Consider the following 57,671-nt stretch of genomic DNA (forward strand, 5'->3'; position numbering starts at 1 on the left):
ATCTCGGCTATGTGCTGTCGGCCGCGCTGGGCGGCAGCCTCGTCACCGCGCTCGGCGCGATCCGGAACGCGCTGCCCGAGCTGGCGGTCGTGGCCGAACCGATGGACACGCCCCAGCAACTCGCGGCGCTTCTCGACGGCGCGCTCGATATCGGCTTTATCCGCCCGCGCGCGATCTATCCGGCTCAAATCGAAACGATGATTGTGCATCGCGATGCACTGTTGCTTGGATTGGCCGCAAGCCACCCGCTGGCAAGGCTCGATCGAGTGCCGCCTTCGGCGCTCGCATCGGAAACCCTCATTTTCCCGCAATTCGGCGACGGGGGTGATTTCGATACGACGGTCGACCGGTTGTCGCAGCGCGGGGGCTTTGTACCTTCGAAAATTCTGAAGACGCGCGATTTCATTACCGCGATCGCACTTGTCGCCGCCGAGCACGGCGTCGTAATTGCCCCTCAGGTTATGGCGAAGCTCGGGATCGGGGAGATTATTTTCCGTCCTATCGACGGCTATGATGATCAAGCGGATCTTTGCCTCGCCTGGCGCGTCGGCGCGAACCATTCGCTGACGCAGGTCGTGCGCGCCTGCTTCGCCCCTCTTGCCCCGTGATTTTCACCTGCTGGGCTAAACCGGTCCGTTCCTTCGACACTTTGACATTGTTCGGCGCAAAACACCCGGCATGTCGGTTAGGCCATTGCCACCGCCGCTGGCGTCACGGCGTCTGGCTTTCCCCGCTATCGCTGGGACATGATCGTGCGGAGTGGATAATCACCCCGAGGATCGAGTCCGGGAATGATCAAAGGAAAGCGCGAGACGTCCACTCCCCCTCACACACAGGAGCCATTCTCCTGGCTTTGTTGACCTCGGACGATTGGGCTGCGGCCTCGGCTTGTCTGTGAGCCCTCGGAGCGGATATTCTTATCCGTACAGCCAGGACTTTCACCAAAGAAAACCCGTTGCGAGGCGATAGCCGCGCTCGCCTGCTTTTCGTCGCCATCGCGGTGACGGCATGATTTGCCCTGAGCGTGGATGGCCATTGCATTTTCTTCCCGGATATTGTCAGCGATAGTGTAGAGCCATCTCCAGAATTCCGGACATCCGTGCTGTCATGGCTATCCCGATCGCCCTCTATTACGACCTGGTGATACAATGAGCGACTTCATCGCTATCGACTGGGGTACGACCAATCGCCGCGTCTACCGCATCAAAGGCGGCGAGATAACGGCCACCGAGCGCGACGATTGCGGCGTAAGGGCGATGGCGGGCAAGGATTATACCGCCGAAATCCAGGCTATCGTTGAACGCTTCGGCGACTTGCCAATCTTGCTGGCCGGAATGGTCGGCTCGACGATCGGGTGGAAGGACGCGGGCTATGCCGCCTTGCCCACCGGCTTGGCAGCGCTGGCGCGAGGCCTTTGCGTCATCGACGAGCGCACAGCTATCGTGCCCGGCGTCAAACTGATCGAAGGCGCGCGCTGCGACGTCATGCGCGGCGAAGAAATACAATTTCTGGGCGCCGCTCATGCGGGTCTGACACCAACCGGCGCGCTGCTCTGCCAACCAGGAACCCATTGCAAGTGGGCCCGGCTCGACGGGGGTAAAATCGTCGATTTCGAGACCGCCATGACGGGTGAGCTATTCGCTTTGCTCAAGACCCACAGTATTTTCGCTGGCAGCCTCGACGATGCCGTTGTGCCCGACGGCGCTTTTCGTGACGGCGTCCTGCGCGGTGCCGAAAACGACCTGTCAGCAGCGTTGTTCGGAGTCCGGGCAGCGACAGTGCTCGGATCGCTCGCACGGGAGAATGCCGCAAGCTATGCCAGCGGCCTGCTGATCGGTGCCGATGTCGCGAACCAGGTGTCGCCGGGACAGATGGTCCACATTCTTGCCGACCCGGATCTTGGTCGCCTCTACCAGACTGCTATCGACCTGCTGGGCGGAGCGGGCCGCCTCATCGACAGTCACTCTGCCTTTTCTGCGGGGATCATCGCTATCCAGGAGCTTCGTTCATGACCCACCGCGCGACATTCGATGCCGCTTTCGCGCGCTGCCCGTTGATTGCCATCTTGCGCGGCCTGCATCCCGAGGAAGCCGTCGACGTCGGCGAGGCACTCGTCGATGCGGGCTTCGGCCTGATCGAGGTTCCGCTGAACTCGCCTTCCCCGCTGAAAAGCATTGCCCTGCTCGCGCAGGCGCTCGCAGGCCGTGCGATGGTTGGCGCGGGCACCGTGCTCGACGCGCAGGCCGTAGAAGACGTCGCCGGCGCCGGCGGCAGCCTCATCATTTCGCCAAACTGCGATCAGGGGGTCATCGCGGAAGCATGCCGCCGCGAGCTCATTGCGATACCGGGGATCGCGACGCCGACCGAGGCATTCGCCGCACTGTCCGCGGGGGCAGCAGCGCTCAAACTGTTTCCCGCCGAATCCTCGTCCCCGGCGGTAGTCGGGGCCATGCTCGCCGTGCTGCCGCGCGGGACACGCATTCTTCCCGTTGGCGGGATCGCTCCCGAAACGATGGGGCCGTGGCTTGCGAAGGGAGCGGCCGGCTTCGGCCTCGGGTCCGCCCTGTATCGCCCCGGCATGACTGCCGCCGAAGCAGGCGCGAACGCGCGGGGCTTTCAACATGCATTACGGCAGCACAGCCGGATCACATAAGGGGTCGCCTGAACCGCTCTACCCAAACGACCCCGTGACCGGATGGATGCGTGAACGGTCTTCCACAAGCTTTTGACGCGATTTCGGTTGGCCGCACGGATATTCAAGCCGGCTTCCCGGCTCTTTTCCCGGTCGTTTGTACGATCGGGATGAAGCTCGGGAAACCGGTGCCGTTTCAGTCCCTAGAATTTTGCGGTTATCCCGACGAAGATCATGCGACCGAGCGGGTCATATACACCCGGATAGGTGTTGCCGTTTCCGAAAGAACTGAGCAGCCCCTGAGCGATCGCCGGAGGATCCTTGTCAAAAAGGTTGTTGATCCCCGCGCGGACCGTGAAATTCTCCAGCAGATCGACCGTGCCGGCAAGATCGAAATAGCTGTATGCGCCGATCTTGCTGTTGATGACATAGGGCGTGCCTTTGAGGAATTCGTTGTCGGTGTTGCTCGACAGTTTGGCGCTGCCGAAATAGCGCCAGTTGAGCGAGAGCGTCGCATTCGACCACGGCATTTGCCACGTCGCGCGCAACTGATGCCGCCAGCGCGGTGTCGGCTGGCCGCATGTCGGCCCGAACAGCCCCGCGCAGTCATAGGTTCCAAGCCCCGGAAGCGGCTGGACCTGATGCTTGTCGAGATAGGTGCCGACGAGTTCGAAATTAAGCTTGCCGCCGTCAGCCAGGCCAAGATTGTCGAGCCCGAAACTGTAGCTGGCCGTGGCATCGACGCCTGCCGATTTCAGATAGCCTGTGTTGAGCGTGGTCGCCGTAATATAGCCATTCGTACCAAAGATGACGCCGGTGGCGGGATCGCGGTTGAACAAGTCGCAGAAGAACGGATTACCCGTCTGGATGCATTGGTTGATCGTAAGGAACGGATCGACCGTCCCGATATAATTGTCGACCTTGATGTTGTAGTAATCTAATGAGATCAGCAGGTTAGGTATCGCTTGGGGAGTCAGGATCAGACCAGCGGTGTAGGTGTCCGCTTCTTCGGGTTTGAGCGCCGGATTGCCGCCACCCTGGGTGACACAGGTTTCCGCCGGACATTCGGGAATATTCCCGTATTGCGCCTCCGTCACACCGGTAAGCGCGCAGCGTTCCAGCGTCGCGATCGGCGTAGTTCCCGAGCACGGATCCTGTCCCTGGACATTGCCCAAGCCGCGGGCCGCGAACAATTCGGCGACATTGGGCGCGCGGATCGCGTGGTTGTAGCTGGCCCGGAAGCGGATGTCGCGTGATGGCGCATAGTCAAGTTCGGCCTTGTAGGTGGTCGCGCCATAGCTGGTTTTCGTGCCCTCGAGGCTGTCGTTGGTATAGTCCGAATAACGCAGGCCGAGATTGATGCTGAGCGAATGGGCGAGGGGCATGTCGGACAGGATCGGCAGTTCCAGTTCGCCGTAGACTTCCTTGACCTTGATCCTGCCCTGCGATTCGAGAGTCCCCTTTTGCTGCGCGAGCGCATCGGCGCGGAAGTCGAGCGTCTCGATCCGCTGTTCGATACCGATCGCGAAGCCGATCGCCTGCGACGCCCAGGGGCTCTGGATGCCATAGGCACCAAGTTCGCCGCTGACGCCCGCGTTGAGCACGGTGAGCTTCTGCTCGCCGCGCGTGAAGGTCGGGGCATAGATATAGTCATAGACGTCGGGATCGATGTTGCCGAAACCGAACACATCCATCGGCACGCAGTCGGGATCGCTGCCGTCGATGACCGATTTGCAGGTCGCCACGCCGTCGACGTTGACGACCTGAAGCGCCTTCTTTGCCTTTACCGGATCGATATCGTTCTGGTAGTTTTCGTTGAAGATCGCGATCGAGCGCAGCGCGCCGACATCATAACGGATTCCGGGCGCGATCTCGCCGCGTACGCCGCCCTGAAAGCGATAATCGGTATGACGCAGGTCATCGCGACGCGGCGCGCTACCTTCGCCGGTTATACGATAGCCGATGAAGGTATCGCGGCTGGTATCGGTGCCCGCCGCGGCGCCGCAAAGCGCTCCTGCCTGCTGCGCACTCATGAACGGATTGTCGCAGTTGATCGAATAGACCTCACCCTGGAACAACGCCGACGGTGCCGCCTGCGAAAAGGTGTGGTCGTCCATGAACATGAAGCTGCCATAGAGTTCGGCGGCCTTGGAAAATTCATAGTGGGCGAAGGCACCCGCAGTGTAGCGGCGGTCCGACCGTTGCATATAATTGGTCGGCGCATAGTTATAGCGGAAGCTGTCGTCGTACGGCACCCAGGTCTTTTGGCCGTCCTTGGTGTTGTTGTAGGTGACGGGCGAACCCGAAACCGGGTCGGCGAGAACGGTGAACAGGCCGAACTCATTGTTGCTCGATCCACCGCAGACGAAGGCGGTACGGGCGTCGTTGGGGTCGAGTGCGCAGGCCGAATAATCGCGCGAACCCTGCAGCACCGGATTGACGCGGCGATATCCCGCATAAGCGGTCACATTTCCGCGGCCGTCGGCAAAATTGGTGCCGGCTGCGAAATTGACATCGAGCTTTTCGCCATCGGTGACCGATTTGCGCGCGTTCTGATAACCGTTGCTGTCGATGAGATCGCGCAGCGACCCGTTGTTATTATTGTGCTGATAGAAGCTGTACTGGGCATCCGCGCGGACGCCATCGAGGTTCTTGCGCAAGATGAAATTCACCACGCCCGAAATCGCGTCCGATCCGTAAACTGCAGATGCACCGCCCGTTACGACGTCGACGCGCTCGACAAGCGAGGAAGGGACGAAATTTACGTTGATGGCCTGCGTGGGCAGCATGCGCTGGCCGTCGATGAGAACAAGCACGCGGTTCGAACCCAGATCCCGAAGGTTGACGTTCGACGTACCGTCCGAACCATTGGAGACATTTTCGTTGGCGTCTGCGGTGAATTGGGGAAGCCGGTTGAGTACCGATTCCACCGTCGTCGCTCCCTGGTACCGGAACTCCTCCTCGCCCACGACAGTCATCGGACTGTTGCTGTCGAGATTCGGTCGCCGGATGCGGGTACCGGTAACGACGATCGCTTCGCCTTGGTCGCCCGTCGCGGCAGGTGAGGCACCGGTCGCATCCTGCGCCATCGCCGGCGCAGCGAAAAATATCGTCGCTATCGCGCTGGCGCTCCCCAACAGATAGCGGGTGCGTGGGTCCTTTGTCATTTTATCCTCCCAATAAGCTCTGCGGCCCTTTGCCCACAGCGTCGCGAGCATGTCTGACAATTTAGAGCATGTCTGACAATTAAAAGTCAAATACATTATACGATTTTAAAGCACGCGTTTGAGATATCGCATAAACGATTGAGAATACGCTATAAAGTTGCCACGTGACGCGTACGAAACGCCGCAACGGGATGACTTTCGCTGGTCACCGCCGTGTTCAGACGGGGCAATGCGCTCGCCGAGTGCACGAGGCATTCGCGGCGCCACCCCGCTCATCGAAGCCTGGATCAAGCGGTCCTCAGGGCGCAGCGCGTCTGCCGCCAACGCCGGTCACACTTTCGGAGAGTTCGGCTATCGCCCCGACCGGCTCGGAACGCGACGCTTCGGTCTTGATCGGCGGGCCGGAAAGCGGGCGATCATATCGCTCCGCCCTTCACCCGCAGCATCACCGCTCCGTGGGCGGGCACAACAAAATGCAGATCGTCGACAGCGACCGCCGCGCCGCGCCACAGGTCACGCGCTTCGGTCAGCTGCGCCATATCCGCGTCGGCGGCCGTCGGCGCCATCGGGGCCGGATCGTCTCCGCGGTTGAAGAGCGCGAGTGCGACCGATCCGTCCGCCAGTTCTTTGCGCCAAATCTCCAGCTTGCCGTCCTTGCGGACCGCCCGACCCTGAATCCCCTTGGCGTCCTGATCGACGGCGATCACGTCACGGTTCGTAAGAAGACGCAGGGCGCTTTCGGGCGTCTGCCGCAGGTCGTGGCCCATGATCAGCGGTGCGGCCTGAATCGCCCACAAGGTCAGATGGGTAATATATTCGTCCTCGCTCATGCCGCCGTTTCCGACCTCGAGCATGTCGGGATCGTTCCATCCGCCCGGCCCGGCGTGGCCGAATTTCGGGTTACGTTCGAACCCGATATCCGACATCGTCTTGTAATCGTCGGTGATATCGCCGGTGGTGCGCCACAGATGCCCGCCGACCGACCGCCCCCATTCGGACACGTGGAACCGGCCATATTGGCACAGCGAATAAAGCATTGGCCGCCCCGTGGCCTTCAGCGCCAGCCCCATTTCATAATAGCTGCGCTTCACCTTGTCGGCATCGTTGTAAAACCATTCGCCCGAGCACAGATCGTGCTTCAGATAGTCGAAACCCCAGTCGGCGAAGGTCTGGGCATCCTTCCGGATATGGCCGTAGCTTCCTTCATAGCCGGCGCAGGTCCGGGGCCCTTGTGACGTATAGATACCGATTTTCAGCCCCTTCGAATGGACATACGCGGTCAACGCTTTCATGTCGGGAAACTTCGCATTGGGTTGCAGCACGCCGTTCGCGTCGCGCTTGCCCTGCCAGCCATCGTCGATGTTGACGTAAAGATAGCCGGCGTCGCGAAGGCCCGTCGAGACGAGTGTATCGGCCATCGCGCGGATCGTCGCGTCATCGATCTTGTCACCGAACTTGTTCCAGCTCGACCAACCCATCGGCGGCGTGGCCGCCAGGGTATCAGGGGCGATCGTTCCCAACGGCGGCAGGCCGGGGGCAAAGCGAAAGGCGCGCGCCTCGGCATCCTTCGCGCTGCCGCGGCGGCCAGCCTGTTCGACATGGGCATACCAGATGTCGCCGGTCAATTTGACTCCCGACGGGCTAAATTGCGCCGTCCAGCGGCGGGTGGGGTGCGCGTTGTCGTTGAGGTTGCGCAGGTCGAAGGTCAGCGTGTCGCCGTCGATCCGGCCATTTTCGAATGTCATCGGCCCATACCATTCGGTCGTTACGCTCCCGCTGATCGCGCCGGCGTCGTTCGCCACTTCGAGCATGGTGACCCCCGGATAGCTTGGCGCGTCGTCGAACAGCCAGACGCCTTCGGCCGCAGGGCGTGCCTGGGCGGGAACTTGCGCCGCAATGATCCAGCACAGCACGGCCAACAGAAATCGCATATTCTTTCCTTTGAACGGGCGGACGCGCGTCAGACCGCGACTTCGAATTGCATTTTCAGATCAACGAGTGTCGCCTCGATATGCCCTGCCAGCAACCGCTCGACGGTATCGCCATCGCGCGCCATCCACGCGTTGAGCAGGTGCAGATGTTCGATGCATGCTCGCGACCCGCGCCCCCATGGTTCGAGCTGCGCGACCACATAACGTTCCGAAAGGATCGAAAGCCGTTCGACCAGATCGGTTGTAAGCGATCGCTCTCCGACACGGACGAGCGCAGTGTGAAATTCGCGATTGCGCACCGCGACATCCGCAAGATTGTGACTGGCGGCGGCGTCCAGACGCTCGAACAGGAGCTGCGCCTCCTCGCGCGCCGCGTCGTCGGCATGGACGGCGGCGAGCGCGGCGGCGGCAGGTTCGAGCGCCAGTCGTAGCGCAAAGATTTCGTCCGCCTCGTCCATCGACATCGAACGGACGAGGTAACCGCGGTTGGAGTGACTGATCAGCAAGCCTTGCTGTTCCAGACGTGCAAGGGCCTCGCGTACGGGGATCCTGCTGACCCCCAACTCCTTGGCCAGCGCACCCTGACGGATCGGAATATCGCTCGCCAGTCCACCGACGACAATCTGTTCGCGGACGATATCGAATACACGCTCTGACAGGGTTTGAATCACAAAGCTCATTTCAAATGCCCCTGAAACCCTTTCCAGAAGCGATCCGAGTGAACCCGATCCCCCACCGACCGAAACTCAGGCTGCTTTCGCACTGACGGCGGCGGGACGTGTGGCCGCCGCCTTTTCGACCATCGCAATCACCTCTGCCCGGCGCGCGCCGACCAGCGGCAAGCGCGGCGGCAGCACCCGCTCGGAGCCGCGGCCCATGACCTGCTCGGCAAGCTTGATCGACTGGACCAGGTCATGCTCTGCGTCGAGATGGAGCAACGGCATGAACCAGCGATAGATTTCCATGGCGCGGGCATGATCGCCGCGCTCGAACGCCGCCACCAGCTCGACCGATTCCCGCGGGAAAGCGTTGGTGAGGCCGGAAACCCAGCCCTGGGCGCCGAGATACAGTCCCTCCAGCGCAACGTCATCGAGACCGGCGAACAGGACATAGCGATCGCCGAAACTGTTGCGGAAATCGGTAAAGCGGCGCGTGTCGGGAGCCGATTCCTTGACCGCGACAATATTTTCGACATCGACAAGCGCTTCAAGCACAGCCTTGTCGATCACCGTGCGATAAGCCGGAGGGTTGTTGTAAAGCATGATCGGCAGTCCCGTCCGGTCCGCCACACCCTTGAAATGGGTGACCAGTTCATGCGGCTGCGGCACATAGACCATCGGCGGCAACAACATCAGGCCATCGGCGCCGGTCTTTTCGGCCGCCACGGCATAACGCACCGCGCGGCGCGTATCATATTCGGAGACGCCAGTGATCACCGGCACGCGCCCCGCCACCACTTCGACGATCGCCGCCAAAACCGAGATCTTTTCGTCATATTCGAGCGAATTATTCTCGCCCACCGTGCCGAGCGCGATCACGCCCGTCACGCCGTCGCGAATAAGGTCGTCGACCACGCGCTGCGTGTCCGCCAGATCGATCGATAAATCCTGACGCAGCTGCGTCGTTACTGCCGGGAAAACACCCTTCCAACCAATTGCCATGTCAAATCCTGCTCTTGAACTCGTATATCGTATACTGTAGATAATCAGACATTGCAAGGGAGAGCGCTGTGCTTGTTATAATTGCCTGCCTCGCGGGAGCTCGCCAGTCGAACGATCGGCCGTTTGCGTGAGGCGCCTGCTTGTCGCGACCTGCCTGCTCCTTGCCAGTTGCGCGGAGCCGCGTCCCGTCATCGGCCCGCCACCGCCCGCGCTGGCGCTCGATCCGTTCTACACCCGTTCGGTAACTGCGGCGGGTATCCCGATCAGCGCCTCCGACGCGGTACCCGACGAGGCGCTGTTGATCGCACGCCGGATCGTGCTGGCGATGCTCGAAAAGCGCCCTGATCTGGCCCGGTCGCTCGAAGCCGCCGGGCAGCGCGTGATGATCATGGGTGTCGACGAGCAGACCACTGACGTTCCCGAACAGCGCGACTGGAAAAAGCCGGCGATCGATGATCCGCGCCTGACGACTTGTGAACGCAAATTCTATGCGGAACGGATCGGCCGGCTATCCGACAGCGAATATTGGAACAAGCGCGCCCGGGGAATGGGCGGTCTTCTGACCAGCGGGGCAACCGAAAATCTTCTGGCCATGCCGGGGACGCGATATTTTGGCGAAACCATCCTGGTCCACGAATTTTCGCACGCCGTCTTCGATGCGATGGAGCGCACCGACCCGGCCTTGTTCGCAGAAGTCCAGAAAGCCTATCGCGAGGCGATGTCGAAACATCTGTGGGATGGCCAATATGGCGCGACGACGGCGCATGAATATTGGGCGGAAGGAACACAATTCTGGTTCAATTCGAACAAGCTCGCGGTGATCGACGGCAAGCGCATCCTGTCCGATGCCGACCTCAGCCAGCATGACCCCGCGCTCGCCGCAGCGCTGAAGGCGGTTTATGGCGATCGGCATCGCTTGCCGGGCGATCCCTTCTACCGTCATTCCGCGCGCGTTCCCGACGGTCCGCCGTCCCAAAGCACCGGAGAGGCTTGCTGACCGCCGCCACTCGCGGGTTCAGCTTTCACAGGGCGCTGCGGTCTCATCCGGTTCGGCCTCCGGAACCGCAACGCGGGGTGCCAAGGCTTCCCACTCCTGCACCCCGACCCCGGCGCGGGCATGGCCGTCGCCCGAAGCATCGAACACCGCACGCAAGCAGCGTGTGGTGATCGAGGGAAATGCGACCGTCTGAAATTCTCCGGGCACGGTGCCATAGGCGCGCACCCCGCGAACAGGCTTCCAGCCCTTGTCCCAATATTCGATGTGCCAGCCGCGCGGCGGCGCCACGCCAACGCTCGCCCCCGCCGGCTGGTCGGCAAAGAACCAGATACGGCTTCCGGTCAGCGTCACCGGACGGTGCCACCGATATTCGATCCACGGCCGCGCAGGATTCTTGCCGGTCCAGCTACCCCACATTTCGGGCGGCAGCGGATTTTTCCGGACTTTGCCGTCATTGAGCGCCCGAATCCAATATTGAACCGGAATCGGCTGGTTCGACGCGGCGGCTGTCCCCGCGCCCGCGACGTTGCGTGTGGCCACCGCCGCGGGCATTGGCGCGCGGGTCGGCATGACGGGCCGGATCGCCGCCGGCGCCACGCTGTCATCCCATTCGAGCCGGTCGAGCGCGACCGATCGGCGGAAATGGCCGCCGCCCATGGCGTCAGCGGTATGGTAGGCAAGATACCATTGCCCGTTGAATTCGACCGCGCCGGCATGGCTGGTCGTCGACGAAACTGGTTTCAGGGCCACCCCCCGCCACGTCCACGGTCCCAGCGGCGAACTGGCGGTGCCATAAGCCTGGCAGGCGTGATAAACGGCGGGTGTGCAAGGACTGTCTGGACCGGCGTTGTTGCCCGCATAGAGCATGTAATACACGCCCTTGCGCTTCATGATCCACGGTGCCTCGAAGAAACCCGTCAGCCCCTCGATCACATGCTCGGGGCCCGCGGCGGTGACCATGTCACGCGCCAATTCCATGCCGCGCAGCTGCCCGAAGGTACCCCAGTAAATATAGGTCCGGCCGTCGTCATCAACCAGCACCGTCGGGTCGATATTCTGGATATCGTTCGTCTGCGGCACGCGCTGCGAGATGATCGGCCCGGCGGGGTGCGCGTCGCGCCAGGGTCCGAGCGGCGTATCGGAGACCGCGGCGCCGATGGCGAAGCGGTCTTTCGCGTCGCTGCTTCTCTCGAGGACCGAGGCATAGAAATAGAAGCGCCCGTCCCTGCCCTTCACGACCTGTCCGGCATAAGCACGTCCGGACTCCGCCCAGGCGAATATGGCGTCAGGCCGCATGGTCGCAGGATAATGCTGCCATTGTCCCGAAGCGGGGTTTCGCGTTGCCAGCATCTGCCATTCGTTCATGATGAAGTCGTTGACGTCCGGCGCCGCTTCGTCGCGTCCCGCCAGGATATAGAGCGTATCGCCGACCACCAGCGGTGCCGGGTCGGTCGAATAATAGCGGCCATCGGCCAGGATCGGATTGCCCTCGCTGGCGATCGCCTCTGGCTCCGGAGCATCTTGCGCGAGGCAGGTCGAGGACGCGGCCAGCATCAGGCCGGCAAGGAACGCCTTCCGCCTCATCCTATTTGTCCCCGGCATAGGGGCCTTTCCCGCCGTCGGCGATCAACTGATCGACGCGGCGATCGATTTCGGAAATCGGCACCGATCCAAGCGAAAGCACCGCGTCATGAAAGGCTTTGAGGTCGAATTTCGGTCCCAGCCGCTGTTCGGCGCGCCGGCGTGCGTCGATGAATGCGAGCTCTCCGATGTAGTAGCTGAGCGCCTGTCCCGGCCATGCGATATAGCGATCGACTTCGGTCTCGATCTCATGCTCGGCGAGCGCGGTGTTGTCGTGCAGGTAGCGTTGCGCCTCCTCGCGGCTCCAACCCTTCGCATGAAGCCCGGTGTCGACGACCAGCCGCGAGGCGCGCCACGCCTGATAGGACAGCATCCCGAACACTTCATAAGGCGTCTGGTACATGCCCATTTCTTCGCCGAGGGTTTCGGAATAGAGCGCCCACCCCTCGCCGTAGACCGACAGATAGGTGTCGCGCCGGAACGCGGGCAGATCGCGATTCTCTGCTGCGAGCGGCATCTGGAAGGCGTGGCCGGGGGCGCTTTCGTGAAGCGTCAGCGCGGGCAGCGAATAGAGCGGCCGCGATGGCAGGTTCCAGGTGTTGACCAGATATATGCCCGGTCCCCCGCGCCCGCCGGTGTAGAAAGGCGCCAGCTCATCGGGCACTGGCTCGATCGCAAACCGGCTGCGCGGCAAGCGTCCGAAATATTGTGCTGCCTTGCCGTCGAAACGCTTTGCGATCCATGCCGCGCGATCGAGCAGTTCCTGCGGTGTCTTCGCATAAAATCGGGGATCGGTGCGCAGGAAGTGCAGGAAGGCGGGCAGATCGCCCTTGAACCCGACCGCGTCCATAACGTCCTGCATCCGGACGCGGATCTTCTTCACCTCCGCAAGCCCGATGGCATGGACCTGATCGGGCGTCAGATCGCGGGTGGTGAACTCCGCAATCTTCGACTGATAATAGGCGCGACCGTCGGGCAGGTCATAGGCTGCGAGGCTTTTGCGTGCACCGGGAATATATTCGTCGCGGAGGAAGACCAGCAGCTTGGCGTGCGCCGGCACCACCGCCCCGCGGATGGCCGCTGCCCCCTCGGCCGCAAAGGCAGCGCGGTCGTTCGGCGCGATGGTCGCCGGCCATTCGCGGAATGGCGCGTAGAAGGGCGATTCTTCGACCGATTTCGCCTCCGCGACCTCGGCGACCCCGATGTCGCGTCCCTTCAGCGTGATTTGCGAAGGGGTGAAGCCGCGCTGGAGGCCTGCGCGCATATTGACAATCTGCTGGTCGAAATAGCGCGGCATGTCGTGCAGCATCGCGATATATTGGCGGTAGTCGGCTTCGTTCCCGAACGGCGCGCGCGCCCAGCCCGCGACGTCGCCCCAAAAGCTGGAGTCCGAATTGAGCGGCTTTTCGAACTCGCGATACCGCTGTTCGCCCAGCAGCGCCGCAATCTGCTGCTTGTAGACGATATAGTTTACATGCTGTTCGGCCGACAGCTTGGCGGGATCGATCGCCTCCAGCGCCTCCGCCGTCCGCGTCCAGCGTTGCAATCGTTCCGCCTGCGCAGCGGGCCCGACGTCGGGCAATTGCCGCGGGGCGCCCTTTGCGCTGTCCTCGTCGGGCGCCTGCTGTGTCTGTCGCCATTGATATTCGGCGCTGGAAAGCGCCTCGAACTGACTGTCGGCAGTATTTTCCGCCGCCCGGACATCGGTTGTCGCTGCCATCGCCATCGCCGTCGAGATTACCAACCACGCATATTTCAACTCACTCTCCGATCAGCATGATGTCATCCTGAAACCGCACGGGCTCGCCCCGTGTTCGCGGCGCCCGAACTCATGTCGTGGCACCGGGCTTCGCGGTGACGAGGCGGATGCCAAAGACCGGCCCCGCGGTGCTGCGATCGTGCGGCACGACACGCACCCGGACCGACGCCTTCCCCTTGGTCAACGCCGGAGGCACCGGATATTCGACGTCGAAGAATTTGCCCGGCGCATCATGGCCGAGCCGCTGGGTCGCGACCAATTGACCATCGATCAGGATGTCAAAGGCGCGCGGACGTTCATCGCCCCAATAGCTGGCCTGCAGGACCACCGGCCCCGGCTTCACCTTCATGTTGAACTCGAAGAAGCCGCCCGAGCGGGCGTCGCGTCCCTGACGGCCGCGATAGGTCACAGGGTAGCTGATATCGCTCGTCAGATCATGGTCGCGTTCGGGCTGCATCTCGCCGAGGAACATGACGTCGACCGACCGTGCGGCAACATCCTTCAATCGCGCCTGTTCCGCGTTATAGCCCGCTTCCTCGCTTTGCCATGCCGCTTCGCTGAAGCGTTTGAAATAGATGGCGCTGCGCCGTTCATACTGGCGATAGAAGGGGACGAAATTCAGGTCGGCGGGCCGAACCACGCCGCGCGTTCCATAAATCGCCCTGTCGGCGGCGACCGCACCAAAGCCGCCGAGCAGGTCGGCACCGACGAGCGCCGGGTCAGCGCGCTCCCATTTCTGCTCATTTGGCCCAAGGTCGGCGGCGAGCACCAGCGGACCGCGGAGCACCGAGACGACCCTGTCGTCGCCCGGCGTCGCTTCCAGCCGAAGGTCGAGCGGCAGCGTGATCGCGACCGTGTCCCCGGCCTTCCAGCGCCGCGACACAAGGGCATAGCCCCGGACGCAGGTCGGCGTGACCGCCTCGCCATTGACCGTCACCGCAGCCTTTCCGGCCGCCCAGCCGGGAACACGAAGAGCGACCTGGAACGAACCCGAACGGAGCTTGTCGAACCGCACCGTCGAGGTGGGCCCATAGGGATAGGTCGTCTCAAGCGTCACCGCGGCCTTGCGCGCGGCCCATTGCACCGCGGCCGGGATATAGAGATTGACGTAGAAGGTACCGTCCTCGCCTTCCCAGAAGATCGAATCGCCATGCTTGGCATGGCTTTCCATCCCCGAACCGACGCAACACCAGAAAGCGTCGTCGTCGGTCGACGAGTAGCCGCGATCGGTCCCCGACATCAGCGGAGTCATATAGGTAAAGCCGCCGGTGGCCGGGTTCTGGGCCGCCATCACATGATTGAGATGCGCGCGCTCATAATAGTCGAACAGGGCGCCATCGGGCTCCCATGTCCATAAATGCCGCGTCAGCTTCAGCATATTGTAGGTGTTGCAATGCTCGCACGTCGCTTCGGTAATATGTCGCGCGGTCGTGTCGGGTTCGAAGAAATATTCGCGGTCGGCATTGCCCCCGATCACATAGCTGTGATGGTGGACGACGCGGTCCCAGAAGAAGGAAGCCGCGGTCGCCTTGGCCGGTTCGCCCGTCAGTTCGTGAATCCGCGCGAGGCCGATCAGCTTGGGCACTTGCGTATTGGCGTGGAAGTTGGCGAGCTTGTCCTCGCGCGCCGCGAGCGGGTCGAGGACGCGCTTGTCATAGAAAAGCTCGGCCATCGCCAGCCAGCGCTTGTCGCTGGTGCGGGCATAGAGCTCGGCAAAGCTTTCGTTGATCCCGCCATATTCGCAGGCCAGAACCTCCTGAACCTGTTCGGGGGTCAGCGCGGTGAAAACGCCCTCGAAATAGCCGGCGAGGCCGGTCGCCACATCCAGCGCCTTTCGATTGCCCCACGCACCATTGATATCGAGCAGGCCGGCGAACAATTTGTGAACCGTGTAGAGCGGCGCCCACGACCCGTTGAGATCGAAACCGCCCGAGCGGATGTCGCCCTTTTTGATCTCATCGAAAATCTCGATGCCGTCAACGATCGTGCCGTCCTTGCGCTTCCGCCCGAGGCCGCCGAAATAGCCGTTCCCGCGCGCGGCCTGCGTGGCGGCGAGCTCCTCGACGATATAGTCCGCGCGCCGGCGCATTTCGGGATCGCCCGTCTGTTGCCAGGTCAGTACCAGCGCCGTCATGTAATGGCCCAGCGTGTGCCCCGCGATCGTGTCGCTTTCCCAGCCGCCGTAGATCGGAGCCTTGGGTTCCATCCCCGCATAGACGCGAAAATTGTGAAGCAGGCGGTCCGGATCGAGGCGATGGAGATAGGTGCGGTTCACTTCGACCGCCGTCGCGTAATCGGACGGCTTCAGACGCACTGCTCCCAGCGGCAGCGGCCGCGCCTTGCCGCGAAGGTTGGTCGGACCACGCGCTGCGAAGGCCCCCGGGGCATGGGCAAGGATGGCGAGTGTGCCAACGCCGAACATCAACTGCCGACGGCTGGTTTCCCGAAATGACATAATCCGCTCCTTATCAATATCGTATACAGTCATACATGAAAGTGACTGTCAATCGTCGAAAGGGTCGACCCTGATTTGACGACAGCGCGTGAAGGCATCGGCGACGAGGCGGAGCGGGGTACGGTCCACGTCGCTCCGGGCTTCGCTTATGAGGAGCGCGAAACGGGCATAAATCTCGGGATACTCGCGCTCGGGGCCGACATCGCGCTCGACGCCATCGATCGCCAGCCGTGCGCCTCCCGCGCTAAGCAGGAGCGTGCCGGCTTCGGTTTCGGCGGTGATATCCCACGTCTGCGGCCCCTGTTGGCGCCAATCGAAGACGGCATGGACCGGCGCGCCGTCGATGCCGACCATCTGGAGCTCGGCAGCAATGGGTGCTGCGCGATTGGATGGAATTTCCAGCCGCCCGTCACGCAGATAGAAATGCTGTGGCAACACATGCGTGGCGATCGACAGCGCGTTGATGCCGGGATCGAACACGCCGAAACCACCGGGCTCCCATATCCATTGCTGGCCCGGATGCCACCGGCGAACATCCTCTTTCCAGACGATATCGACGCGGCGGATATGCCGTCCGGCCAGCCAGGCACGCGCTTGATCGACACCGGAGGCGTAGCGCGAATGCCACGCTGCGAAGAGTGTCGTGCCGGAAGCTTCGGCGAGCCTCGTCAGTGCCTCGACCTCCGCCAGCGTGGCGCCAGGGGGTTTTTCCAGCAGCACATGCTTGCCCGCCCGGACCGCTTTCGCCGCCGCCTCGAAACGGGCCTGCGGGGGCTGACACATGGCGATAGCGTCGATCGCGATCCCCGCGTTCAATAGCGCATCCACGGTCTCGAAGACCGGCACGCCTTCCATCGTGCCCGCAAGGCTCGCGGCCGCGACCAGTTCGAATTCGCCCGACGCCGCAATTGCCGGAATATGTTGATCATGCGCGATCTTGCCGAGACCGACGATGGCGACCCGAATGACCATCTAAAGGACTTTCACTGCGGCAGCCGGCGCCGCCGCGCGGGCGATCGGGTTGCGGACCGGCAGCGTGAACGGCGCAGCCTCGATCTCGAGCACATCACCTTCGCGCGTTTCGATTCCCTCGCTGAACGACAGCGTCGCGGTGCCGAAGAAATGGACATGGACATCGCCGGGACGCCTGAACATGCCATATTTGAAATGGTGATGCTCAAGGTTGGCGATGCTGTGCGACATATTGGCTTCGCCCGACAGGAAGGGCTTTTCCCACAGAGTCTCGCCATCACGCACGATGCGGCTCACCCCTTCGACATGCGCCGGCAATTCGCCGACGAGCAGTTCGGGGCCAAGCGCTGCGGGGCGCAACTTCGAATGGGCGAGCCACAGATAATTGCCGCGCTCGGTGACATGGTCCGAAAATTCGTTGGCAAGCGCATAGCCGAGGCGGACCGGCGTGCCATCGTCGGCGATCAGATAGATGCCCGCAATCTCGGGCTCCTCGCCCGCGTCGAGCGCAAAATCGGGCGACAACAGCGGCGCGCCCGGAGCGACGAGCGAGGATCCATCGCCCTTGTAAAACCATTCGGGCTGAGCGCCCCCGGCGCCGGTAGCGGGCTTGCCGCCTTCGACCCCCATCAGGAACATCTTCATCGAATCGGTCTGATGCGCCGTATCGTCCAACGCCCGGTGCATCTTGTCGCGGCCTTCGGCGGACCCGAGATGGGTCAAGCCGGTGCCGCTGAGCAGCAGATGAGCGGGATCTTCATGGTCGATCGGCGCGAGCAGTTCGACCGACGCAAGATCGACCGGCGCCCCATCGCCAAGCGACGCCGTCAGCGCATCCAGCGTGGCGCCCTCGGCCAGCGCGCGGCGGGCAAGCGCAAGCGTGCCCGAAACGCCCGGAAGCCTCGATGCGACGCCTCCGTCGCGGATCACCGCGACCCCCCGGTCGCCGTCCGCATCGCGAAATTGCACCAAAGAAATCATGCCATCCTCTCCTTATCGCATTCCTTGCCGCCTCAGGCGAGGGTCAGCACACCATCGATACGCCGCGGGGCGCCATAGGGATTGTCCTGTCGCAGCGCGGCCGGCAGCAGGCGGTCGGGCAGATTCTGGTAGCAGACGGGCCGCAGGAAACGCATGATCGACAACGCTCCCACCGATGTGGTGCGGCTGTCGCTCGTGGCGGGGAACGGGCCGCCGTGGACCATGGCGTGGCATACCTCGACGCCGGTGGGCCATCCATTGGCGAGAATCCGCCCGACTTTCCGCTCGAGCAACGCGATCAGCGGAGCAACCAGTTCCTCATCGGCCTCGTCGAACAACAGGGTTGCGGTCAACTGGCCCTCGAGGCCGCCGACGAGTCGGACGACCTCCGCCAGATCCGCCGCGCGAACGACGATCGACGACGATCCGAATATTTCGTCGCCGAGCGCGGCGTCGCGCGCGAAAGCTGCGGCGCTGGTGCCAAAAAGCGCCGCCTGCGCCTGGTTGTCGCCCTCTCCCGCCGGACCGCGGGCAACGGTTTCGACGGCCTCGTGCGCGCCCAGAGCCTCGACGCCGCGCTGGAAGGCCGAATGGATGGCCGGGGTCAGCATCTGCTGCGCGGGCAACTGCCCAAGCGCCGCGGCCGCCGAAGCGACAAAAGCATCGAGGTCGCTGCCCTCGAGCGCGATCACCAGGCCGGGGTTGGTGCAGAATTGGCCCGCGCCCATCGTCAGCGACGCCGCATAGGCCTCACCCAGCGCGGCGCCCCGCGCCTTTGCCGCGGCGGGAAACAGGATGACCGGGTTGATGCTCGACATTTCGGCATAGACCGGGATCGGCTCGGCCCGCTCGCTTGCGATGCGAACCAGCGCGAGCCCGCCGCCGCGCGAACCGGTGAAACCCACCGCCTTGATGCGCGGATCGGCCACCAGCGCAGCGCCGAGGCCATGGGTCGTACCGGGAAGATAGGAAAACACCCCTTCGGGCAAGCCGCAACGCTCCACCGCCCGGCGAATCGAACGCGCCACCAGTTCGCCGGTTCCGGGATGCGCGGGATGCCCCTTCACGATCACCGGACAGCCCGCAGCGAGGGCGGAAGCCGTGTCGCCGCCGGCGACCGAGAAGGCGAGCGGGAAATTGGACGCGCCGAACACCGCGACCGGTCCCAGCGCGACGTTGCGACGGCGCAGATCGGGCCGGGGCAGCGGTGCGCGATCGGGCATGGCGCGATCGATCGTCGCGTCGATCCACCCGCCTTCGCGTACGACCGAGGCGAAAAGACGGAGCTGGCCGATCGTACGTCCGCGCTCGCCCTCCAGCCGCGCGCGCGGCAGGCCGCTTTCGCGCATGGCGCGCTCGATGAGTGTATCCCCGATGTTGGCGATCTCTTCCGCGATGGTTTCGAGGAACAGCGCCCGCGCCTCCGGTGCCGTTTCGCTGAATGGCGCAAAGGCCTGTTCCGCCAGCGCGGCGGCATCGGCGACATCGGCCGCGCCCGCCTCGTGAAAGTCCGGACCGATCGCCTCTCCGGTCGCGGGATCGATCGCGGCGAAGCTTGCCCCGGTGATGCGGTCGGTGAATCCGGTAAGGATAGCGCCGGTGATTTCCATGGTGCACTCCGTTAAGTCTGACAGTATACTATTGTGCCCCGATTGCAGATTGGCGGGGCAGCGTCAAGGAGAGGATGATGACAATCACGGCCGTTTCGCCCGCCGGTGCAAAGCTTGGAGAGGGCGCATTATGGGATCCCGATCGCGAAATCCTGTGGTGGGTCGACATCAAGGCACCCGCATTGCACGCTCACAATGCCGCGAGCGGCGCGAATCATCGGCAACCATTGCCCTTCCGGCTTACCGCGCTCGGGCTGGCGCACGGCGGGACGCTGGTCGCGAGCGGCGATCCCGGTTTCGTACGCCTTGCGGTCGCCGATGATCTTTCGGTTTCCATCGGCGACGTCATCGCGGTCGTCGATGAGCCCGCCGGCAATCGTTTCAACGACGGCAAGGTCGATAGCGAGGGTCGGTTCTGGGCCGGAACGATGGACGATGCCGAAAAAGCCGCGCGCGGATCGCTCTATCGTCTCGATCCCGGCGGAACCGTCACGGCGGTCCGCGGCGGCATCATGGTACCCAACGGGCCGGCGTTCCTCGCCGATGGCACCATGCTCGTTACCGATTCGGCCGCGCAGCGGATCGCCGCGGTCACGCTGGACGCTGACGGCAATCCTGTTGCCGAAAGGCCTTTCGCGTCCTTCAGCCCCGAACAGGGCTATCCCGACGGCATGGCGGTCGATGCCGAGAATCATGTCTGGATCGCCTTCTGGGACGGATGGTGCCTGCGCCGCCTGTCGCCCGACGGCCGGATCGTGCGCGAGATCCCCATGCCCGTCCAGCGTCCGACGTGCCCGGCGTTCGGCGGGCGCGATCTCGACCGACTCTATATTACCAGCGCCACCGTCGGCCTGACTCCGGACGCGCTTGCGCAGCAGCCGCTTGCCGGCGCGCTGCTGTGCCTGACCGGCGAAGCGGGACGCAGTCCGCCCCGCTTCGCCGGTTAGCGTCAAAAGGCGCCGGTCCCGGCGGCTTCCGGCGTCTCAACACCTGCCGGAGCCTCCCCCGAAACGACGGGTTTCGACCCCCACAAGGCATAAAAGAGAATATAGAGCTCGCACGCCGCGGTGAGCAGGAAAGACATCTGCAATCCATAAAGGTCGGCGAGCCAACCCTGCACCACGACGAGCGCACCGCCCGCGATCGCCATGATCAGCAGGCCCGACCCTTCCTCGGTCAGCGGGCCGAGGCCGCGAATCCCGAGCGCGAAGATCGTCGGAAACATGATCGAATGGAACAGGCCGACGAGGATCAGCGACCACATGGCGACGGGACCATGGGCAAAGACCGTCACCAGCATCACGATGAAGGCGCCGACCGAAAATACCGCAAGCAAGGCTTCGGCGCTGACCCGCTGCATGATCGCGGCGCCCGCGAAGCGTCCGATCATCATCCCGCCCCACAGAAAGGTCAGGTAATTCCCCGCCTGCTCGTGCGTCAGGTTCGCGATGTCGGGCTGGCTGACGAAGTTGACGAACAGGTTGGCGACGCCGATTTCGGCGATCAGGTAGATGAAGATCGCCGGAATGCCCCACACGAGGTTGCGGTGCCGCCACAGCGAATGCTGCTTGCGCTCCTCGCGGTCGACGCGGCTGGTCGCTGCCCCCATCGCAGGAAGCGGGAAACGCGCGATGACGACCGCGAGCACGAGGAGTGCCACGGCGACAAGCCCGTAGGGAAGGATCACCGAATGGGCGTCGGCCAACCGCTCCGCCTGCGTCAGCACCGTGCCGGCTTCGGCCGTGCCGCCTTTCGACCGGCCGAGAATCAGATAGGCGCCGAACATCGGTGCGAGCATCGTGCCGGCCGAGTTCATCGCCTGCACCAGGTTGAGGCGCGACGAGGCCGTCGCCGGATCGCCCACCACCACGACATAGGGATTGGCGGCGACCTGAAGCAGGCTGATGCCGCAAGCGATCACGAACAGCATCACCAGCGTCACGCCATAGGACGGAATGCTCGCCGCGAGCATCATGCCGAGCGAACCCGCCGCCATGATCAAGAGCCCGACCACCAGCGACCGCTGGTATCCGATGCGTTCGATCAGCTTGGCCGACGGGATCGAGGCCACGAAATAGGCGATGAACCACACCGATTCGATGAGTGTTGTCTGCGTGTAGCTGAGGTCGAACACGCTGCGCAGGTGCGGGAGCAGAGTGTTGTTGATAACGGTGATGAAGCCCCACATGAAGAAAAGGCTGGCGAGCAGCGTGAGCGCCGCGGTGTAGCTCTGCGCCGGGCCGACCGAAGGGCTCCCGCTGCTGATGGGGGCGCCGGATGGGGCGGGCATAGACGATTTCTCCCTTTTTTTCGCGCCGACAGCAGCGGCTGCTTTACAATTTGTCTGACTGTATACTATCTGGTGCAATCGTCAATCGGTGAGGAGAGGTCCATGTACGTCGTCAGCAGCAGAAAGGTGGCAGCAAAGCGGTTTGCGACATGCGCCGCCATCGCCGCCATCGCCGCCATCGCGATCGCGCCGGGCGTTCATGCGGCCACCGCCGAGCGAACCGAACTCGGCAAACTGGCCGACGGTCGCACGGTCGAAGCGATCACGCTCACCAATGACACCGGCGTCAAGGCCCGCATCATCAGCTATGGCGCGACGCTTCAGGCGCTGGAAGCGCCGGACCGCGCGGGCGCCCTCGCGGACATCATACTCGGCTATGACGATCTCGCGGGCTATGTCGACAAGCCCAATTATTTCGGCGTCACCGTCGGCCGCTATGCCAATCGTATCGCGGGCGGCCGCTTTACGCTCGACGGCCGGCCCTATCAGCTTCCGCTCAATAACGGCGCCAACTCGCTCCACGGCGGCACGGAGGGTTTTGACAAGCGCCTGTGGACGATCGCATCGGTCAGGAACGGATCGACCGCCAGCGTCACGCTGACGCTGACCAGCCCGGCGGGCGACCAGGGTTATCCGGGCACCCTCGACGCCGCGGTCACCTATTCACTCGATGAAGCAGGGGCGCTGACGATCGATTTTGGCGCGAAGACCGACGCGCCGACGATCGTCAACATGACCAACCATGCGATTTTCAATCTGGCCGGCGAAGGCGCGCCGCGCAGCATCCTCGATCACAAGCTGACGATCGCGGCGCAGCGCTACACGCCGGTGAACGACGCCCTGATCCCGACGGGCGAGTTGAAGCCGGTGGCGGGCGGCGTATTCGACTTCACCCGGGGGCGGATCATTGGCGAGGGTATCCGCGACGGTCGCGATCCCCAGATCGTCGCCGGCCGCGGATATGATCATAATTTCGTGCTCGACAAGGGTGCCACCGGCCAGCCGCAACTGGCTGCCCGGCTGGAAGACCCGATATCGGGCCGCGTGCTCGAGGTGCTCACCACCGAACCGGGCGTGCAGGTCTATACCGGCAACTTCCTCGACGGCACGCTTGTCGGCAAGCATGGCCATCTGTATCGCATGGGCGACGGCATCGCGCTCGAACCCCAGAAATTTCCCGACACGCCCAATCAGCCCGCCTTCGGGTCGGCGCGGGTCGACCCGGGCAAACCCTATCATCACCGCATGATCTATCGCGTCTCGACGACGCGCTGATCGCAGGAGCAGAATATCCATGTCCGACGCCCCGGTTCCCCCGAAACTGCGTAGCCGCGCCTGGTTCGCGAATGACGAGAATATCGACATGACGTCGCTGTATCTCGAACGCTACCTGAACTTCGGGCTCAGCCTCGACGAACTGCGCTCGGGCAGACCGATCATCGGCATCGCGCAAACGGGATCGGACCTGTCGCCGTGCAACCGGCACCATCTGGTGCTCGCCGAACGCGTTCGCGAGGGAATTCGCGAAGCGGGCGGGATCGCGCTGGAGTTCCCCGTCCATCCGATCCAGGAAACCGGCAAGCGGCCCACCGCCGGGCTCGACCGCAACCTCGCCTATCTGGGCCTTGTCGAAGCGCTGTACGGCTATCCGATCGACGGGGTGGTGCTGACGACAGGATGCGACAAGACGACGCCGGCGTGCCTGATGGCGGCGGCGACGGTGAACCTGCCCGCCATCGCGCTGTCGGTCGGCCCGATGCTCAACGGATGGCACAAGGGCGAGCGGACCGGATCGGGCACCATCGTCTGGAAGGGCCGGCAGATGCTGGCGGCGGGCGAAATCGACGAGGAAGGCTTTATCAGGCTCGTGGCATCATCCGCGCCATCGACCGGCTATTGCAACACCATGGGCACCGCGACGACGATGAACTCGCTGGCCGAGGCGCTGGGCATGATGCTGCCCGGCTCGGCGGCGATCCCGGCACCCTATCGCGATCGGCAGGAAGTCGCCTACCTCACCGGCAAGCGCATCGTCGAAATGGTGGCCGAGGATCTGAAACCGTCGGACATCATGACGCGCGAGGCCTTCCTGAATGCGATCGTCGTCAACAGCGCGATCGGCGGATCGACCAATGCGCCGATCCATCTGGCCGCCATCGCCCGGCATATCGGCGCCGAATTGACGATGGAGGACTGGCAAGTGCACGGGCACAAGATCCCGCTGCTCGTCAATTTGCAGCCCGCCGGCGAATATCTGGGCGAGGATTATTATCGCGCGGGCGGCGTGCCGGCGGTGATCGGACAGCTGATCGACCAGGGACTGATCCACGAAAACACGATGACGGTGAACGGTCGCACGATCGGCGAGAACTGCCGCGGCGCCGAGATCGAGGACGAAAAGGTCATTCGCCGGTTCGAACAGCCGCTCGTCTCCGACGCCGGCTTCATCATCCTCAAGGGCAATTTGTTCGACGTCGCGATCATGAAGACCAGCGTCATCAGCGACGAGTTTCGCGCTCGCTACCTGTCGAACCCCGATGATCCCGAAGCCTTCGAGGGGCCCGCGATGGTGTTCGAGGGTCCGGAGGATTATCATCGCCGTATCGACGATCCCGCCCTCGGCATTACCCCCGACACCTTGCTGTTCATGCGCGGCGCGGGCCCGATCGGATATCCCGGCGCGGCAGAGGTCGTGAACATGCGCCCCCCCGCCTATCTGATCCGCGAAGGCGTCGGCGCCCTGCCCTGCATCGGCGACGGCCGCCAGTCGGGCACGTCAGGTTCGCCGTCGATCCTGAACGCCTCACCCGAAGCAGCGGCGGGCGGCGGCCTCGCTCTCCTGCGCACCGGCGACCGGGTACGCATCGACCTGCGCAACGGCACCGCCGACGCGCTGGTCGACGACGAGGAGATGGCGCGGCGCCGCCGGAATCTCGTGGAAGCGGGCGGCTTCGCCTATCCGGCATCGCAGACGCCCTGGCAGGAAATCCAGCGCCAGCTGGTCGGGCAGATGGACAGCGGCGCCATTCTTGAAGGCGCCGAGAAATATCAGCGCATCGCCCAGACCGCCGGACTGCCGCGCGACAGCCATTGACCCCGTGCCGGGCAGCGCCACCGATGGGATCGCCGACTTCGCCGCTGAACCGCTGGAAATCGAGGCCCGGGCGCGGGTCAGTCGGGCTGCAGCGAAATTTCCGTATCGATGAGGGCGAGGCGAATAAGTTCGGCCATCGCCGCGTGCGCGGCGCGCGGATCGCCCGCGGCCACCGCGTCGAACAGGGCGCGGTGATCGGGAATCGGGTCGCGCGGCAGTTCGCGCTTGCGCTGCTTGTAGATGGTCGTCCAGGCGATCGCGGCCATGATCGAGCTGGCCAGCGCGATCACGGCATCGTTTCGGCTCGCCTCAAGCATGACCATGTGGAATTGCTGGTCGGCGAGACGTCCGGCTTCGGTCGCCAGCCCGTGACGCGCCATCGCGTCGAGCGAGTTGCGCATCGCCTGCACCTGCTCGTCCGTGCGGCGCTCGGCGGCCAGTTCGGCGGCGCTCGGTTCGACGATCATCCGCAATTCAAACAGGTCGTGAAGGAATTTCAGGCTGGGTTCGGCCTCGAACTGCCATGCGAGCAGATCGGGATCGAGCAGGCTCCAGTGACGCCGCGGGCTGACCCGCGTTCCGGCCTTCGGACGGCTGTCGACCAACCCTTTCGCCGACAGGGTGCGAAACGCCTCGCGCAAGGCGGAGCGCGAAATGCCGATCTGTTCGGCATATTCGATTTCGCCGGGGAACATATGGCCCTCGGGCAGCACGCCGGTCAGGATCTGGACCGCCAATTGCTGCGCCAGCGAGCCCCGGAGCCGCTTGCCATTGCCTTGCTGGATGAGCGCCCCCGCGATCGGTTTGAGGCCAAAGCTCTTGATCTGTCTGTCCATTGCCACTTCTTCTAGCGCCCCGGCCATCCTGTCCACCATCATTTTTATTATATAGTCCTACAATATACAGTATATTATTTGTCGGACTGCCGTTATCCCCAGCTGGGTCCGACAAAGCGGAGAGAAGCATTGAACCAGAAAACAGTGACAGGATGGCGCCGCGGCAAGGCGGCGTTTTCGGCGGCATGGCTCGCGGGCGGCGCACTGGCCGTGGTGGCAGCAACCCCCGCGCTGGTCGCGCAGGAGCCACCAAAGCCGCAGTACAAGCCGATCACGACGAGCGAATATCGGGTCGGCGATCTGGTCGTCGCGCTGCGCGCCGACACCCAGACGCTGGCCCGGCTCTCGCCCGGGGCCGAACCCGGATTCAGCTTTGTCCCGACCGCGCGCGAGGCCGAACGGGCCGGCGACGGCTATAATCATATTGGCGACCTCAACCTGCGGGTGCGGGCACCTGGCGGAGCATGGCGCGATTTCGCGTCGTCGCACGCGCGCCGCGCCATCCGTCCGCTACCCGCCGGCAAAGCGACGATCGCGGCGGCGGACATCACCGCGAGCATGGGCAATGACGCCCCGTTCGGCGTCGAGCGGCGCTGGTTCGATCAGAAGGGCCAGCTGGCGCTGTCCTTCCGCATCAGCAACACCTCCGGCCGACCGCTGGAAATCGGCGTGCTGGGCATGCCGATGGTGTTCGACAACATCATTACCGATCGCAATCTCGATCAGGCGCACAGCGAGGCCAGCTTCGTCGATCCCAATATCGGCCGTGATGCGGGATATCTGCAGGTGACGCGCCTGAACGGCAAGGGGCCGGCGCTGCTCGTCCTGCCGCAGGGAAAGAGCCCGCTCGAGGCCTATCAACCGCTCAAAAATCCGCGCGAGGCCGAAGAAGGCTCGATCTTCACGGACAAAAGCCAGCGTGGCCAGACCTCCGAGGGCTTTTACGACTGGACCATCCATTCGGCCGGTTATGCCGATCGCGAATGGAAAAAGGCCGGCGAGCAGTGGAATGCACCGACCAGCCGTACGCTACAGCCGGGCGAAAGCATCGACGTCGGGGTCCGCTTTGCCCAGGCGCCGACGATCCGCGCGATCGAGCCGACGTTGATCGCAAACAAGCGCCCCGTCGCGGTCGGCATTCCGGGCTATGTCGTTCCGATGGATCAGCAGGCGAGCCTGTTCGTCAAGGCGCCCGGCCGCATCACCTCCATCGAAAGCTTTCCCGAGGGCGCGATCGAGACCGTGCGGGCGGGCGATGCCAAGGGCTGGACCCGCTTGACGATCCGCGGGCGGCAGTGGGGCCGGGTTCGGCTGACGCTCGGCTATGCCAATGGCGAGAAGCAGACGGTCAGCTATTTCGTCACCAAGCCGCTCGAACAGGCGATGGCCGATCTTGGCCGCTTTTCGACCACCCGGCAATGGTATGAAGGCAAAGGCGATGCCTTCGGCCGCTCGCCCGCCATCCTCACCTACGACAACGAGGCAAAAAAGATCGTCGACGTCGAGCCGCGCGCCTGGATCGCGGGAATGAGCGACGAGGGCGGCGGCGGCAGCTGGGTCGCGGCGACGATGAAGCAGCTCGACAACCCCGATCCCGCCGAAGTCGCCAAGATCGAGCGTTTGGTGAACGAAACCGTTGTCGGCCGCCTGCAGGTCGCGGACGGCCCGCAAGAAGGCGCGGTGAAGAAGAGCCTCTTCTACTACGACCCGGTAAAATTCCCCGGGGCCTATGGCGGGTTCGACGCCGACGACTGGAAATCCTGGACGGCCTGGAACGAGAAGGCCGCAGGCGACCTGGGCCGCGCCTATAATTATCCCCATGTCGCGATCGGCCATTGGGTCCTCTATCGCACCGCGCGCAACCACCCCGGCCTCGTCAAGCGTCACGATTGGCGATGGTATCTGGGCAAGGCGTATCAGACGACCGTCGCGATGATGCGCGATGCGCCCTATTATGCCGAGTTCGGACTGATGGAAGGCGACGTCTTCGTCGACATATTGAAGGATCTGAAGCGCGAGGGCCTCACCGCAGAGGCGGCCGAGATGGAACGGCTGATGAAAGGCCGCGCGGACCATTGGCGCACCCTTCAATACCCCTTCGGATCGGAAATGCCGTGGGATTCGACCGGACAGCCCGAAGTCTATGCCTGGATGCGTTATTTCGGGTTCGGACCGCAGGCCGAAGTCACGCGCGAAGTCATATTGGGCTATGATCCGGCCATCCCGAGCTGGGCCTACAACGGAAACGCGCGCCGCTATTGGGACTTCCTCTATGGCGGGAAATATTCGCGGATCGAACGACAGATCCATCATTACGGGTCGGCGCTCAATGCGGTGCCGTTGTTCGATTCCTTCCGCCGCGACCCCGCCGACCTTCACCTGCTGCGCGTCGCCTATGGCGGGATGATGGGCGGCATCACCAACATCGATCAGGACGGATTTTCCTCGGCCGCCTTTCACGCCTGGCCCGACATGATGAAATGGGATCCGTATAGCGGCGACTACGGCATGGGGTTTTACGGCCATGCGATCGCGGCGGCGACCTACGTCGTCGATGATCCGACCTTCGGCTGGCTGGGCTTCGGCGGCGATGTGAATGCCGCCAAGGGCACGATATCGATCACGCCCAGGGATGGCGCGCGCGCGCGGCTGTTCATCGCACCCGCCGGCCAGTGGGTCACGCTGGAGGCGGGCAAGATCGCGAGCGCCACCTATGCGCCCGCGACGGGGCGGATCGAATTGACGCTCGACCCCGCCGATGCGCATACGCCGCACGCACGCCTGTTCGTCGAGGGCACCACCCCGACGGCCCGGCAAATGACCGTGGCTGGTGCGAAGGCGGAGCGTGGAGGCTTCACCATCCCGCTTGGTGCGAAGCCCGTCACGGTCATCCTGACCCCGCGCTGACCATCTTCGCGACTGGAAGGGAGTCATCGATGGCCGATATTCGCGCGATTTCGGCGCTGTGGCTTGTCGCGCTCGCCGGGTGCAGCAGCGGCGCTCCGGGTGCCGGCCCGCTCGCTCCTGTCCCGGCGGCGCCACGCGCCGGTTCCGGTGACGACGCGTGCATCGCCGGCGGTTGGACCGTCGCCCCCACCGACCCCAACGACAAGGTCAACGGATCGCTGCCGGTGCGGCATGAAACGACGCATTTCGCGTTCCGCTGGCAGGGCGATCTGGTACCGATGGCCGAGGCGCGGGCCGCCGGCGAGCATCTGGAGTTCGTCTGGGGCGAGTTTATCGATTCCATCGGCTTTCCCCAGCCCGATTGCCAGCAAACCCGAAAGCTGAAGGCCAACATCTACGTCGCCGCAGATTACGGGCTGTCCGGCGGCGCCGACGAGCTTGGTCAGATGGGCATGTGGATCGGCCCGGGCGGCGTACGCGACCGCTTCGGCCTCGCGCACGAATTCGCCCATGCGCTGCAGGCGAAAACCGGTGCCTATCGCGCTTCGCCCTATTCGCAATGGCTGTGGGAAAGCCACGCGAACTGGATGGCGCTGCAATTGCCCGAATTCAGGGCCAACACCCATTGTTCGGTGCTCTCGGTCAATTATCCGCACCTCTATTACGGCTCGTCGCGGGTCCGGTACTGCAATTGGCAGTTCCTGGAGTACATCAAGAACCGCTTCGGCTATCCGGCGGTCAATGCGCTATGGTCGGACGCGCCGAAGGATGGGGATGCCGCAGGGACGAGCGCCGACCCGATCGAGGTGCTGATGCGCAGCCGCGGCTGGACGCTCGCGCAGCTCAACGACGCCTTCGGCGACTGGGCGATGCGCAACGCCAACTGGGAATACGTCAATCCCGACGGCAGCGATCAGGGCGCGGTCTATAGGCGCGAATATGGAGGTTATGAGCCACAGGTCGGCGACCGGCTGCGGCGCACGACGATCCTCGATCCGATCGACCTCGCCCTGCGACGCTTCGCCGTACCCGCGGCATGGGCACCGCAGCGCTGGGGCTATAATATCGTTCGCCTGCACCCCGATGCCGGCGCGAACAGCGTGACCGTCACGTTCCGCGGCATCACCCAGGACGCATCGGCAACGGAGAAGCTGCCGGGGCTCGCCAACGAACCGGCGGCGATCGCGGCGCCGTCGTCGGGCTGGCGTTGGGGAATCGTCGCGGTCGGCGGATCGGGCCGCGCACGCTATTCATCGCTGGAGCGTGGCGCCGACGGGCAGGCGACGCTTTCGCTGTTGCCGGGCGATCAAGGTCTTTACCTGATCGTTATGGGCGCTCCCGACAGCTTTCATCATATCGGTGCCGAACAGCCCTATTATTCGATCTATCGCTATCCCTGGATGGCCGCATTCGAAGGCGCGATGCCCGAAGGATTCCAGCCGGGCGCTTCGGCACCGCTATCGGGCGGACATCGCCATCCGAACGGCGGCGGCCGGGTGGCGGCGGGGGCGACGGTCGATCCGACCGCCTATGTCGGCCCGTGGGCACGCGTCCTTTCGGGAGCGGTGCGCGACCATGCCCGCGTCGAGGATCATGCCGTCGTCGACGGCGGCCAGCTCCTCGGCAACGCGCGCGCCAGCGGCCTGTCGGTGATCCGCGGCAACACGATCGTCAAGGATCGCGCGCGCGTCGATAGTGCATTCGTCGGCCTTGGCGAATTTGAACGGAATATCGTCCTGTCGGGCACCGCGCAGAATATCGGCGACGTCGAACAGCGCGGCGCGTCGTTCGCCAAAGGCGTCTACTACGGCTTCGTCGACCAGGCCGCCGCGGACGATCCCGCACGCGGTGCCAACCTGACCGCGCCCGTCGCCGAAGTCACGGCAAGGCCGGTCTATATCTGGCGGCCGTGATGCCAGTGATCCTGTACCGGGCGGATACGTCCTTCTGACGACCGGATGCAAATGGGCCGCGGCACTTTCATGCCGCGGCCCCGATTGCGACCGATCGAGAAGCAATATTTGGGTCAGAAGCGGAAACGAACGCTGCCCTGAACGGTCCGCCCCAGCGTACGGACGCCGAGCGGCAGCAGGTTTTCCTTTCCGAAATAGCGATAGACGTCGTGCCCGAGGATATTTCCGCCCTCGAGCGAGAGCGTCATCCACTTCACCGGCGTGTAGTTGATCGCCGCGTCGAGGCGGTATGTATCGTCACTATACCAGGAATAATCGGGGTTCTGCGTCCAGACGAAGAGACGATAGGATGAGCGGTAATTGAGCGCGACGCGGGCGCTGAACTTGGGCGTGTCGTAAAAGAGCGCCGCGTTCGCCGTCCACTTCGACGTGTTCGGGGAATCGAAGGCGCCGGGGAATTCCTCGGGATAGGGATATTCCACCCGCGCTTTCAGGATATGGCTGGCGTTCAGGCTGAGCCCGAAATTCTTCGCGAAACCGGGCAGGAAATCGAAGAAGCTCTGAACCGACCCTTCGATCCCCGCGAATGTGCCGTCGCCGGCGTTGCGCTGCTGCTCGACGAAACCCCTTTCGCCGGGAAACCCGTACATGTCGAGCGGCTGGTCCCCTTCGCGGCTATAGTAGAGGAAATTCGTTGCCTTCTTGTAATAGCCTGCCAGCGAGATCAGCCCGCCACGGCCGAAATAATATTCGGCGCTGGCGTCGAATGCCTGTTCGCGTTGCGCCTCCAGCGCGGGATTGCCCGCGAAGATGATTTTCGGATCGGCGCGGGTTTCGGCAAAAAAGAAAGGCCGCGTGTCATAGAAGCTCGGGCGCTGGACGTTGGTCGTATACGACAGGCGCAGTTGCAGTTTCGGCGTGAAATGGAGCAGCGCGGTGAAACTCGGCAGGATGTCGGTGTAATTGCCGCGCCCCGGGGATTCCTCGACAATGTCCTGAAAGTCGTTCGACGCATCGCCGGGGCGGAAGTTGAAGCTGTTCGAACTGCCCCAGGTGTTGACGAAGCGAACACCCGCCGATCCGTCGATCGGGAAACCGAGCGCATCGAAGCCATAGTTGAGCTGGCCGTAGAAGGCGAAATTATTCTCGGTCGACCGGAAGGTCTGGCCGCGGTCGCTCGGCGGGAATTCGCTCGAAAAGCGCTCGGCGTTGCCGGGATCATATTGCTGGATATAGCTGCGGATGGCATCGATATTGCCGAGGACGTTCGCGCCGGGAATACGATACCAGGACAGGCTGTCGATGCCGCCGATCGTCGGCCCGGTCAGGCTGGCGTCGCCGCCGCCCGGAAAATCGGTGAGCGGCGTCCGCGCACCACCGATGCGCGGGAAGCCGTCGCGATAGCCATAGTATCGGCTGGTGAGACGGCGGTTGTAGCGGAAACCGACCTGGAGGTTGCGCAGGAAATGCGCGTCGCTGAGCCGCAGCGTCAAATCGGCCTGCGCCGCGAATTCCCTGTTCTTCGATCCGCCCCGGTTGTCCTGGAAACGATCGACGACATAGCTGCTGACGTCGGAAAGGTCGGCGCCGTTGAAGGTGATCGACGGCACCCCGCCCTTATACTGGTCCGAGGCGAAATCGACGGTTGCCGACGTCAGCGCGCCGGGGCGCAAGATCTGCTCGACGAAATAATTGCCCTCGTTGCTCCAGTTATACTGGATGCTCGCATTGATCTGGGCGCGGTCGCCGCGCCAGTGCGTCTCGAAATTCGTTGTGTAGAGGTTCGAATGGAACGAGTTGTAAAGCGAGTCGATCCCCCCGGCGATCCCGTTCGGGTTGGAAATCGTCAGCGACTTTACCGTCGTGCCATCGGGCATGAGCACGACGTCGCTGTAACTTCCCGCTGGCGCGAAAGGTATGTCCTGCACGTATAGCCGCTCGACCGAGCGCTTCTCGCGCGATCCAAGATAGCCCCCTTCAAGCACGAAATCGAGGTTGTCGCTCGGCTTCCACTGGAGCACCGCGTTGATCGAAGGGCGCGTCACACGGCCTTCCTCGATACCATATTGGGCGCGATAGGGGATCACGACCGTCGAACCGTCGATCGTCGTGTCGAAGGGCGATTCACTCTCGATATAGTTTTCGTTGTAGAAATTCTTGGCCCACGACGCGTTGATCAGGAACCCGATCTCGCCGTCGCCCGCATTCATCCGGTTGGCTACGAGCAAGCTGCCATAGGGGCTGGTCTTCTTGGAGATGTCGTCATACACCCCGCGCGCGCTGCCCGCGATCGTCCAGCCGCGATTGAGATCCATCGGGCGGCGTAGTTCGACATTGACGGTGCCCGCGATCCCGCCCTCGACCTGGTCCGCGGTGCGCGTCTTGTAAACATCGACCTGTTTCAACAGTTCGGCCGGAATGTCGGCGAGATTGAGCGAGCGGCCATCGCCCAGATTGGTCTGGTTGCCGTTGATCGTCGTCTGGATCTCGGAAAGACCGCGGATCGTTACGCCTTGCCCCTGGCCGCGCGCGCGGTCGATCTGCACGCCGGTCACGCGCGAAAGCGCCTCCGGCACATTGTTGTCGGGAAGCTTGCCGACGTCTTCGGCGACCACCGAATCGACGATCTGTTTCGACTTGCGCTTGGTGTCGTTGGCTGCCTCGACACTGCCCCGGATGCCGACGACAACGATGGTCGCGTCGTCACGTGTTTCTGCATCACCCGAAACGTCATCCGATTCCTGTGCCACCGCGTTTCCGGGCAGGCATCCAAGCACCATTGCCCCGAACGCCGCCGAACACAGGATCGCCGATTTAATCCGCATAGCCCTACCCTCCCGTTTTTTACTTCGAATCGTTAACTCCTACAATATATCGTATACTGTCCGTCATCAAGCTGCAAGCCTGCTTCACCTGCCTGCCCGAACGGGCGGGATCCGGACGCTAAACCGGGATGCATTGTCAGGCGTGGCGGTGCGAAGCCCGACATGTGCCCACAAATCCGAGCGGGACGCGGGCGCCAGGCCGACCGACAGGAGCGGCGCTTTGTGGCTCGAAAGCCAAACTATGCTTGACGAGATCAACTCAACCAATCAAGTTGAATTAACGGCTTGATCCTGACCGGACGCAATTTCGGGATTCGCGGCTTTTGACCGGGAAGCAGCTTGCTCCGCGTTACCAACAGCTAAAGCGCGCGATGCTCAGGCGACAGCGCCAGGTATCGTGTTCCCCTCATTGAATGAGGTGATACGATGCACATCCCCCCGCCGCGATAACCCCGCGTCATAGCGGTGCGCCACCCCGTCCCGCGCGCGCCGGAACCTCCATTGGCACCCAGCCTTCCATCGGGATCGCATATGATCGCCGACTTGCCTGCGTGCGCCAGGCGCGCCGTCTTCCCAAAGGAAACTCTTCATGACCGTCCAGACACTCGAGCATAACGCCGCTACCGCACTCTTCGACATCACGCCGCTTCAGCCCAGCCTCGGCGCGCTGGTCAGCGGGATCGATCTCGCGAGGCCGCTCGACCGGCCCACCTATGATGCGCTCCGCGCCACACTTCTCAAATATCGTGTCATCTTCTTCCGCGACCAGAATCTGACCCGCGAGCAGCATATCGCGCTCGGTGCGGCCTTTGGCGATCTCGAAGAACATCCGGTCTTTTCGCTACCCGACTATCCGCAAATCCTGCCGCTGATTTCGGAGGAGCTCAAGGAGCGGCTGCCCGGCGGCTACCGCCAGACGAGCGATGGCAACTGGCATGCCGACACGACTTTTCGCACCGACCCGTCGGCGGCATCGATCCTGATCCAGCGCGTGTCGCCCTCGCTCGGCGGCGACACCGTCTTCGCCAACGCCGTCGCGGCCTACGAGACGCTCGACGACGAAACCAGGGCCCGGATCGACGGGCTGACCGCGATCCACGACACGCAGACCTTCCTGCGCTTCCTCGACACGGAGGAAAAGCGCGAGGCGCTCCAGAAGAGCTTTCCGCCTGTCGAGCATCCGGTGGTGCGCATTCATCCCGAGACTGGCGAGAAGGTCCTCTACGTCAATTCGGTCTTCACGCGGCGCATCGTCGGCCTCCCCGAGGCGGAGAGCGACGCTCTGCTCGCGAAGCTGTTCAATCAGGTGAAGCGCCCCGAATTCCATGTGCGCTGGAGCTGGAAGCCCGGCTCGATCGCCTTTTGGGACAATCGTTCGACCCAGCATTATGCCGTCCCCGACTATAGCGAAGCGCGCCACATGGAGCGCGTCACGATCGTCGGCGACCGCCCCGTCGGTCCCAAGACCGCCTGACCGCAGAGCACGGGGTATCGGCCAAATGAAACTCTCCCTCACTCCGCTCCGCGCCCTTGCGCTTGGCGCCCTGCTGACACTCTCGGCCTGCGGCGGCGCCGGCAGCGGCGCCGACGGCACCACGCTGAAGGTTGCCGACCAGCTGCACGCGCTCAAATCCTCGCTCGATGTCGCGGGCGAAGGCCAGCCTGCCGACTACAGGATCGAATGGGCCAATTTCATCGGCGGCCCGCCGATCATCGCCGCGCAGACCGGCGGCTCGATCGACGTCGGCTGGATGGCCGAGACCCCGCTGATCTTCGCGCAGGCGGCCGGAAGCCCGGTGAAGGTCGTTGCCGTCAGCCAGTCGGCGAAAGCCGGCGGGTCGGCCTATGCGCTGGTCGTCAAGCCCGGCTCGCCGATCCGCACCGCCGCCGACCTCAAGGGGAAATCGGTGACCTTCATGAAGGGCACGGTGCTCCATTATTTTATCGCCAACCTGCTCGAGAAAAACGGCCTGTCGCTGAAGGACATCAGGCCGGTGCAGGCGACCGGCTTCGGCACCGGTCTGCTCGACAAGGGCGCCGCCGACGCGGTAATCCTGACCGAGCCATTCCTCTCCGAGCTCGAACAGGCAGGCAAGATCCGGGTCATTGCGACCGGCGCCGACTACACGCCGGGCTTCAACTATCTCGTCGCATCGGAGGCGGCGCTCGCCGACCCCGCGAAGGCCAAGGCGATCGGCGACCTCGTCGCGCGCGCGGCGCGCGCGCAGCGCTGGCAGCGCGAACATGTGAAGGAGGCTGCCCCGGCGCTTGCGAAGCAATATAGTGTCAGCGCCGCGATCGCCGAGAGGATCATCGAGCGTTCACCCTCGCGCTATGCCCCGATAGACGCCGACGTGATCGCAGAGCACCAGGCCGAGGCCGACCTCTTCCTCAAGGAGGGCCTGATCCGCAAGAAGCTCGACGCCGCCGCGATCTTCGACAAACGATACAACGATATCGCCGCGGCGCAGGAGACGGCGAAGTGAACGCGCCGACCGCCGTGCCCGCACGTACCGACCCGGGGCGTCTCGTCCAGCCCGTGGTCCGGCAGACGAAGGGGCGCTCGGAACGCCTGTCGTTCGCGCGCCGCACCATCGGTCCGCTGATCCTCGTCGCAGCCTGGGCGATTTCGACCAGCGCGGGATGGATCGACCCGTCAATCCTCCCCTCGCCTTCGGGGCTCGTTCAGGGCTGGCAGCAGCTCTGGACCGAACAGGCACTGGCCCATCAGGTCGCGACATCGCTCACCCGCGCGCTGGCCGGCGGCGCGGCGGGGATCGTCCTGGGGCTCGTCCTTGGCACGATCGCCGGACTGTCCAAGCTCGGCGAGGAATTGTTCGATGCGCTTCTCCAGATGCTGCGCACCGTTCCCTTTCTTGCGCTCGTCCCGCTCTTCATCGTCTGGTTCGGGATCGGCGAGGCGCCGAAGCTGCTCCTCATCGCGCTCGCGACGATGTTTCCGATGTATCTCAACACCTATGCCGGGGTGCGCAACGTCGACCGCAAGGTGATCGAGGCGATGCGCAGCTTCGGGCTGGGCGGCCGCCGCCTGATCCTCGAGGTCGTGCTCCCGCTCGCGCTGCCGCAGATCTTCACCGGGCTGCGTTTCGCGCTCGGCGTCTCGGTGCTCGTTCTGATCGCGGCGGAGCAGATCAACGCGTCGGCAGGCCTCGGCTATCTGCTGGGCAGCGCGCAAATGTACCAGCAGGTCGACGTGATCCTGATCTGCATCGCCATCTATGCGGTGCTCGGCCTCGGCGCCGACCTCATCGTCCGCACCCTCGAGAAACACTTCATGCCGTGGCGCGCCAGCGTTGCGGTCCGCTAGGAGACATTTTCCCCATGTCGGTCATTTCCTATAATTTCGCCGCCGCCCGGGAGGTCGCCGAACCCGGCTTCGCGCACCATCCGGTCGCGGTCGAGGTCGCGGGCGTTACCCGAAGCTTTTCGGGCAACGTCGTCCTCGATGCGCTGGACCTGACGGTCCACGCCGGGGAATTCGTCGCGCTGCTCGGGGCATCGGGCAGCGGCAAGACGACGCTGCTGCGTATCCTCGCCGGTCTCGACGCCCCCGACGGCGGCGAGGCCTGGGTGCCCGAGGCCCGCACGGTCGTCTTTCAGGAGCCGCGCCTCGTCCAGTCGAAGACGGTCTGGAAGAATGTCGTCATCGGGCTGGGCGGCGCAGCCGCAACGCGATCGCGCGCCGAGGCCGCGCTCACCGAAGTCAATCTCGCACACCGCGCCGATGCCTGGCCGGCGACACTCTCGGGCGGTGAGGCCCAACGCGCAGCGCTCGCCCGCGCGCTGGTTCGCGAACCCCGGCTGCTGCTGCTCGACGAGCCCTTTGCCGCGCTCGACGCGCTGACCCGGCTCAAGATGCAGCGGCTGATCGGCGATCTTTGCCAAGCGCATGGTCCAGCGACCTTGCTCGTCACCCATGACGTCGAGGAAGCGATATTGCTCGCCGACCGCATCCTTGTCCTCAAGGAGGGCCGTATCGCATTCGACGAGCGCGTGCGCCTGTCGAATCCGCGTCGCGCCGGCGATGCCGACTTCGGGGCGCTGCGCGACAGGCTGCTCGCCGAACTCGGCGTACCGCAGGCCGAATAATCTCCATCTCCTGTCCAGGGAACCCGCCATGACCGAGACCAAAGATTCGCGCCCGAACATCCTGCTCATCGTCGTCGATGATATGGGCTTCTCCGACCTCGGCGCCTTCGGCAGCGAGATCGATACGCCGCACCTCGACGCGATCGCCGCCGAGGGCGTGCGTCTCACCGACTTCCACTCCGCCCCCGCCTGCTCGCCAACGCGCGCGATGCTGCTTTCAGGCGTCGATCATCATATCGCCGGCATCGGCTCGATGATCGAGACCGTGCGCCCCGACTTCAAGGGCGCACCGGGCTATGAGGGCTATCTCAACGACAGCGTCGCGGCGCTTCCCGAACTGCTTCGGGACGCGGGTTATCGCACGATCCTCTCGGGGAAATGGCATCTCGGGCACACGCTCGACCGCGCGCCGCACGCGCGCGGGTTCGAACGCAGCTTCGCTTTGCTCCCCGGCGGTGCCGACCATTTCGGGGGCGGCCCGCTCGACCGGATCGCGGCGCGCGGCCCGATTTATGCCGAAGACGGCGAGTGGGTGACCGAACTGCCGACGCCCTTCTATTCGACCGACTATTTCACGACGCGGCTGATCGAATTTTTCGGAGAAGCCGATGCCGCAGGCGACGATCGGCCCTTCTTCGCCTATCTTCCCTTCTCGGCGCCGCACTGGCCGCTGCAGGCGCTCGATGCCGACATTCAGAAATATCGCGGCGTCTATGACGATGGCCCCGACGCCCTCCGCGCGCGGCGTCTCGACCGGCTGAAGGATCTTGGCCTGGTCGCACCCGACACGACGATCGCAGCGGTCGTCGCCGAGGGCGAGCCCGAATGGGCCGACCAGACCCCCGACCAACGTGCGCATTCGGCACGGACGATGGAGATCTATGCCGCGATGGTCGACCGGATCGACCAGAATGTCGGCCGCGTGATCGGCCACCTCAAAAGCACCGGGCAATATGACAATACGCTCGTCATCTTCCTCTCGGACAATGGCGCCGAGGGCGCGATCGTCGAGGCGATGCCGATTATGGGCCCGGTCTTTGCCAAGCTGATCGCGGAGCATTGTGACAACAGCCTGGACAATCTGGGCCGTCCGGGGTCCTACGCTTGGTACGGGCCGCGCTGGGCGCAGGCCGCGACCGCGCCGTCACGGCTGGTCAAGACCTATACGACCGAGGGCGGCATCCGGGTCCCGACGATCATCCGTGCGCCCCGCGGCCAGCGCGCCGGCGAGATTTCGCAGGTGTTCGGTACGGTGAAGGATGTGACGCCGACGCTGCTCGAACTCGCCGGCATCGATCATCCGGGCACCCGCTACAAGGGCCGCGAGGTCGCCGAACCGTCGGGGCGCAGCTTCGTCGCCTGGCTCGACGGCGCCGAAGTCATCCATCCCGGGGGGACGGCAACGGGCTGGGAATTGTTCGGACGCCGCGCGATCCGCAAGGACGAGTGGAAGGCGGTCTATGTACCGGGCGCCGATGGCCGTTCGCAATGGCAGCTCTACGACCTCTCGAAGGATCGCGGCGAGGTCCATGATCTTGCCGGAACCTTTCCCGACAAGCTCGCCGAACTGCTCGCGCACTGGCGCGATTATGTCCGCGACAACGGGGTGATCGAAGAGGCGATCAGCTTCTTCGACAGCGATCCCGCCGCCTTCGAGGCCGGCTGGATTTCGGACCCGCGCGAACGCGAGACCGCATGATGAGGCGCAAGGCCGACATCTACACGGTGTGCCGCGCCCGATGCTGCAGCTCCGCCTGAAGCGGGCCTTGCAAATTTTCTCCCGAAGAAGAGCCTTGCGCAAGACGTCTATCGACAATCGGATTGTCCCGTCTCGAACCACGCGTGGGAACGAGACAATCCGAACGACGCCAAAACGTCGGAAATTCGGATATTGATGGAAAAATCATGGATGCCCCGTGAGGATTCGAACCTCAATAGACGGAATCAGAATCCGTAGTCTTACCATTAGACGACGGGGCAATGAGGCGGGCGCAATATGATTGCGCGAGCCTGCTGTCAAGACCGGCGGGGCGACTTGAACAAGCCCGCTTGCCCTCACGCATTTCGCCGCTAGCATCGCATCAACAATAAAGGGGGTCGCGCCCCGGCGCGGAACACCCGTAAGGAGTGGACTGATGCGTCATGTCGCGATCGTCGGGTCGGGTCCCGCGGGCTATTATACCGCCGAAACATTGCAGAAGGCGGAGGATATCGCGGTCGACGTCATCGACCGCCTGCCCGTCCCCTACGGCCTGATCCGCACCGGCGTCGCCCCCGATCATCAGTCGATCAAGGCGGTATCGCGTCGCTACGAGGGCACCGCACTGACCGACAATGTCCGTTTCGTCGGCCATGTTTCGGTCGGCACCGACGTGACGATCGACGAACTCGTCGGCCTGTATGACGCGGTGGTGCTCGCGACGGGCGCGCCGAACGACCGGCCGCTCGACATCCCCGGCGCCGATCTCGCCGGGGTGATCGGCAGCGCCGCGTTCGTCGGCTGGTACAATGGCCATCCCGATTTCGCCGACCTTGATCCGCCGCTCGATGCCCCCGGGGTCGCGGTGATCGGCAACGGCAATGTCGCGCTCGACGTCGCGCGGATCCTTGCCAAGACGCCGGGCGAATTCGCGGGCAGCGACATCGTCGCGCACGCGCGCACCGCGCTCGAAGCGAGCGCGGTGCGGCACATCCAGATCCTCGGCCGCCGCGGTCCGCACCAGATCGCGATGACCCCGAAGGAACTCGGCGAGCTCGGGCATCTCGAGCGCGCCAGCCCGCGCGTCGACCCCGCCGACCTGCCGCCCGAGGGCGACGATGCGATGCTCGAGCCCGGAATGCGCAAGTCGGTGACGCATTTGCGCAGCTTCACCGCAAACCCGGTCGCCAAGCCGGTGACGATCGACTTCGACTTTTTCGCCATGCCGGTCGCGATCGAAGGCGACGGACGTGTCCAGCGCGTCATTGTCGAACGCACGACGCTCGATGCCGACCTGCGCAGCCACGGCACGGGGGAGACCTATGCGGTCGATGCCGGGCTTGTCGTCAGCTGCATCGGCTATCAGACCCCCCCGATTCCCGGCGTCCCATACGAACACGGCCGCGGCCGCTTCGCCAGCGACGAGGGGCGGATCCTGCCCGGGCTCTATGCCGTCGGCTGGGCGCGGCGCGGGCCGTCGGGGACGATCGGCACCAACAAGCCCGATGGCGCGCGCATCGGCGAAATGGTGATCGATGATATCGGACGCGGCGCGGGCAAGGCCGGACGCGCGGGACTCGATGCGCTGCTCGCGAGCCGCAACGTCACCCCCGTCACCTTCCGCGACTGGCGCCGGATCGAAGCGGCCGAGGTCAAGGCGGCGCTCGACGGCAATCCGCGCGAAAAATTCACCAGCATCGAGGCGATGCTCGGCGCGATCGGGCGTTGAAAGCGCGCATCCGTATCGCGCTGTGCTGGCTGCTGGCGTTGGCCTATGGCTATGCAGGCTATCGCCACCTCGCCACCCCCGCTCCGTTCCTCGCGATCACCCCGCCATGGGTGCCGCGGCCCGACATGGTGGTCGCGGCGACCGGCGTTGCCGAGATAGTGGGCGCGATCGGGCTGGCGATCCCCGCCGCGCGCAAGGCCGCGGGCCGGGCCCTCGCACTTTATGCGCTGTGCGTCTGGCCCGCGAACTTCCACCATGCGTTCGCCCGGATCGCGATCGACGGCGAAACGTTGAGCTGGTGGTATCACGGCCCGCGCCTCGCCGCACAGCCGCTGATCATCTGGTGGGCGCTGTGGGCAAGCGGGGCGGTCGAGTGGCCGTTCGGCCGTCGTCCCTGACCCCTATTTCGCGACCGGCGTTTCACCCGGAAGCTGGCCCTTCTGGCTCGCCGCACAGGCTTCGACCGCCTTCAGTACGCGCAGCATATTGCCGCTTGCGATCTTTTCGAGATCGGCCTGGCCATATCCGCGCTTCGCGAGTTCGGTGAACAGCGCGGGGTAACCCGACACATCCTCCATACCGGCCGGCGCCGAATCCATCCCGTCATAGTCGCCGCCGAGCCCGATATGATCGACCCCGATCGTCTTCCTGAGATGGTCGATATGATCCGCCACCTTCGCGACGCTGGTCTTCGGCACCGGATTGGCCGCATCCCACGTCTCGAGCGCGGCATCGGCCGCCGCCGGATCGCCCGGATACATTGCCTTCAGCCTCGCCTGTTCGGCGGTGCGCGCCAGCCCCTGCGCGCGGACATCGGCGTCGAGAAAGGTTGGCAGCAGCACGACCATGACGATCCCGCCATTGGCCTTCACCGCGGGCAGCACGCTGTCGGGGACGTTGCGCGGATGCGGATTGACCGCACGCACCCCCGAATGGCTGAACATCACCGGCGCCTTCGACGTTTCGAGCGCATCCTTCATCGTCGCCTCGCTGACGTGGCTCAGGTCGACGATCATCCCTATGCGATTCATTTCGCGAACGACCTGTCGTCCGAAATCGGTCAGTCCGTCGTGCGCGGGCGCGTCGGTTGCGGAATCGGCCCAATTGAGGTTCTTCGAATGGGTCAGCGTCATGTAGCGCGCACCGAGGTCGTACATCTGGCGCAGCACCGCGAGCGACGAGCCGATCGAATGGCCGCCCTCCATGCCGAGCATTCCGGCGATCTTGCCAGCCTTCATCGCCCTTTCGAGTTCGGCCGACGTCGACGCGAGCGCGAGATCGTCCGGATAGCGCGCGACCAGGCGCTTCATCACGTCGATCTGCTCGAGCGTCTGCTGTACCGCCAATTGCTCGTTGGGATTGCTGGGCACATAGACCGACCAGAATTGCGCACCCACGCGTCCCTTGCGCAGCCGCTGAAGGTCGGTGTGCATCGCGATCTCGGGCGGGGTCGCGTCGGGCCGGGCGGTGTCGGTCGTATCGACGAAGTCGAAATTGTTGATGACATTGTCGACGCGTCCCCGCAGCGCCCACGGCACGTCATTGTGCCCGTCGAACACCGGCGCCTTCCGGAGCGCGGCTTCGGCGGTCGCCTCGGGTGACTTTTGCGCGGCTGCGGGGGAAGAGATCAGGGCGAAGGCGGCGAGGCCGGCGAGCAGGACGGGCTTGTTCATGGCGCGCAACTTAATGATCGAAGCACAGAAATCGACCTCAAATTTTCTGTTCCTCGGGCCCGGCGACACGGATGCATCCCGGCCCAACTTGACGCTTACGTCAATCGCGCCCAGCATCGCTTCATGACAGCCTTCGACGACTGGCGCGCACGCTCGCCCTATTATGACGAAACCCACGAAGCACTGGCGCAAAGCGTCCGCCGTTTCGTCGCGCGCGAGATTGCGCCGCACATCGACCGCTGGGAAGCCGAAGGCGAACTGCCGCGCGAACTCCACAAGAAAGCGGCAGAAGCGGGCATTCTCGGGCTGCGCTACCCGGAACAATATGGCGGGCATTCGGAGGGCTTCGACAATTTCCACAGCCTCATACTCACCGAGGAACTCGCCGCAGTCGGCGCCGGCGGCCTCGGTGCGTCGCTGATGACCCACGGCATCGGCCTGCCGCCGATCCTCGCTCTCGGATCGGAAGAGCTCAAGCAACGCGTCGCGCCGCCGGTGCTCGCGGGCGACAGGATCATCGCGCTCGGTATCACCGAAGCGGGCGGCGGCAGCGACGTCGCCAACCTCAGGACCACGGCTGTGCGGGACAGTGACAGCTACATCGTCAATGGCGGCAAGATGTTCATCACCAGCGGCATGCGCGCCGACTGGCTGACCTGCGCGGTGCGCACCGGCGGGCCGGGCGCCGCAGGCATCTCGCTGCTGCTGATCGACATGAACTCGCCGGGCGTCGAGCGGACGCGACTCGACAAGATGGGCTGGCGCTGCAGCGACACCGCCGCGATCCATTTCGAGAGCGTCCGCGTGCCCGCCGAAAATCTGATCGGTCCCGAGAATGGCGGCTTCATCGGCATCATGCGCAACTTCAACAGCGAGCGGCTCGGCATGGCGATGGGCTGCTGCGCCTATGCCCGCGTCGCAATGGCCGAAGCGGCGGAGTGGGCACAGCAGCGCGAAACCTTCGGCAAGCCGCTCGTCGGCCACCAGTCGATCCGCATCAAGCTCGCCGACATGGAACGCCAGATCGAGGCGACACAGGCGTGGGTCGATCTCGCCGCCTGGCAGGTCAAGCACGACAAGGCCCGCCCCGCCGATTTCGCGATGCTCAAGGTGCAGGCGACACGGATGCTCGAAGCCGTCGCGCGCGAGGCCGCGCAAATCCTCGGCGGCGCGAGCTATATCACGGGCAGCAAGGTCGAACGCATCTACCGCGAAGTTCGCGTCAACGCGATCGGCGGCGGCAGCGAGGAAATCATGCTGGATCTGGCGGGTCGGCAATTGTTTGGAGGAAAGAAGTGAGCGAGATAGCCCGAAGCTGGCCCGCCGAGGCCGAAACCCTCCTCCCCGACCTCGTCGACCTTCGCCGCGCGATTCACCGCGAACCCGAACTCGGCCTGCAAAATCCGAAAACGCTCGCAAAGATCAAGGATGCGCTCGCCGGCCTGCCGCTCGAATTTCGCGAGGGGCCGTCGACGACCGGGCTGATCGCGATCCTGCGCGGTCCCGCGAACGGGCGCACCGTACTGCTGCGCGGCGACATGGATGCGCTGCCCCTGCTTGAGGATACGGGGCTCGATTTCACCTCCGAGATCAGCGGCGCGATGCATGCATGCGGGCACGACACGCATGTCGCGATGCTCGTCGGCGCGGCGAAGCTGCTCTGCGCGGCGCGTGACCGCCTGCCCGGCACCGTGATGTTCATGTTTCAGCCGGGCGAAGAGGGGCATCACGGCGCGCGCTTCATGCTCGACGACGGGATCATCGACCCGCTGCCCGATGCCGCCTTTGCACTCCACATCATGCCCAACGCGCCGCACGGCATCTTTGCCGGTCGCGCGGGACCGCTGCTCGCTTCGTCCGATGTCCTCTCGATCAACGTCAAGGGTGCGGGCGGCCACGCGTCGATGCCGCACGACAGCATCGACCCGATCCCCGTCGCCTGCGCGATCGTCACCGCGATCCAGACGATGGTGACGCGGCGCATCTCGGTCTTCGATCCCGCAGTGATCACGATCGCGAAGATCGCGGCGGGCACGACGAACAATATCATCCCCGAGACCGCCGAGATGCTCGGCACGATCCGTACGCTGTCGCCCGAGCGCCGCGCGATGGTCGCACGCGAACTCAGGCGCCTCGCCCCCGCGATCGCCGAAGCGCATGGCTGCACCGCCGAAGTGACTATCGAGGAGGGCTTCCCCGTCACCATCTGCGACAGCCGTGCGGTCAGTTTCGGCCAGTCGGTCGTCGAGGAGACGTTCGGCGAAGAAGCCTGGCTGACCATGGACAATCCGGTGATGGGCGCCGAGGATTTCTCCTATGTCCTCGAAAAGGTACCCGGCGCGATGTTCTGGCTCGGCGCGAGCGAGGCGGGCAGCGACTGGCGCCAATGCTGCGGCCTCCATTCGAATCATATGGTGCTCGACGAGAGCGTGATGGCGCGCGGTGCCGCTTTGCACGCCGCGCTCGCCGAACGTTTTCTGGGCGAAGGATTCAACGCATGATCAACATTATCGGCGCGATCCTCTCGGGCCTGATCATCGGGGCGCTTGCGCGCTTCTTCTATCCCGGCGCGGTCCACATGGGCTGGATCGCGACGATCCTGCTCGGCATCGGCGGTTCGCTCCTCGCCGGCCTCGCGACCTCGCGCGGCCGCGGCGACTTCAGCCGCGCGGGCTGCCTTGCCTCGGTGATCGGTGCGATCGTGCTGATTTTTGTCGGGCGATTGCTGGATATCGGCGGTTGAGAAGAATGTCTCACGCAAAGGCGCGAAGGCGCAAAGAAGGGGCGCGAAATCAGTTGCGATGATTATTCAAGACGCGCTTAACGCCTTGCTTGAATGTTTCGCCGCCAAAGTTGATCAGAAGCCCCAACGGCAAGTCAAGCAGGCGAAGATAGGTGAGAACCTGTTTTCCGTGCAGCGGCGATAGCCGCTCCACCGATTTCAATTCGACTAGCAAGATGCCCTCTATCGCGCCTTTGCGTGAGATTATTTTCGAACCGTCCTCACGGCACCAGCACCGTATCGACCGCCTGCGGCAACAGCTCCGGATAATCGAGCGTATAGTGCAGCCCGCGGCTTTCCTTGCGGTGCAGTGCGCTGCGCACGATCAGCTCGGCGCATTGGAGCAGGTTTCTGAGTTCGATGAGGTCCGTCGTGACGCGGAAATGGCCGTAATAATCCTCGACCTCGTGCGTCATCATGTCGATGCGATGCCGCGCGCGTTCGAGCCGTTTCGTCGTCCGCACGATCCCGACATAATTCCACATGAAGCGTCGGATTTCGGTCCAGTTCTGCTTGATCACGACCTCTTCGTCGGAATCGGTCACGCGGCTTTCGTCCCACGGCCGGATCGCGGGCGGTGCGTCGAGCTGGTCCCAGCAATCGATGATATGCCTTGCCGCCGCCTCGCCGAACACGAAACATTCGAGCAGGCTGTTCGACGCCAGACGGTTGGCGCCGTGAAGCCCGCTTTCGGTGCATTCACCTGCCGCATATAGCCCCGGCAGGTCGGTGCGCCCGTCGAGGTCGATCAGCACGCCGCCGCAGGTATAATGCTGCGCGGGCACCACCGGGATCGGCTGCTTCGTCATGTCGATGCCGAGCGTCAGCAGCTTTTCATGGATGTTCGGGAAATGCCCCGCGACGAAATCGGGGTCCTTGTCGCTGATGTCGAGGTGGACATAGTCGAGGCCCGAGCGCTTGATCTGGTCGTCGTTCGCGCGCGCGACGACATCGCGCGGCGCAAGCTCCGCCCGCACGTCATAGTCGGGCATGTAACGGTGCCCGGTGACGGGGTGCTTCAATATGCCCCCTTCGCCGCGGACCGCCTCGGTAATCAGGAAATTCTTGACGTCGAGATTATAGAGGCAGGTCGGGTGGAACTGCATCATCTCCATGTTCGACACGCGCGCGCCCGCACGCCACGCCATCGCGATGCCGTCGCCCGTTGCGCCCCTTGGAGCCGTGGAAAACTGGTACACGCGCCCCGCCCCGCCGCTCGCGAGGATCGTCGCGCGGCCGACATGCGCGCGCACCTTCCCCGTCTTTTCGTCGAGCGCATAGACGCCCCAGACGCGGCCCGAACCCGAATAGCGTTCCTCGTGCCGCCCGGTGATCAGGTCGATGCACGCCTGCCCGGGCAGCAAGGTGATGTTCGGATGCGCCTCGGCGGTCTTGAGCAGCGCCGCCTGCACCGCCCAGCCGGTCGCATCGTCGACATGGACGATGCGGCGGTGCGAATGCCCTCCCTCGCGCGTCAGGTGCAGCGCCTCGGCATCCTTGTTGAACGGGACGCCCATCTCGACGAGCCGCTCGATCGCGTGCGGGGCGTTCTCGACGACGAACTCGACCGTCTCGCGCCGGTTCAATCCACCGCCCGCAATCATCGTGTCCTCGATATGATTCTCGAACGTGTCGCCCGCGTCGAGCACCGCGGCAATCCCGCCCTGCGCCCACGCGGTCGACCCACCCGTGAGCTCTCCCTTCGCCAGCACGAGCACCTTGCAATGGTCGGCGAGGGCGATGGCGGCGGTAAGCCCGGCGGCGCCGGAACCGACGATGATGACGTCGTGGGCGGCCGGCTCAGCCATTGGCGGCGCGCGTCAAATTCAGAAACACATCTTCCAGATCGGCCTCGCGCGTCGACACGTCGACGATACCATGCCCCATCGCGTTAACCGCGGCGAGCACTTCGCCCGCGTTCATGCGATCCTTGTTATAGCTGATAGCCAGCCCCCGCTCGCCCTCGCGCTCGACCTTCTCGAACGCCGGATGCGTCGGCAGCACCGTGACATCGGCGTCGAGCGTCACGACGACGATCTTCTCGCGCGCCATGTCGACCAGCTCGCGCGTCGGCTTGTTCGCGATCAGCTTGCCATGGTTGATGATCGCGATCCGGTCGCACAGTTCCTCGGCCTCTTCGAGATAATGCGTCGTCAGCACCACTGTCACGCCGCGGTCGTTCAAGGATTGCACATATTCCCAGAGCTGCTGGCGGAGTTCGATGTCGACCCCTGCGGTTGGCTCGTCGAGCACGATGATCGGCGGCGAATGCACCATCGCCTTGGCGACGAGCAGCCGACGCTTCATGCCGCCCGAAAGGGTGCGCGCGTAGGCATCGCGTTTGTCCGACAGATGGACAGCCGCGAGCAGCTCGTCCGAAATGCGCCTGTCCCGGGCCACGCCGTAGAGCCCGGCCTGATTCTCCAGCGTCTCGAACGGCGTGAAAAAGGGGTCGAAGACGATTTCCTGCGGAACGATGCCGATCGAATATTTGGCATTGCGCGGATCGGCGTCGATATCGAATCCCCAGATGCTTGCCGACCCGCTCGTCTTGTTGACCAGACCCGCGAGGATGTTGATCAAAGTCGACTTGCCCGCACCGTTCGGCCCGAGCAGGCCGAAAATCTGACCGCGCGGCACGTCGAAACTGACATTGTCGAGCGCCTGCTTGCCGCCGGCATAAAGTTTGGAGACGGCGTCGATGCGGATGGCGGCTTCACTCATGGCGGCTTCCATAGCCGCGCGCTGCGGCGGGCGAAAGTCTTCATCTCGGTCCCGATTTTCTGCCCGGCGGCGCGTCAACGCCAGGTTGGAACTCGCCGCGAGAACCGGTTCGGGGAAGATCGGCCCGGGCGAGCGCCGCACAGATTGCGCAGACCGATTGCGGGCGCCGGCCACGCTTGCTATGGGCGCGATCGATGACCCAGCCTGCGCCCGAAACCATCCGCACTCCCAAGAGCCGCATTGCCTGCGATGGCACCGGCGACGGCCTCGCCGACGCGGCCCTCGGCCACCCGCGCGTGTGGCTCGAAATCGATGTCGACGAGGGTTTCGCCGACTGCGGTTATTGCGACCGGCGCTTCATCCTCATCGGCGGGATCGCCGACAAGGCGTGATCTCCTGCGGCGAATAAGCGCCGCCTTCCCTATCCTTCGCGGCACGCCTGGCAATTTCGGCCCGCAACAGGCCTTTGCGTCGATGCCTCGCGCCCCTATATCGGCACCATGACAAGCCCCACCGATCCCCGCCGCTTCCTCTATCGCGCCGACGCGCTCGACCCTGATCTGGCGCAGGCGCTCGCGCGCGAGGCGCTCGCCAAGGCCGACGACGGCGAGCTTTACCTGCAATATCGCGCGACCGAGAGCTTCGGTTTCGACGACGGGCGCCTCAAGACCGCCGATTATTCGACCGATGCCGGTTTCGGCCTGCGCGCCGTGTCGGGCGAGATGACGGGTTTCGCCCACGCCAGCGACATCAGCGCCGGCGCGATCCGCCGCGCCGCCGAGACGCTCGCCCTGCTCGACCCGTCGAATCAGGCGCACGCCGCGCCGCCGCCGCGTACCAATCGCCATCTCTATGACGAGGCAAACCCGCTCGACCTTATCCCCTTCGCCAAGAAGGTAGCGCTCTGCCAGGAAATCGACGCCGCGGCGCGCGCGCGCGATCCGCGCATCGTCCAGGTCTCGGTCGCACTCGCGGGCAGCTGGTCGGTGGTCGAAATCGTCCGCGCCGACGGCTTCCTCGCGACCGACATCCGCCCGCTCGTCCGCCTCAACGTCTCGATCGTCGTCGAGGAAAACGGCCGCCGCGAAACCGGCTATTTCGGTCTTGGCGGCCGTTATATGTACGATCACCTCTTCGAACCCGCGCAGTGGAACCGCGCGATCGACGAGGCGCTGGCGCAGGCGCTCGTCAATCTGCGCGCGGTCGACGCGCCCGCGGGCGAATTCACCGTGCTGCTCGGCCCCGGCTGGCCCGGCGTGCTGCTGCATGAAGCGGTCGGCCACGGGCTCGAGGGCGATTTCAACCGCAAGGGCACCAGCGCCTTTTCCGGCCGTATCGGCGAACGCGTCGCCGCTGCCGGGGTGACGGTGGTTGACGACGGCGCGATGGACAGCCCTGTCGGAGGCGGCCGCCGCGGTTCGCTCAGCATCGACGACGAAGGCACGCCGACCGGCGAGACGGTGCTGATCGAGGACGGCATTTTGAAGGGCTATATGCAGGACCGCCTCAACGCGCGCCTGATGGGCGTCCAACCGACCGGCAACGGACGGCGCGAGAGTTTTGCGCATGCGCCGATGCCGCGGATGACGAACACCTTCATGCGCGGCGGCAATGACGATCCCGCCGAGCTTCTGTCACGCGTCAGGAACGGCATTTTCGCCAAAAGCTTCGGCGGCGGACAGGTCGACATCGTGTCGGGCAAGTTCGTCTTCAGCTGCACCGAGGCGTACAAGATCGAGAACGGCAAATTGGGCGACTCGATAAAGGGCGCGACGCTGATCGGCGACGGGCCGAGTGTTCTCACCAAGGTCACCGGCATCGGCAATGACATGGCGATCGACGAAGGCATCGGTGTCTGCGGCAAGGGCGGCCAGAGCGTCCCCGCGGGCGTCGGCCAGCCGACCTTGCTGGTCAGCGGGCTGACCGTGGGCGGCACCGCTTGACCTCTTCCCATTTCGTCGCGCCCGGCCTGTGATCGCCCTCACTTGGCGTTCGCCGCTCCCGCGCATATAGGACATCCAAACAGAAACAAGATTCGGTCGCATCATCCGTGGGGGGCATCCCTCGCAACAGGGAGGATATCATGCGTTCGAATCTGCGTTTCGTTTCCGCGGCGGCCATCGCCGCAATGCTCGCCGCCGTTCCCGGCTCGGCACAAAAATCGACCGGTCCCAAAGAGCGTTACGAGATGGATGTCGCAACGATGTCCGGTTTCGCCGCAATGGGCGGGGGCAAGGGAGGTCTCGGCGGCGCGATGGGGATGATGTTCGGCGGTGATCCGTCCAGCAAGGTCGCGCATCAACTCCTGCTCCGCCTCGGCTCGAACGACGCCGCCACAGCGCCGCCACCCAAGGGCGACCATTTTTTTCAGCCGCAGGCGAAGATGGGCAAATCGGTTCCGCTGTTCTGGGAGGAAGGCAAGGAAGAGACGGGGACGACCCCGTTCGAGCGCCCGAAGGGCCGCCTGCTCCTTTACTGGGGCTGCGGCGCGAAGGCGGGTCCGGGGCAACCGGTGGTGATCGATTTCGCCAAGGTGGCGGCGGGGCAGATGCCGCCGAACCTCTTTTCGAGCGCGGTTCCGGTGATCCGCGAGGTCAGCAAGGCGAACAGCCGGTCCTACATCGACTGGCCGAACAAGAAGGGCGGGCGCCAGCCCGGATCGGGCTCGTCGTTGCTCGGCGCGCACCGTGTCGCGAGCAATATCGGCACCGACATCAATTTCACGCTGGCGCAGGATTATATGCAGGGGCTCTCAGCCTCGACCGCGATCCAGGGCGACCAGTCGGTGATGGTGCGCTGGAATGCGGTGCCCGGCGCCACCGGCTATGTCGCGTGGACGATCGGCGGCATGGGCAATGGCGGCGGCAAGAATGATCTCGGCGATATCGTCTGGTGGACGAGCAGCGCGTCGAAGGAATTCGGCGGCGGACTGTGGGACTGGCTGCCCCCGTCGGTGGTCGCGAATCTCGTCACGAAGAAGATCGTGATGCCGCCCGCGCAGACGAGCTGCCAGATTCCCGCCGAGGTCAAAAAGGCGTCGGGCGAGATGATGATCGGCAATCTCAATGCCTTCGGGCCCGAGGCCAATTTCTCTTATCCCCCCAAGCCCGCAGGCAATGCGACCTGGAACATCGACTGGACCGCGAAAGTGCGTTTCCGTTCGCACACGATGCTGATGGTCGGCGCCGATTTCGGCGGCCTGAGCGGGTCGGGGAGCGGAGCAAGCGCGGGTGGCAGCACGCCCACCGAACCCGCGAAGAAAAAGAAGTGCAAGGGCCCGCTCGGTATCCCGCTCCCCGACGGAGCGTGCTGACTTCGCGACGAGTCAGCCCCTGTTCACCCGCCCGCGCCTAGGAAGGGCGCGGGTAGGGTATGAAGAAGACAGGAGTCTAAACCATGCGTCACCTGATACCGACGCTTCTTGCCGCCGCCGCGATCGCGGCCACCCCCGCCGCTTCGGCGGCGAAGGAGCGGCTCGCCCCCGAAGCACAGCTCGCCAAGCTGCTCGAAGGCCGCGTCGCCGGCGAGCCGCAGGATTGCATCTCGCTGCCGGCGACCAACAGTTCGCAGATCATCGACAAGACCGCGATCGTCTATCGCAGCGGCGGCACCCTCTGGGTCAACCGCCCCAAAGGCGGCGCCGAATCGCTCGACGATGACGATATCCTCGTCACCCGGCTGACCGGCAGCCAGCTCTGCAGCATCGACACCATCGAACTGCGCGACCGCACGAGCCGCATGTACAGCGGCTTCGTCTCGCTCGGCGAATTCGTGCCGTACCGGCGCGCCAAGGCCGAATAACCTCGTTCGTCGTGCGAAAAGCGGCAATCCGGGGCTTGCGTAAAGCGCCCCGGATTGCTTCGCTGCATCCGCAATGACGAACGATCCCGACACGCCCGCCGCTCCGCCCGCCGACTGGGACAGGCAATTGCTCGCCTTCTGGTTCGATGCCCACGGGATGGACGACTGGTACGGCGGCGGCCCCGATTTCGACGCCGAGGTCCGCGATCTCGCCGAAGGCTGGCACGCCGCGCTGCGCACGCAGCCCGCAGAAAGCTTCCTGACCGACCCCGACACCGCGCTCGCCGCGACGATCCTGTTCGATCAGGTGCCGCGCAATCTGTTTCGCGGCCACGCCGACGCCTTCGCAACCGACGATCTCGCCCGCGCGATCGCGCGCGGTATCGTCGCCCAAGGCTGGGACCAGGACTGGCCCGACAACCGCCGTCAATTCGCCTACCTTCCCTTCGAACATAGCGAGGAGATGGCAGACCAGCGCGAATCGCTGCGCCTGATGAGCCAGCTCGCCGACCCCTTGTTCGCTGATTACGCGCAGAAGCATTTCGACATCGTCGACCGCTTCGGCCGCTTTCCCCACCGCAACGAAGCGCTGGGCCGTGCGACACGCCCCGACGAGGAAGCCGCGATAGAAGAGGGCAGAAATTGGTGATAGGGCGGGCGCGATACGGAGAGCAGCCATGGCCGAATTCACCGACACGCTGACTGACAAGCATATCGCCTTCATCGAAAGGCAGCCGGTCTATTTCACCGCGACCGCCGCGGAGGGCGCGCGAATCAACCTGTCGCCCAAAGGCTATGCCGACAGCTTCCGGGTCCTGTCGTCGTCGCAGGTCGCTTACCTCGACCTCGGCGGCTCGGGCAACGAGACCCACGCGCATCTCGCCGCCGACGGGCGGATCACGATCATGTTCTGCGCCTTCGACCGCAGCGCGCTGATCCTGCGCATCTATGGCCGCGGCCGCCCCGTGCTGCCGCAGGACGACGAATGGGATTCCGTCGCCGCGACCTTCACCTTGCTCCCGGGCACGCGCCAGATCTTCGTTATCGACGTCGAAAGCGTACAGACGAGCTGCGGCTGGGGCGTGCCGATGATGGAATTGCAGCACGAACGCGACACGCTGCAGAAATATCACCGGCAGGCCGACCGCGCCCTGTGGGTCGAGAAATTCCGGGAGCGCGACCGCAGCATCGACGGTTTGCCGACGCGTCCGACCGACCGTTTCATCGCGGGTGACGCTCAGGACGTAAATCCGTAGATTGCGCGATCGAGGTTTGAAGCGATTTTGTTCAGGGCAAGGAAGCGAGACGCAGGCATATGAATATATTCCAAGGCGCGCTGACGCGGCCATGGGCAAAATCGGTCAAATCCCGAAGGGACGCCGAAATGGCTTCGATCTCGGACCCGCGCGGCCTTGCAGATGGAACCACCATCCGCAGCGGCCACGCAAAGCCGATATCTTCGCCATTTCGACGCCTTGATCGCGCAATCTACGGATTTACGTCCTGATGCCCCTCGTCGAACTGGTGCGCCTGCCCAATGGCGCCGAAGCCGAACTGCTGCGCGGCCGGCTCGAAAGCGCGGGAGTGCACGCCGTCTGCTTCGATGCGGGGATGAACATCGCCGAAAGCGTCGGCCTCCTCATTCCGGTACGCGTGATGGTGCTCGACGAGGATTTGGGCGAAGCGCAGGCGCTGGTCGCCGAATTCGAGGCCGGCGGGAACGGAAACGCGGCCTGAGCGCTTGAAAAGCACGTCATGATCAAGGTTGCCAGCTACAATATGCGCAAGGGCATCGGGCTCGACCGGCGCCGCGATCCGGGCCGGGTGCTTTCGGTACTCGGCGAACTCGACGCCGACATCGTCGCGCTGCAGGAGGCCGACCGGCGTTTCGGCACGCGCGCAAGCGCCATCCCGCCGCACATGTTCGAAGACCGCAGCGATTATGTTCCGGTCGACCTGCTGGGCGGCCGCCCCTACGCGATCGGCTGGCACGGAAACGCGCTGCTCGTGCGCAAGGGCGCCGAGGTCGAGGAAAGCCATGCGCTGCACCTGCCGACGCTCGAACCCCGGGGGGCGGTCGCGGCGACGATCCGTATCGGCGAGACCCGGCTGCGCGTCGTCGGCATGCACCTCGACATTTCGGGGCTGCGCCGCCGCCAGCAGGCGCGCGCGATCCTGAACCATGTCGCCGAGGGAGAGCCGCTGCCGACGATCCTGATGGGCGACTGCAACGAATGGCGCGCCACGGGCGGCTGCCTCACCGATTTCGGCGTGCATCACCGGCTCGTCGACACCGGCCACAGCTTCCACAGCCGCCGTCCGGTCGCAAAGCTCGACCGCATTTTCGCAACCCCCGATCTCGAAGCCGTCGATGCGGGGGTCCACCGCAGCCCGCTCGCCGCGCGCGCGTCGGACCATCTGCCGATCTGGGCGCGGTTCAAGGCGGCAGAGTAGGCTGCCCAAAATTTAGGCAGACGCCGGGCTCGCCTGCCCAGCGAACGAACGATTGTTCGCTCAAGCACCGACCAAACCGTCACAAAATGTCAGCCTGAACCCCGGTCGCGCAATTTGGCACGGCTGTTGCACTGCAACATGATGCCACAGGCAGAAGGGGGCATCATGAAGCTGATTCTGGCAATCATCAAACCGTTCAAGCTCGACGAAGTGCGCGAGGCGCTCACCGGGCTCGGCATCGCCGGCATGACCGTGACCGAGGTCAAGGGATTCGGACGGCAAAAGGGGCAGACCGAAATCTACCGCGGCGCTGAATATGCGACAAACATGGTGCCCAAGGTGAAGATCGAGCTCGTCTGCGACGATGCGCTCGCCGCAAGGGTCGTCGAAACGCTGCAGCAAAGCGCCGGCACCGGATCGATCGGCGACGGCAAGATTTTCGTTCTCGACGTGGGTCAGGCCGTGCGCATCCGCACCGGCGAGACCGGCGAGGCGGCACTGTAATGACGAAGGGGGAAAACATGACGTTCGCAAATAAATTTGCGGCCGGCGCCGGGGCCGTCGGCCTTTCGCTGTTCGCCGCGCTGCCCGGCTGGGCGCAGGAAGCGGTGCCCGCCGCGGCCGAAGCCGCCGCGCCAACGCCCGACAAGGGGGACACCGCCTGGATGATGGTCGCAACCGTGCTCGTCATGGCGATGATCGTTCCTGGCCTCGCGCTTTTCTACGGCGGCCTCGTCCGCACGAAGAATATGGCCTCGGTCCTGACGCAGGTTCTCGCGGTCGCCGCGCTCGCAATGATCCTCTGGGTCATTTACGGCTATGGCCTCGCTTTCGGTGGCGACGCCAACCAGTTCATCTCGTCGGGCAAGTTCTTCCTCGCGGGCATCACTGCGGATTCGACCGTCGCGACCTTCACCGATGGCGTCGTCATCCCCGAATTCGTGTTCATCGCCTTCCAGATGACCTTCTCGGCGATCACCGTCGCGCTCGTCCTCGGCGGCCTCGTCGAACGCATGAAATTCTCGGCCGTCATGGTCTTCGCGATCGTCTGGCTGACCATCGTCTATTACCCGATCGCGCACATGGTCTGGTATCTCGGCGGTGACGATGCCTCGACGGGCCTGATCTTCGGCTGGGGCGCGCTCGACTTCGCGGGCGGCACCGTGGTCCACATAAACGCGGGTGTCGCCGCGCTCGTGGGCGGCTTCATCATCGGCAAGCGCACCGGCTACCAGAAGGACATCATGGCGCCGCACTCGCTGACCATGACGCTGATCGGAACCGGCCTCCTGTGGGTGGGCTGGTTCGGCTTCAACGCCGGCTCGGCGCTCGAAGCCAATGGCTCGGCCGGCCTCGCGCTGATCAACACCTTCACCGCCACCGCCGCCGGCGTCCTCTTCTGGATGCTCACCGAGCGCGCACTCGGCCACAAGGGTTCGCTGCTCGGCGCCTGTTCGGGTGCGATCGCGGGCCTTGTTGCCGTGACCCCGGCCGCGGGCAACTCGGGCCCGTTCGGCGCGATCCTCCTCGGCGCGATCGCTGGCATCGTCTGCTGCTGGTTCGTGATGAAGATCAAGCCAAAGCTCGGTTTCGACGACTCGCTCGACGTGTTCGGCATCCACGGCATCGGCGGCCTGATCGGTTCGATCCTGACCGCGGTCACGATGCTTCCCGCACTCGGCGGCCCGGCTGGTGACGACTACGCCCTCGGCGCCCAGTTCGGCATCCAGATCAAGTCGGTGCTGGTTGCGGTCGCCTGGTCGGCGGTCGGCTCGGCCATCGCCTTCTATGTGGCCAGGGCGGTCACTGGCGGACGCGTCTCCGAAGAGGTCGAACGCGAAGGCCTCGACCTCGGCGAGCATGGGGAGCGCGCCTACAATTATTGACGAGACAGGATACCCGTCGCCGCACGCTCTCTCTCCTTTCAAACGGCGGCGGCGGGGTCCTAACGAGGTTCCTCCTGCGAACCACTTGTGGCCGGGATGCAACAGCTCCCGGCCATTTTTTTGCGTCCGCGGCCAAGGCTCCAATCGCCCTGAAATGCTGCACGAAATTTGCGCAGCATCGCATCGAATTTAGGCCTTTTCATCATGACATTAATATGGCATTCATTGCGTCAACAGTTTCAGGAGGGGAGAGCCTGAAAGGCTGGGCCGGAACGAAAGTTCCGGCCCTCTTTTTTTGTGCGCATCATAAAGAGCGCCAAAAAATCGCAGTTTTCAGGGCATGCTGCGGCAGCAGCGCAACATGCGAACACGCGCCAGTAGCCGTCGCCCTGCAAAACCGAATCGCTGACGACGAGCGAATCCGCCGTCTCGAGCCGATAGGTCGAGCGGCCGATTTTCCATGTCGGCGCTCCTCCGGTTTGCGGTCCATTCCGCGCCGCCCATGCGGCCCGAAACGGAGCGGGCAATATTTCGTTTATCCGGCGTCCGCCGGGGGCGCACTCAGCCTAGCGCCGCTTTCACGAAATCGGCAGCGCGCTCGCCGATCATGATGCTCGGCGCGTTGGTGTTGCCCGAAACCAGCCGCGGCATCACGCTCGCGTCGGCGACCCACAGGCCCTCGATACCATTGAGCTTGAGCGTCGGATCGACCACTGCGTCGGCGTCATTCCCCATCCTGCACGTGCCCACCGGGTGATAGACGGTGTCGGCTCGGGCACGGATCAGCGCATCGAGCGCAGCATCGTCGGCGAGGTCCACCGGATGCCGGTCGGCACCCGCATAGTCGGCGAGCGGCGGCGCCGCGGCGATGCGGTGCATCATGCGCACCCCGGCGCGCAGCGTCGCCATATCGCGCTCGTCGGTCAGAAAGCCGGGATCGATCGCCGGCGCTGCCGCGGCATCCCCCGACGCCAGCGTCACCGATCCGCGGCTTTCGGGCCTGAGCACGCAGGCATGGCACGAAAAACCATGCCCTTTCACCTTCGTCCGCCCGTGATCCTCGAGCATCGCGGGGACGAAATGATACTGGATGTCGGGCGCGGGCAGGTCGGGGTTCGATTTCCAGAAGCCGCCGGCCTCGGCAAAGCAGGTCGTCATGATGCCGGTGCGCCGCCCGCGATGTTCGAAGATCGCCTTCATCA

At 64.3% G+C, this 57,671-nt stretch carries 47 protein-coding genes and 1 tRNA gene (1 of these 48 running past the window's edge); 29 read left to right on the forward strand and 19 right to left on the reverse strand.

Annotation, left to right across the window (positions count from 1 at the left end; translation table 11 throughout):
• The 3 genes from VN047_RS22405 to VN047_RS22415 form a co-directional block, all read left to right on the forward strand.
• A partial coding sequence (locus VN047_RS22405; RefSeq protein WP_325546653.1) for a LysR family substrate-binding domain-containing protein occupies positions 1-608 on the forward strand: 608 nt, incomplete at its 5' end.
• A gap of 540 nt (positions 609-1,148) precedes the next feature.
• A complete protein-coding gene (locus VN047_RS22410; RefSeq protein ID WP_325546655.1) occupies positions 1,149-2,012 on the forward strand; it encodes a 2-dehydro-3-deoxygalactonokinase in 864 nt (287 codons plus the stop codon).
• Complete coding sequence (locus VN047_RS22415; protein ID WP_325546657.1) at positions 2,009-2,653, forward strand: 2-dehydro-3-deoxy-6-phosphogalactonate aldolase; 645 nt, start codon at positions 2,009-2,011, stop codon at positions 2,651-2,653. The genes VN047_RS22410 and VN047_RS22415 overlap by 4 nt, the downstream gene beginning before the upstream one ends.
• A gap of 182 nt (positions 2,654-2,835) precedes the next feature.
• Here the strand turns inward: VN047_RS22415 and VN047_RS22420 are convergent, their stop codons facing one another.
• The 4 genes from VN047_RS22420 to VN047_RS22435 form a co-directional block, all read right to left on the reverse strand.
• Positions 2,836-5,799, reverse strand: coding sequence for a TonB-dependent receptor (locus tag VN047_RS22420; protein WP_325546659.1), 2,964 nt, complete (start codon positions 5,797-5,799; stop codon positions 2,836-2,838).
• 416 nt (positions 5,800-6,215) lie between these two features.
• Entirely contained in the window at positions 6,216-7,730 is a 1,515-nt protein-coding gene (locus tag VN047_RS22425) for a glycoside hydrolase family 27 protein (RefSeq protein WP_325546661.1), read from the reverse strand.
• A 29-nt stretch (positions 7,731-7,759) separates the two neighbouring features.
• Positions 7,760-8,410 carry a GntR family transcriptional regulator gene (locus VN047_RS22430; RefSeq protein WP_325546663.1) on the reverse strand — a complete coding sequence of 217 codons (651 nt, stop codon included), beginning with the start codon at positions 8,408-8,410 and terminating at the stop codon, positions 7,760-7,762.
• A gap of 66 nt (positions 8,411-8,476) precedes the next feature.
• The gene (locus tag VN047_RS22435; protein ID WP_325546665.1) at positions 8,477-9,391 is read right to left on the reverse strand and encodes a dihydrodipicolinate synthase family protein; all 915 of its coding nucleotides are present in this window, start codon (positions 9,389-9,391) and stop codon (positions 8,477-8,479) included.
• Positions 9,392-9,518: 127 nt separating this feature from the next.
• Here VN047_RS22435 and VN047_RS22440 point away from each other — a divergent pair, with 127 nt between their 5' ends.
• Positions 9,519-10,388: a glycoside hydrolase gene (locus VN047_RS22440; protein WP_325546667.1), complete on the forward strand. Its 870-nt coding sequence runs from the start codon at positions 9,519-9,521 to the stop codon at positions 10,386-10,388.
• An 18-nt stretch (positions 10,389-10,406) separates the two neighbouring features.
• On the opposite strand, the gene VN047_RS22445 is transcribed toward VN047_RS22440, so the two are convergent.
• From VN047_RS22445 to VN047_RS22470, 6 genes are all read right to left on the reverse strand, one after another.
• On the reverse strand, positions 10,407-11,972 hold the full coding sequence (locus VN047_RS22445) for a family 43 glycosylhydrolase (protein ID WP_325546669.1): 1,566 nt from the start codon (positions 11,970-11,972) through the stop codon (positions 10,407-10,409).
• A 1-nt stretch (position 11,973) separates the two neighbouring features.
• Positions 11,974-13,689, reverse strand: coding sequence for a DUF885 domain-containing protein (locus VN047_RS22450; protein WP_325546671.1), 1,716 nt, complete (start codon positions 13,687-13,689; stop codon positions 11,974-11,976).
• Positions 13,690-13,798: 109 nt separating this feature from the next.
• Entirely contained in the window at positions 13,799-16,183 is a 2,385-nt protein-coding gene (locus VN047_RS22455) for a glycoside hydrolase family 127 protein (protein ID WP_325546673.1), read from the reverse strand.
• 48 nt (positions 16,184-16,231) lie between these two features.
• Positions 16,232-17,155, reverse strand: coding sequence for a Gfo/Idh/MocA family oxidoreductase (locus VN047_RS22460; RefSeq protein ID WP_325546675.1), 924 nt, complete (start codon positions 17,153-17,155; stop codon positions 16,232-16,234).
• Positions 17,156-18,136 carry an AraD1 family protein gene (gene araD1 / locus VN047_RS22465; RefSeq protein WP_325546677.1) on the reverse strand — a complete coding sequence of 327 codons (981 nt, stop codon included), beginning with the start codon at positions 18,134-18,136 and terminating at the stop codon, positions 17,156-17,158.
• Positions 18,137-18,168: 32 nt separating this feature from the next.
• Entirely contained in the window at positions 18,169-19,746 is a 1,578-nt protein-coding gene (locus VN047_RS22470; protein WP_325546679.1) for an aldehyde dehydrogenase (NADP(+)), read from the reverse strand.
• A gap of 77 nt (positions 19,747-19,823) precedes the next feature.
• Here VN047_RS22470 and VN047_RS22475 point away from each other — a divergent pair, with 77 nt between their 5' ends.
• Positions 19,824-20,693, forward strand: coding sequence for an SMP-30/gluconolactonase/LRE family protein (locus VN047_RS22475; RefSeq protein WP_325546681.1), 870 nt, complete (start codon positions 19,824-19,826; stop codon positions 20,691-20,693).
• Between the two features lie 2 nt (positions 20,694-20,695).
• On the opposite strand, the gene VN047_RS22480 is transcribed toward VN047_RS22475, so the two are convergent.
• The gene (locus tag VN047_RS22480) at positions 20,696-22,036 is read right to left on the reverse strand and encodes a sugar MFS transporter (protein ID WP_325546683.1); all 1,341 of its coding nucleotides are present in this window, start codon (positions 22,034-22,036) and stop codon (positions 20,696-20,698) included.
• A 102-nt stretch (positions 22,037-22,138) separates the two neighbouring features.
• Between VN047_RS22480 and VN047_RS22485 the strand changes: the two genes are divergently transcribed.
• Both VN047_RS22485 and VN047_RS22490 read left to right on the forward strand, forming a co-directional pair.
• The gene (locus VN047_RS22485) at positions 22,139-23,311 is read left to right on the forward strand and encodes an aldose epimerase family protein (protein WP_325546685.1); all 1,173 of its coding nucleotides are present in this window, start codon (positions 22,139-22,141) and stop codon (positions 23,309-23,311) included.
• A gap of 19 nt (positions 23,312-23,330) precedes the next feature.
• The gene (locus VN047_RS22490) at positions 23,331-25,130 is read left to right on the forward strand and encodes an IlvD/Edd family dehydratase (RefSeq protein ID WP_325546687.1); all 1,800 of its coding nucleotides are present in this window, start codon (positions 23,331-23,333) and stop codon (positions 25,128-25,130) included.
• Between the two features lie 77 nt (positions 25,131-25,207).
• Here VN047_RS22490 and VN047_RS22495 read toward each other — a convergent pair whose 3' ends face one another.
• Complete coding sequence (locus VN047_RS22495) at positions 25,208-25,966, reverse strand: FadR/GntR family transcriptional regulator (RefSeq protein WP_325546689.1); 759 nt, start codon at positions 25,964-25,966, stop codon at positions 25,208-25,210.
• Positions 25,967-26,095: 129 nt separating this feature from the next.
• On the opposite strand from VN047_RS22495, the gene VN047_RS22500 reads away from it, so the two are divergent.
• Positions 26,096-28,873 (forward strand): DUF5695 domain-containing protein, encoded by a 2,778-nt coding sequence (locus VN047_RS22500; protein WP_325546691.1) that lies wholly within the window; start codon positions 26,096-26,098, stop codon positions 28,871-28,873.
• 29 nt (positions 28,874-28,902) lie between these two features.
• Positions 28,903-30,786 carry an Svx/AvrXca family virulence/avirulence protein gene (locus VN047_RS22505; protein ID WP_325546693.1) on the forward strand — a complete coding sequence of 628 codons (1,884 nt, stop codon included), beginning with the start codon at positions 28,903-28,905 and terminating at the stop codon, positions 30,784-30,786.
• Positions 30,787-30,899: 113 nt separating this feature from the next.
• Here VN047_RS22505 and VN047_RS22510 read toward each other — a convergent pair whose 3' ends face one another.
• A complete protein-coding gene (locus VN047_RS22510; protein WP_325546695.1) occupies positions 30,900-33,611 on the reverse strand; it encodes a TonB-dependent receptor in 2,712 nt (903 codons plus the stop codon).
• Positions 33,612-34,200: 589 nt separating this feature from the next.
• On the opposite strand from VN047_RS22510, the gene VN047_RS22515 reads away from it, so the two are divergent.
• The 5 genes from VN047_RS22515 to VN047_RS22535 are packed head-to-tail and all read left to right on the forward strand — an operon-like array spanning position 34,201 to position 39,420.
• Entirely contained in the window at positions 34,201-35,085 is an 885-nt protein-coding gene (locus tag VN047_RS22515) for a TauD/TfdA dioxygenase family protein (RefSeq protein WP_325546697.1), read from the forward strand.
• A 25-nt stretch (positions 35,086-35,110) separates the two neighbouring features.
• Positions 35,111-36,097 (forward strand): ABC transporter substrate-binding protein, encoded by a 987-nt coding sequence (locus VN047_RS22520; RefSeq protein ID WP_325546699.1) that lies wholly within the window; start codon positions 35,111-35,113, stop codon positions 36,095-36,097.
• Positions 36,094-36,939, forward strand: coding sequence for an ABC transporter permease (locus VN047_RS22525; protein ID WP_325546701.1), 846 nt, complete (start codon positions 36,094-36,096; stop codon positions 36,937-36,939). Before VN047_RS22520 ends, VN047_RS22525 begins: the two co-directional genes overlap by 4 nt.
• A 14-nt stretch (positions 36,940-36,953) precedes the next feature.
• A complete protein-coding gene (locus VN047_RS22530; RefSeq protein WP_325546703.1) occupies positions 36,954-37,721 on the forward strand; it encodes an ABC transporter ATP-binding protein in 768 nt (255 codons plus the stop codon).
• 28 nt (positions 37,722-37,749) lie between these two features.
• On the forward strand, positions 37,750-39,420 hold the full coding sequence (locus VN047_RS22535) for an arylsulfatase (RefSeq protein ID WP_325546705.1): 1,671 nt from the start codon (positions 37,750-37,752) through the stop codon (positions 39,418-39,420).
• A 207-nt stretch (positions 39,421-39,627) separates the two neighbouring features.
• On the opposite strand, the gene VN047_RS22540 is transcribed toward VN047_RS22535, so the two are convergent.
• A tRNA-Gln gene (locus tag VN047_RS22540) sits at positions 39,628-39,701 on the reverse strand.
• Between the two features lie 155 nt (positions 39,702-39,856).
• Here VN047_RS22540 and VN047_RS22545 point away from each other — a divergent pair.
• Positions 39,857-41,149 carry an FAD-dependent oxidoreductase gene (locus VN047_RS22545; protein WP_325546707.1) on the forward strand — a complete coding sequence of 431 codons (1,293 nt, stop codon included), beginning with the start codon at positions 39,857-39,859 and terminating at the stop codon, positions 41,147-41,149.
• Positions 41,146-41,547 (forward strand): DoxX family protein, encoded by a 402-nt coding sequence (locus VN047_RS22550; protein WP_325546709.1) that lies wholly within the window; start codon positions 41,146-41,148, stop codon positions 41,545-41,547. The genes VN047_RS22545 and VN047_RS22550 overlap by 4 nt, the downstream gene beginning before the upstream one ends.
• 3 nt (positions 41,548-41,550) lie before the next feature.
• On the opposite strand, the gene VN047_RS22555 is transcribed toward VN047_RS22550, so the two are convergent.
• Positions 41,551-42,822 carry a dipeptidase gene (locus VN047_RS22555; protein ID WP_325546711.1) on the reverse strand — a complete coding sequence of 424 codons (1,272 nt, stop codon included), beginning with the start codon at positions 42,820-42,822 and terminating at the stop codon, positions 41,551-41,553.
• A gap of 123 nt (positions 42,823-42,945) precedes the next feature.
• On the opposite strand from VN047_RS22555, the gene VN047_RS22560 reads away from it, so the two are divergent.
• From VN047_RS22560 to VN047_RS22570, 3 genes are read left to right on the forward strand one after another with little or no spacing between them, the layout of a single operon-like run.
• Positions 42,946-44,121, forward strand: a complete 1,176-nt coding sequence (locus VN047_RS22560; protein ID WP_325546712.1) for an acyl-CoA dehydrogenase family protein — start codon at positions 42,946-42,948, stop codon at positions 44,119-44,121.
• Complete coding sequence (locus tag VN047_RS22565) at positions 44,118-45,323, forward strand: M20 metallopeptidase family protein (protein WP_414712750.1); 1,206 nt, start codon at positions 44,118-44,120, stop codon at positions 45,321-45,323. The genes VN047_RS22560 and VN047_RS22565 overlap by 4 nt, the downstream gene beginning before the upstream one ends.
• A complete protein-coding gene (locus tag VN047_RS22570; protein WP_325546714.1) occupies positions 45,320-45,565 on the forward strand; it encodes a GlsB/YeaQ/YmgE family stress response membrane protein in 246 nt (81 codons plus the stop codon). Before VN047_RS22565 ends, VN047_RS22570 begins: the two co-directional genes overlap by 4 nt.
• Before the next feature lie 49 nt (positions 45,566-45,614).
• Here VN047_RS22570 and VN047_RS22575 read toward each other — a convergent pair whose 3' ends face one another.
• The 3 genes from VN047_RS22575 to VN047_RS22585 are packed head-to-tail and all read right to left on the reverse strand — an operon-like array spanning position 45,615 to position 48,328.
• On the reverse strand, positions 45,615-45,779 hold the full coding sequence (locus tag VN047_RS22575) for a GxxExxY protein (RefSeq protein ID WP_325546716.1): 165 nt from the start codon (positions 45,777-45,779) through the stop codon (positions 45,615-45,617).
• 46 nt (positions 45,780-45,825) lie between these two features.
• Positions 45,826-47,412 (reverse strand): L-aspartate oxidase, encoded by a 1,587-nt coding sequence (nadB, locus tag VN047_RS22580; protein WP_325546718.1) that lies wholly within the window; start codon positions 47,410-47,412, stop codon positions 45,826-45,828.
• Complete coding sequence (locus tag VN047_RS22585; RefSeq protein ID WP_325546720.1) at positions 47,405-48,328, reverse strand: ABC transporter ATP-binding protein; 924 nt, start codon at positions 48,326-48,328, stop codon at positions 47,405-47,407. Before VN047_RS22585 ends, nadB begins: the two co-directional genes overlap by 8 nt.
• A gap of 194 nt (positions 48,329-48,522) precedes the next feature.
• Between VN047_RS22585 and VN047_RS22590 the strand changes: the two genes are divergently transcribed.
• The 10 genes from VN047_RS22590 (at position 48,523) to VN047_RS22635 (ending at position 56,469) form a co-directional block, all read left to right on the forward strand.
• Positions 48,523-48,720, forward strand: a complete 198-nt coding sequence (locus tag VN047_RS22590) for a zinc-finger domain-containing protein (RefSeq protein WP_325546722.1) — start codon at positions 48,523-48,525, stop codon at positions 48,718-48,720.
• Positions 48,721-48,828: 108 nt separating this feature from the next.
• A complete protein-coding gene (gene tldD, locus VN047_RS22595) occupies positions 48,829-50,271 on the forward strand; it encodes a metalloprotease TldD (protein WP_325546724.1) in 1,443 nt (480 codons plus the stop codon).
• A gap of 140 nt (positions 50,272-50,411) precedes the next feature.
• Entirely contained in the window at positions 50,412-51,641 is a 1,230-nt protein-coding gene (locus VN047_RS22600) for a hypothetical protein (protein ID WP_325546725.1), read from the forward strand.
• Between the two features lie 83 nt (positions 51,642-51,724).
• Entirely contained in the window at positions 51,725-52,129 is a 405-nt protein-coding gene (locus VN047_RS22605; protein ID WP_325546727.1) for a hypothetical protein, read from the forward strand.
• Positions 52,130-52,202: 73 nt separating this feature from the next.
• Positions 52,203-52,778 carry a DUF924 family protein gene (locus tag VN047_RS22610; protein ID WP_325546729.1) on the forward strand — a complete coding sequence of 192 codons (576 nt, stop codon included), beginning with the start codon at positions 52,203-52,205 and terminating at the stop codon, positions 52,776-52,778.
• A 28-nt stretch (positions 52,779-52,806) separates the two neighbouring features.
• A complete protein-coding gene (locus tag VN047_RS22615; protein ID WP_325546731.1) occupies positions 52,807-53,385 on the forward strand; it encodes a pyridoxamine 5'-phosphate oxidase family protein in 579 nt (192 codons plus the stop codon).
• A gap of 250 nt (positions 53,386-53,635) precedes the next feature.
• On the forward strand, positions 53,636-53,866 hold the full coding sequence (locus VN047_RS22620) for a DUF2007 domain-containing protein (RefSeq protein ID WP_325546733.1): 231 nt from the start codon (positions 53,636-53,638) through the stop codon (positions 53,864-53,866).
• Positions 53,867-53,884: 18 nt separating this feature from the next.
• On the forward strand, positions 53,885-54,583 hold the full coding sequence (locus VN047_RS22625; protein WP_325546735.1) for an endonuclease/exonuclease/phosphatase family protein: 699 nt from the start codon (positions 53,885-53,887) through the stop codon (positions 54,581-54,583).
• 165 nt (positions 54,584-54,748) lie between these two features.
• Positions 54,749-55,087, forward strand: a complete 339-nt coding sequence (locus VN047_RS22630) for a P-II family nitrogen regulator (protein ID WP_033074080.1) — start codon at positions 54,749-54,751, stop codon at positions 55,085-55,087.
• A 17-nt stretch (positions 55,088-55,104) separates the two neighbouring features.
• Positions 55,105-56,469, forward strand: a complete 1,365-nt coding sequence (locus VN047_RS22635) for an ammonium transporter (RefSeq protein WP_325546740.1) — start codon at positions 55,105-55,107, stop codon at positions 56,467-56,469.
• Between the two features lie 561 nt (positions 56,470-57,030).
• On the opposite strand, the gene VN047_RS22640 is transcribed toward VN047_RS22635, so the two are convergent.
• Positions 57,031-57,671, reverse strand: the final stretch of a protein-coding gene (locus tag VN047_RS22640; RefSeq protein WP_325546741.1) for a GMC family oxidoreductase. The gene runs 946 nt beyond the window's last position; the window shows 641 of its 1,587 coding nt (coding positions 947-1,587); the start codon falls outside the window, past its right edge; its stop codon occupies positions 57,031-57,033.

The sequence above is a fragment of the Sphingopyxis sp. genome (genome assembly GCF_035565275.1).
GTDB lineage: Bacteria > Pseudomonadota > Alphaproteobacteria > Sphingomonadales > Sphingomonadaceae > Sphingopyxis.

Coding starts and splice junctions, on each gene's coding strand:
- VN047_RS22410 (WP_325546655.1), top strand. CDS start 1,149: ATGAGCGACTTCATCGCTATCGACTGGGGTACGACCAATCGCCGCGTC.
- VN047_RS22415 (WP_325546657.1), top strand. CDS start 2,009: ATGACCCACCGCGCGACATTCGATGCCGCTTTCGCGCGCTGCCCGTTG.
- VN047_RS22420 (WP_325546659.1), bottom strand. CDS start 5,799: ATGACAAAGGACCCACGCACCCGCTATCTGTTGGGGAGCGCCAGCGCG.
- VN047_RS22425 (WP_325546661.1), bottom strand. CDS start 7,730: ATGCGATTTCTGTTGGCCGTGCTGTGCTGGATCATTGCGGCGCAAGTT.
- VN047_RS22430 (WP_325546663.1), bottom strand. CDS start 8,410: ATGAGCTTTGTGATTCAAACCCTGTCAGAGCGTGTATTCGATATCGTC.
- VN047_RS22435 (WP_325546665.1), bottom strand. CDS start 9,391: ATGGCAATTGGTTGGAAGGGTGTTTTCCCGGCAGTAACGACGCAGCTG.
- VN047_RS22445 (WP_325546669.1), bottom strand. CDS start 11,972: ATGAGGCGGAAGGCGTTCCTTGCCGGCCTGATGCTGGCCGCGTCCTCG.
- VN047_RS22450 (WP_325546671.1), bottom strand. CDS start 13,689: ATGGCAGCGACAACCGATGTCCGGGCGGCGGAAAATACTGCCGACAGT.
- VN047_RS22455 (WP_325546673.1), bottom strand. CDS start 16,183: ATGTCATTTCGGGAAACCAGCCGTCGGCAGTTGATGTTCGGCGTTGGC.
- VN047_RS22460 (WP_325546675.1), bottom strand. CDS start 17,155: ATGGTCATTCGGGTCGCCATCGTCGGTCTCGGCAAGATCGCGCATGAT.
- araD1 (WP_325546677.1), bottom strand. CDS start 18,136: ATGATTTCTTTGGTGCAATTTCGCGATGCGGACGGCGACCGGGGGGTC.
- VN047_RS22470 (WP_325546679.1), bottom strand. CDS start 19,746: ATGGAAATCACCGGCGCTATCCTTACCGGATTCACCGACCGCATCACC.
- VN047_RS22475 (WP_325546681.1), top strand. CDS start 19,824: ATGACAATCACGGCCGTTTCGCCCGCCGGTGCAAAGCTTGGAGAGGGC.
- VN047_RS22480 (WP_325546683.1), bottom strand. CDS start 22,036: ATGCCCGCCCCATCCGGCGCCCCCATCAGCAGCGGGAGCCCTTCGGTC.
- VN047_RS22485 (WP_325546685.1), top strand. CDS start 22,139: ATGTACGTCGTCAGCAGCAGAAAGGTGGCAGCAAAGCGGTTTGCGACA.
- VN047_RS22490 (WP_325546687.1), top strand. CDS start 23,331: ATGTCCGACGCCCCGGTTCCCCCGAAACTGCGTAGCCGCGCCTGGTTC.
- VN047_RS22495 (WP_325546689.1), bottom strand. CDS start 25,966: ATGGACAGACAGATCAAGAGCTTTGGCCTCAAACCGATCGCGGGGGCG.
- VN047_RS22505 (WP_325546693.1), top strand. CDS start 28,903: ATGGCCGATATTCGCGCGATTTCGGCGCTGTGGCTTGTCGCGCTCGCC.
- VN047_RS22510 (WP_325546695.1), bottom strand. CDS start 33,611: ATGCGGATTAAATCGGCGATCCTGTGTTCGGCGGCGTTCGGGGCAATG.
- VN047_RS22515 (WP_325546697.1), top strand. CDS start 34,201: ATGACCGTCCAGACACTCGAGCATAACGCCGCTACCGCACTCTTCGAC.
- VN047_RS22520 (WP_325546699.1), top strand. CDS start 35,111: ATGAAACTCTCCCTCACTCCGCTCCGCGCCCTTGCGCTTGGCGCCCTG.
- VN047_RS22530 (WP_325546703.1), top strand. CDS start 36,954: ATGTCGGTCATTTCCTATAATTTCGCCGCCGCCCGGGAGGTCGCCGAA.
- VN047_RS22535 (WP_325546705.1), top strand. CDS start 37,750: ATGACCGAGACCAAAGATTCGCGCCCGAACATCCTGCTCATCGTCGTC.
- VN047_RS22545 (WP_325546707.1), top strand. CDS start 39,857: ATGCGTCATGTCGCGATCGTCGGGTCGGGTCCCGCGGGCTATTATACC.
- VN047_RS22555 (WP_325546711.1), bottom strand. CDS start 42,822: ATGAACAAGCCCGTCCTGCTCGCCGGCCTCGCCGCCTTCGCCCTGATC.
- VN047_RS22560 (WP_325546712.1), top strand. CDS start 42,946: ATGACAGCCTTCGACGACTGGCGCGCACGCTCGCCCTATTATGACGAA.
- VN047_RS22570 (WP_325546714.1), top strand. CDS start 45,320: ATGATCAACATTATCGGCGCGATCCTCTCGGGCCTGATCATCGGGGCG.
- nadB (WP_325546718.1), bottom strand. CDS start 47,412: ATGGCTGAGCCGGCCGCCCACGACGTCATCATCGTCGGTTCCGGCGCC.
- VN047_RS22585 (WP_325546720.1), bottom strand. CDS start 48,328: ATGAGTGAAGCCGCCATCCGCATCGACGCCGTCTCCAAACTTTATGCC.
- VN047_RS22590 (WP_325546722.1), top strand. CDS start 48,523: ATGACCCAGCCTGCGCCCGAAACCATCCGCACTCCCAAGAGCCGCATT.
- tldD (WP_325546724.1), top strand. CDS start 48,829: ATGACAAGCCCCACCGATCCCCGCCGCTTCCTCTATCGCGCCGACGCG.
- VN047_RS22600 (WP_325546725.1), top strand. CDS start 50,412: ATGCGTTCGAATCTGCGTTTCGTTTCCGCGGCGGCCATCGCCGCAATG.
- VN047_RS22605 (WP_325546727.1), top strand. CDS start 51,725: ATGCGTCACCTGATACCGACGCTTCTTGCCGCCGCCGCGATCGCGGCC.
- VN047_RS22610 (WP_325546729.1), top strand. CDS start 52,203: ATGACGAACGATCCCGACACGCCCGCCGCTCCGCCCGCCGACTGGGAC.
- VN047_RS22615 (WP_325546731.1), top strand. CDS start 52,807: ATGGCCGAATTCACCGACACGCTGACTGACAAGCATATCGCCTTCATC.
- VN047_RS22620 (WP_325546733.1), top strand. CDS start 53,636: ATGCCCCTCGTCGAACTGGTGCGCCTGCCCAATGGCGCCGAAGCCGAA.
- VN047_RS22625 (WP_325546735.1), top strand. CDS start 53,885: ATGATCAAGGTTGCCAGCTACAATATGCGCAAGGGCATCGGGCTCGAC.
- VN047_RS22630 (WP_033074080.1), top strand. CDS start 54,749: ATGAAGCTGATTCTGGCAATCATCAAACCGTTCAAGCTCGACGAAGTG.
- VN047_RS22635 (WP_325546740.1), top strand. CDS start 55,105: ATGACGTTCGCAAATAAATTTGCGGCCGGCGCCGGGGCCGTCGGCCTT.